Raw genomic sequence first — 57,671 nt, forward strand, 5'->3', positions numbered from 1 at the left:
AGCGTCACGGCATGATATGGGCCCAATTGAGCACCTAAAATATCCACCGGAATATGCTGTTCCTGTGCAAAATGTAATAGAAGTTGCACATGCGGATTGGCTGGATCACGGATTAATATTCTTTCTGGCACACGTCTTAAGACCGCCCGTGTGGCTTCTGCAATGCTGGGTTTAATACGATTAATATTCTGCACATCATAGGTTTGAGAAATCCATGCAATGGTCTCTAAACAAATTTTTTGTTGCGTCAGCCGAATTTCATTGTTCCACTCGACGCATTCTAAACATGGGTTTTGTGCAATCCGCGTTAAAATTTTCTCGACAAAATCGACCGAAATATCCTGTTTGGATAAATGTTGATAGATTAAGCAGCTGTGCCAGTTTTGCGATTGATAGCAATTTTGTTTGGCAGATTCAAAATCAATCTGATCTTTTAAAATCGTACGTGAAGTTAAACCTGAAATGACCGAACCCAAAATACCAAACGGAATGAGCCAATCTTCACAGCTGGCACTGAGCCATGAATAGCCACCTAAATCGGCTAAAGTCACCAACCGTGGAATGTCCCATCCTGCATCAAACAGCGCTGGATAATCGGCTAAATTTTGGGTTAGCTCACGGCAGATGGCACCTTTGCCTGTCCAACCATCGACAAACACAATATTTTCTGCAGCATGCTGATCAATAATGGCATGTAAGGCTGCAAAATCGATGCCGCGGTCACGAATAATACTGATACCGTAATGCAGGCAAGGCTGATGCTGGGCAATGGTGTGTTTTAGCAGTACACCCAAAGGCACACCGGCACGCACCAAACTGACCAAAATAATTGGCTGCTCTTTAAAGCGCGTGCGTAAAGAATTGGCAATTTTCTGTACATCGCTTGCAAGACGGTCTGCACCTTGCTCAAAAGCGTAGTGGAAGTGCCGCATTTGCTCATCCGAAGGCGGTTGTTCCACACTAATCATTTGTGAATAATGCTTTTCTCCCGACTGAATGAGATACTCTTTTTCTGCCAATGGCGTCGGCTCAAGATCATCAATTTGCAGTAAAAAGGTCACATCTTGCGGTCGATAAGAGCCATGAAAACCTAAGGTGCTTAGGTCGTGTGCAGGTTGCTGCTGTTTAGACATGACCTAAATATCCTTTTGATTGATAATCTTGCATTAAGCTTTGCGCTAAAAATTTATCCAATTGGCTGTTTTTAGGCATACCAAACCAGTCGCAACACGCCAAAAAGCCTGCATCGGACAAGCTATCGCCCCAACCTAAAATGACGCGTTCACGGTTCGGATCATATTTATTAATAAAAAATTCAACCGCTTTTTGCTTAGACACAAATTTAGGAATAATGGCCAAATTATTGCCGTTCACATGCACGTAGCAGTGTTCAAGTACTTCAGCAGGCAAGTTGTCAATAATTTTGGATAAAAATAAAGGTTCAGGATCATTCTGTTTGGCCACGGTATAAATTTTGCCGCCATTTTCTTCTACCGTCCATGTACGGATTGAACCAAAAGGTTTGGCGTAATCCAGTAGCGCATGCGGTAAATCATTCAGCAAATCTTCTAATTCTGCGGCTGACTGTTTTTGCAAACTGAGCCATTCTTGATCAACGTTTTGGTCTGCGGCTAAAATGGTTCCGCCATGTGAGCAGACCGCGCCGTGCTGAAAAGGAATATGTACACGCTGTAACGCTTCCACAGAACGCGCAGTCACCGGTACAACTTCAGCCGACTGCAACAACCAATTGACGAAGATTTGTTGTTTGGGCAACATATACGACAGCGGCTCACCGGATTTATCTGTGGTGGCAACTTTGTGCTGTGCTGTTGGCGTGCTTTTGCGATGGGTCTGAAAAAGGGTGTCATCTAGATCAACAAAAATTAACGGCTTAGTCTGCATAACTGATCACTTCCAAATTTTTTATTTGTTCAAAAAGTATCGGATCGACACTGTCTTGGGCGGTTTCAATCACCAATAGCACACGGTCAAATTGTTGATGCTTTACGTTGTAGGCATAGTTATTAATATTTAAGCCGTAATTGTCTTTAAAGCCGCAAATGCTTTCAATGGCATGGCCTTGCTTGATTGGAGAACGCGTGGTGGCACTGTAATACACCTCAGCGCCTTGCTGTTCGAGTTGCTCGGCAATCAGAAATGGAATCCAGCTAAATTCACCCGAACCCAACACCAAAATTTTCTCGTTGGCACGTGCCGGCGGAACATTTGGCCACGCGCTACAATTTAAAAAGGTCGGTTCGCGTCCCCAATCTTGCGGGGCAATAATTTTTTGGCTTTGTTGCTCGGTGGAGCTGACATCTGGCATATTAACAACAATCTTTTGGTTGTTCTCTTGCCATTGCCAATGCCCTTGTAATAAAGACACCACTTCCACCGGAATGCCTAAGTCATCGGTAACCAGATGCTGTTCGGCCCAGTTGACCAAGGTCACTAAAACAATGCGTTCTACCTGATCTAAACCGGATTTTTTTAAGCTAAGAATTAAATTTCGAAAGGTTTTTCCAGTCGAGATTTCATCATCGACCAAAATCAGGGTTTTTGAATTGACCACATGTTGATGCTTGATTGGATCATGACTGGATAAAATAAACTGATCTTGTGCATGACTATGTTCTTCTAAAAACAAACCCAGAGTGGGCAAGCTTGCAACGGGATGGCGCGTGGTGGTTAAAAAAATCGCATTTTGCCCGACGTGCTTTTTAAACTCACGATATACCCCAGCGCCTAAACCGACCGCGGTTTCTGCCATACCAATCACCGTGATGGGATAAGGCAAATCTTGCGGAATAAGGGCGCTTAAATCTTGATAGCTTTTTTGCATCACCGATGGTGCAACCGGAATATGTTTACCCAAGACTTTTGAGACAAATAAAAAGGCACGTTTCGGATTGATACGTTCTGCAAAGCTGAGTAAATCATTCAATTGCCATTCAGGATGGTGCTGATTAACCGTGACGCTAATTCGGCCACGGCTTAAATCAATATGTTTTATCAATGTGTATCATCCATTTTTATACTTTGCATGACCGGCAAAACTTGCACCACCGCAATTGGTTCGGGGCGCACTAAAGCCAGTTGTAATTTTTCAGCCAACAGTTCTGCCACTAAATTAATACCGGTATGTTGGGTATAGGCAAAACCGCCGGCGGGGCGTGGATTAATTTCTAAAATGTGCCATACGCCTTGATCATCTTGCTTAAATTGAATATTAATTAGGCCGTCACATTGGAAATGCTGTACTAAGGTTGTGCAAATAGCATGACAAGGATGCTCGACATAACATTCTTGATAAAACTTAAACTTAATCCGAGTCACCAAAGCCAAAATCTGACCGTTGCTACAGGCAATATCGACCGAACATTCTTGCCCACTTAAAAAAGGCATGATCAAATAGTCAATCGGCGACTCTAGTTGCGCATACGCTTCGATAAATTGTTGGGTATTGCATAACGTATTGGATTGAAAGTGCTGAAAATAAGACACCTCATCACTTAATCGTACAAAGCCTGCACCATAAACGCCGTAGACCGGTTTTGCACAAATACTGTGATAGCGATATTGATACGCTTGAATTGCTTCGATTAGGCTTTCACGGCTCTGTACTTGAGTGGCCGGAATATTGGGTAAGTTTAAAGCTGCACAAATTTGCCCAAAAGCAAATTTATTGTTGATATGGTCATGCTGATTTACACCGATTGCACCAGTGATGAGTTGAATCCCATTTTCACTAAACTCATGACGAAATTTTTCAATAAATTGTCCATGTTTACCGCAAAATAACAGCTGAATATTATGCAATTTACATTGGCTTAATAACCAAGCTACGCTGTCTGCCACAGCAGGCTGTTGCACAAAATGATCGGCATATAATTTTAGTTCAGGCCGCTTTAGGCTATGTGAACAAAAAATAGTGAGATGAGAAGATAAATTTGAATGTTTTAAGTGTTGAATGATGTCGTTTTGACAGGAGTAACTTTCCGCAATCCAGATGTTGTAATGCAATTTCACAGTAAATTTGATCTCAATTTTCTTTAATAACGATTATGAATTTATGTTCGCATTATACACAGCGCGGGGGAATATATAATTATTCATGTTATAGATGCAATGATTTTATCGCAGCAAAAGAGAAGTTATAAAAATGAATGGAAAAAAGCAATTTAGCTAGGGCGTATAAAAAATATATGTTACAACATTACAAACTTATTTAACTCGTTGTTGACGAGTGATTTCAATTTTTATATTAATATAATTCAGACGTTTAATGAATTAAAATTACTACCATAATCTTATAAGAGGGTTTGTATGCAACTTGTTGCTGGCGGGAATATTGCTCTAGTCTCTGAAGTCATTGAAGTTTTAATTAAAACCACCGTTCCTAACCCAGTTGAACTCGATCTGACCGCCTATCTTTTAGCAGAAACCACACAAAAAGTACGCGGTGATCAGGACATGATTTTCTATGGTCAAACCCAAACGGCCAATCAAAGTGTGGTTTTAGTACAATCGGTCTCGAACAGTCCTTTTTTAACACGCTTTAAAATTAATACCGCACTGATCGATCCGCAAATTCAAAAAGTTGTGCTATGTGCCACATTAAATGCCCCACATGATTTTAGCCGACTTCCTGCGGTGCAGATTGACGTTTTATCTGGTCCACAAATGCTGGCACAAGCACAGGTTGAGACCCAAGCAAGAACTGAAAAAGCCTTAATTTTGGCCGAAGTGTATAAGCATAACCATCAATGGAAGTTCCGATTTATTAATCAAGGCTTCAATGGTGGTTTAAAGCCTTTGGCGGAAAATTTTGGTGTGATTATTGATGAAAGTACAGCGCATACTTCACCAACACCAACACCAACACCAACACCAACACCTATAAAGTCGAATATTAATTTATCCAAGATTAAATTGGATAAAAACAATTCGAGCATTAATTTAACCAAGAAAGGCTCGGGCTTTGGCAAAATTTCAGTCAATTTAAACTGGAATAAATCGCAACCTAAATCAGAATCCTTTTTTCAAAAACTGACGCGTGCCAATGCGATTGATTTAGATTTGGGCGCCATGGTGCAACTTAAAGATGGCACGATTGATTTGGTGCAACCTTTAGGCAACCGATTCGGACATTTTGACCGCGTTCCCTATATTCAATTGGACGCAGATGACCGGACTGGCGCATCGATCAATGGTGAAAATTTACATATTAACGGCAATCAATGGGATCAGATTGAACGGGTGGTGATTTATGCCTATATTTATAAAGGTGCCGCGCAATGGGCTGCCACAGATGGTGTGGTCAGCATTCGTATTCCAGATCAGCCAGAAATTGAAGTGCGTTTAACCGAAGGCGACCAACTCACCACCTGTGCCATTGTTGAATTAAAAAATGTCAAAGGTGCAATTCAGGCCAACCGTGAAGTACGTTATTTCAAAGATCAACAACTTTTAGATCAGTTTTATCATTTTGGCTTTCGTTGGACACAAGGTTCAAAAGATTAAGTCGATTCATTTAATTTTAAGTAATCAAGCAGAGGAAAAAACATGGCTATTTCATTAAACAAAGGTGGCAATCTCTCGTTAAGTAAAACCGATCCATCGCTGAACCAAGTGTTAATTGGCTTGGGCTGGGATGCACGCGCAACCGATGGCGTCGATTTTGACTTAGATGCCTCCGCATTTTTATTGGCTGCCAATGATAAAGTTCGTGGCGAATCTGATTTTATTTTTTATAACCAAATACGCTCTCCTGAAGGTTCGGTTGAACATACTGGCGATAACCGTACCGGCGAGGGCGATGGTGATGATGAAGCCGTAAAAATCAACTTGGCAAAAGTACCGGCTGATGTACAGAAAATTGCCATTACCGTGACCATTCATGACGCACAAAATCGTGGGCAAAATTTTGGTCAAGTACAAAATGCCTTTATTCGTGTGGTCAATGATCAAACCAATGTCGAAATCGTGCGTTTTGACTTAAATGAAGATTATTCAACCGAAACCGCCATGATTTTTGGCGAATTATATCGTCATAACAATGAGTGGAAATTCAGAGCTGTAGGTCAAGGCTATAACGGTGGTCTAAGTGCCATGTGCAGTCAATACGGCATTAATATTTAAGCCCAAGCCTAGGTCAAAAAATGAAACATTTTCGTTTTTCCATCATTTTTACCATCATTTGCTTGGCTATTTCGGCCTATTGGGGTTTTACCCATGGGCCACAAGCCGGCTTAATGGCCATGTTCAAAGTCTTGGCGATTACGGCTATTTTAGCGGTGATGGAAGTGTCACTGTCGTTTGATAATGCCGTGGTCAATGCTTCAGTACTTAAACATTGGAATCAATTCTGGCGTACGTTGTTTTTAACCGTCGGTATTATTGTGGCTGTGTTTGGTATGCGCTTAATTTTTCCCTTGCTGATTGTTGGTGTTACTGCCGATATGAGCATGGTTGAAGTGGCGAAATTGGCTTTAAATGATCCGGCCACTTACTCGGCAAAATTATTGGCCCATCATGCTGAAATTGCAGCTTTTGGTGGCACATTCTTATTGTTGGTATTCTTAAATTTCTTGTTTGATGATGAGAAAGACGCGCATTGGTTTCATTGGTTGGAATCAAAACTTGCCAGTCTAGCCAATATTCAAGCGATTTCAGTGTTTATTGCCTTGATTGCACTGCTGGTGATGGCAAATTTTGTACCGGATGTATCAAAACTCGCCGTGACCATGTCTGGCATTTGGGGCATTGTAGTGTATGTCGGCGTGCAAGTCATTGGACATCTGCTTGAAGGTGGCTCTGATGAAGATGAGGCAGACGAGGCCGTGCAAGGCAATAGCGCCAGTGTCACGGGCACCATCGTGAAAGGCGGGATCGGTGGCTTTTTATATTTAGAAGTCTTAGATGCCTCTTTTAGTTTTGATGGCGTGATTGGCGCCTTTGCCATCACCAGTGACGTGGTGGTGATTATGCTCGGCTTGGCCATTGGAGCGATGTTTGTGCGTTCCATGACCATTTATCTGGTGGAAAAAGGCACACTCGATGCCTATATTTATTTAGAACATGGCGCGCACTATGCCATTGGCGCATTGGCCTTTATTATGTTGGCCAGTGGTACCGGTGTTCATGTGCCAGAAGTGGTCACTGGTTTAATTGGAATTGCCTTTATTGTGTGGGCGGTTCTATCCTCTATTGCTTATCGTAAAAAGCAAAATCAAATTTAAACTAACAACTGAATAAGGAATATAAAACATGGCGATTAATCTTTCTAAAGGTGGCAACATCAACCTATCTAAAACTGCACCGACCATGAACAAAGTCGATTTAGGTTTGGGCTGGAATCCACGCGCCACCGACGGTAAAGCCTTCGATTTAGATGCAGTGGCATTTTTAACGGGTGAAGACGGTAAAGTACGTTTAGATGGCGAATTTATTTTCTTTAACCAAAAAACTTCACCATGTGGTTCAGTCAATCACAATGGCGATAACCGTACTGGCGATGGCGATGGCGATGATGAAACCATCTCGGTTGATCTGTCTAAAGTGCCGCAAGAAGTGGCTAAAATCGTTTTTGCCGTGACCATTCATGAAGGTCAGCAAAATGGTCAAAACTTCGGTATGGTCGATAAAGCCTATATCCGTGTGATTAACCAAGATGCCAATGCAGAAGAATTGGCGCGTTTTGATTTGTCTGAAGATGGCAGCACCGAAACTGCAATGATTTTCGGTGAATTATATCGTCATAACGGTGAGTGGAAATTTAAAGCCGTGGGTCAAGGCTTTAACGGTGGTTTAGGCGCTTTAGCAGCAAGCTACGGTGTGGCTGTTTAAGCTTAGAATTGAAGTACTAAAAGAGTAATCTTTTAGTACTTGAAAGGGAGGCGTCTAAAATTTGGTTTAGATAGAATCCTTTTCAAGTACTAAAATAGAGAATACCCATGCAATTGGTGTCGGGACAAAAAATAGCACTGCATTCACTGCTTCAGAATGCCGAAAAATTTTCTTTAATCGTTCGTATTAATGCGCCCTTTGCTGTCGATGTTTCAAGTTTTGGGATCGACTCAAATGATCGGCTTTTCCATGACGATTATATGACCTTTTATAATCAACCACAGACGCCCAATGCAGAAGTGCACTATCGTCAATCCGCCGATGAGCATGTATTCAGTTTTGATTTAAGCAAAATAAATCCCGCCCAAACCGTGCGATTTGTGCTGTGTGCTAGTATTGCTGATGAGCAGGCCAGCATGCAGAATATGCAAAATGGACAGGTGCAATTGCTGAATCAGCACGGGAAAATCTTGGCGACGTATGCGCTGCAAGTTGCTGCTTTTAGCCAAGAGAAAGCGCTGATGCTGGCGGAGATTTATTTTAAAAATAATCTATGGCGCCTTGCTGCAATTGGGCAAGGTTTTAATGGTGGATTAAAAGCCTTGGTGCAATATTTTGGTGCTGAGGTTGCGCAAGATCAATCCTCAATACCATCCACACCTGTTTCAACATTGGATTTAAAGAAAAAAGTAGTTTTAGATAAAGTCGAAAAAGCAGCACCTTATTTAATGGATTTGACCAAAAAATCACTGCTGAGTTTAGAAAAGCACAATTTGCTCAATGTTAAAGCTCGTGTGGCGTTAATACTGGATTATTCTGGGTCGATGTCGCAACAATATAAACGCGGTGATGTACAAAAAGTCATCGAGCGTATTATGCCTTTGGCACTCAATTTTGATGATGATGGCTGTTTTGAATGTTGGGCATTTGCAGAAAAAGCCTTGCGTTTACCAGATGTAAATTTAGAGAATTTAGCAGATTATATCAGCTCGAAAAAAACTGGCTATAAAACGTGGAAGGCCGGTGCAGGCTATAACAATGAGCCCGCTGTTTTAGCAGCAGTCCTAGATTATTTTATCAAACAAAGCCCATCGACCTTACCAGTTTATATTATTTTTATCTCGGATGGGGGCGTGTCAGAAGCCGGAAAAATTAAAAAAATCTTGCAAGCGGCATCTTCACAACCAATATTTTGGCAATTTGTCGGCATTGGCGGTCGTAATTATGGGCTGTTAGAGAAACTCGATACGATGGAGGGGCGTGTGGTCGATAATTGTAATTTTTTTCAAATCGATCATATTGACAGTATGTCGGAAGCAACTTTATATGATTTGTTGCTGCAAGAATTTCCAATTTGGCTCAAAGAAGCCACGCATAAAAATATTTTAAGAGGATCGGTATAGTCATGGCTGAATTTAACTTGGTGGGTAGTCCAGAACCTTTTTTACATGTCAGTATGAAACAAGGTGAATCGATTTATTGCGAATCCGATGCCATGGTGATGGTAGAGCAAAACCTTGAAGTGAGCGGTAAATTGCGTGGCGGAATTTTCCAAGCCTTTATGCGTAAATTTACCTCGGGTGAATCGTTATTTCAGCAACAAATTAAAGCCAGTCGCGGTGCCGGTGAATGTTTGTTATCGCCCAATTTAGATGGCGATATGCAAATTCTGGAAGTAGGCCAGCGTCAGTATATTTTATCCGATGGCTCTTTTGTGGCCGCAACCGAGCAAACCGTGATTAAAGCCAAAGTGCAAAGTAATATTGGTGGGGCTTTATTTGGGGGTACGGGTGGTTTTGTGGTGATGGAAACCGGTGGGCAGGGTCAAGTCTGTATTTCCGGTAGCGGCACTTTGTTGGAGCTGGATATTACGCCAGAGCAAGGCGAGGTCACCATTGATAACGGCCACGTCACGGCATGGGATGCCTCTTTAAATTATAATATTGGTATTCCCAATTCAGGCACTGGCGGCTTTGTCGGGAATATCTTCAATAGTTTTACAAGTGGTGAAGGGTTGGTGATTAAGTTTCGCGGACACGGCAAAGTGATTGTTTGTTCGCGTAATCGTGCCAGTTATTTACAATGGTTAGCGACTGCTTTAGGTCGTGGTGGTTCAAATTCAAACTGAGGGAAATGAGAGATGGGCATTAGTTTAGTTAAAGGGCAGAAAATTTCGCTAGAAAAGAGTGATGGTTCATCTTTAAGCAAAATCTTCTTGGGTGCCGGCTGGGATGTTGCAAAAAAAGGCGGTTTATTTGGCATGTTTGGCGGCGGTGACGGCTCTATCGATCTAGATGCATCAGCGATTCTCTTTGATGAGAACAACAACGTGGTTGATAATGTTTGGTTTGCTCAATTGAAAAGCCGTGACGGCAGTATCCAGCACTCTGGTGATAACCGTACTGGTGATGGTGATGGTGATGATGAAGCCATTCATGTTGATTTGACGAAAGTTCCCAGCCAAGTAAAATCGATTGTATTTACCATTAGTAGCTTCCGCGGACAAACCTTTGCCAAAGTTGAAAATGCCTACTGCCGCTTGGTGGATGCAACCAGTAATACTGAAATTGCAAAATATAATTTATCCGCTAAAGGTGATTTTACTGCCTTAATTATTGCCAAAGTATACCGCCATAATGGCGCATGGAAAATGTCAGCCTTGGGTGAAGCCTGTAATGGTAAAACCATTCAGGAAATGATTCCGGCGATTTTACCGGTGTTATAAAAGTGTAAGAGTGCAATACATAAAGCCTGATGAATGCATGGTTTGTTTCATCAGGCTTTTTAATCAGCATGAGTTGCTATTAGGCTTTATTTTGATCGAGTATTTTTGTGCGTTAGGTCAATCAATAGCGCATAAATGGCTTCTATTTTGCTTGAATAACGATTTGCTACAGAGCCATAGTGGCTGCGCCCTAGACGAAGATGCGCTTTATTTGTAGAATACGCCGCAGTGTATAACTACTAAAAGAACGCATGATTAACAATATTTATTCTGCATTAGAACAACTTGGGTTGACCGCACACAAACGTGCGCTGCATATACAATTTTCAAACGCATCCTTAAATGCACAGCTGTTCCTGCAACGCGTTGAGGGTCAGCATGCGCTCAATCAAGGTTTAAGCGCCACGCTGATCTGTTTATCGACCAATCCCTTCATTGCATTAAAACAATTTATTGGCAGCCAAGTTGCGGTGGATAGTGTCACCGATCAAGGCACGCTCAGTCGCATGAGCGGCATCATCACCCAAGCCGATATCGGCGCCAGTGATGGCGCTTTGACAATTTATCGCTTGACCTTAGAAGACCCGAGCAGTTTATTTAAACAGCGCCGCAATTCCCGCGTCTTTATGAATAAATCTGTGGTCGATGTGGTCGATCTGTTATTTCGTGAATGGCAGGACAAAAGCCCCTTATTGGCTGCCAGTTTAAGTTTAGATCACAGTGGACTTACCCAAGACTACGATATTCGTCCCTTTATCATGCAGGCCGCTGAAAGTGATTTTGACTTTATCACCCGACTGCTGCGCAGTGAAGGCATCAACTGGCTGATTGATGAAGCTGAGCTGACGGTTGCGGATGCATCGGCGCAGATTCAAGCGCAGAAACTTCGCCTGATTGATGACAATAACCAATATTCAGCCTTAGCGCGTCGAAACATTCGTTTTCATCGCAGCAGCGCCAGCGAACAAAGCGACAGCATCACCAGTTTGATCGGGCAACGTGTCTTACAACCCAGTGCAGTGCATGTACAGCGTTGGCAAGCCGATGTCTTAGAGACTGAAGAAGGTTCCGGCAGTGTACACAGCACACACAGCCAAAGTGAGCACTTCGACAATGCCAGTTTGGGCTTAGAGCAAGCTTGGCATTTCTCACCGGCTTGGATGCAAGACCTCAATGGCGAGGATGGCGCCACTGCCTCGGGTAATCATCAAATTGAAACATTGAATCAACACCTCAGCCATTACTACGCCTTACAAGCCAAACAGTTTATTGCCAATTCCACGGTACGTGATACGCAAGTCGGTTATTGGTTTGAACTGAATGAACATCCGGAAATAGATCAACATACGGGTGCGGACAAAGAATTTCTGATCACCAGCAAAACCTTTTACAACCAAAACAATCTGCCCAAAGACGTAACTGAGCAAGTCAATCAACTGCTTGCGCAAAGCCATTGGCAGCATCAACGTCAGAGCAGCAGTACTTCTATCGCTAGCATCACATCACAACAGAGCGATGAACGTCAAGGCAATTGCTTAACCTTACAACGTCGCAGCATCCACACTGTGCCCGAATACCATCCACTACAGCATCGCCCTGCGGCGACGCCGCAACGTGCCAAAGTGGTCGGTCCAAGTGGTGAAGAAATTCACGTCGATGCCTGGGGCCGGATTAAAGTCCGCTTCTTGTTTACCCGTAGCGATGATCATGCACATGATGGTGGCGCCGGTGCCAACGATAATGACACCGACTCGGCTTGGGTAGATGTGCTGACTCCGTGGGCCGGTGAAGGCTATGGCGCACGCTTCTTACCACGTGTAGATGAAATTGTGGTGATTGATTTCTTTGATGGCAATATTGACCGGCCGTTTGTGCTGGGACGTATTCATGAGGCACAGCGCTCACCGACCCAGTTCGATGCCAAAGGTCAACTACCCGAGACGAAAAAACTGGCCGGCATTCGCTCTAAAGAAATCGGCGGAGCGGGCTATAACCAACTCAGATTCGATGACAGCACAGGCCAAATCAGCAGCCAATTACAAAGCAGCCATGCTGCCAGCCAATTAAACTTGGGCAATCTCAGTCATCCCAAAGAGAGCCAGACCAGTGATGGGCGCGGTGAAGGCTTTGAACTGCGCACGGATCAATGGGGAGCACTACGTGCCGGCCAAGGCTTATTACTGTCGACTTATAAACAAGCGCAAGCCCAAGGCCAGCATTTGGATGCTGAAGTGGCGAAAAAACAGCTGGAAGGCAGTGAAAGTCATGCCAAAAGCTTAAGTGATATAGCCAAGAACCAACACACCGATGAGATTGAATCGGTTGAACAACTAAAAGCATTTGCACAGCAGATTGAACAAGATATGGCAAAGTTTAAAAAAGCCATGCTACTGCTAAATTCACCGGAAGGCATTGGATTAAGTACCGCTGAAGATATTCATTTATCCGCGGATGGGCAAATTAATCACATTGCAGGCGATAGTATTAATCTGAGCACACAAAAGAATTTAATCGCACATGCACAAAGTAAGATTAGTTTATTTGCAGCCCAAGAGGGCGCGCGATTGTATGCCGGTAAGGGTAAAGTAGAGATTCAAGCGCAAAGTGATGGTGCAGATTTAATTGCACGTAAAGGCATTCAAATTATTTCAACCGAAGACCGCATTGAAATCACCAGTCCTAAAGAAATTGTACTGACTGCAGGTGGTTCTCAGTTAAAAATTAATAGCTCAGGCATATTCCCAAAGACTGGTGGGAAGTTTGAGGTCAAGGCAGGGCAGCATGTTTTTACACCAGGTGCAAGTATCAGTAAATCCATGCAATTACCTGAGGCTAAACCGCTGAAAGGTGCTTTAGAATTATTAAAAAGTTATGGCGGACAAGATTTCTTTAAACAAACGGGTTTTAAAGTTTTGGATTCGTTGGGCAAACAAGTTACTGGAAAATTAGATGGAAATGGTTTTGCGGCCATTACCGGTATTGCTCCAGGACCTGCAAAAGTTGAGTTTGAAAAAGATTTACGAAGTGCATGGGATCAAGGCAGTCATTTTGTCGCTCGTGATTACACGTGGACGGATCAAGTGGTGAATAGCGCAGCGGGATTTGCGCAAAATGCATTAACTTCATTGGGACAAAATATGATGTCTCAACTTAAAAATAATTTATTTTCCTTAAATGGCGATAGCTTAAAAAATATAGGTAAAAATGCTTTACAAGATTTAGGTCAGCAAACCTTTGGACAGCTTAAAGAGCAGGCCACCAATCGTGCATTGGGTGGTATTTCATCCCAGTTAAATCTGAATTTATCGCCGCAACAATTGATGAGTGTTGGCCAAATGGTCAGCAATCCAAATCAGTCGGTTAAAGCTATCCAAGAACAAGGAATTGATTTTTTTAAGGATCAAGCCTCGGCCATGTTGCAAAAAGGTAACAGCTCTTCATCCATGCCAGTTTCTAATACTTTTGTTGATAAAAACTCTCCAGTGGTCGTGACAGATAATTTTATTGATCAAAAATATTATCAATCGAGTAGCTTAACTTATACAGAAACTACGCGTGCTAGGTCTTCAAAAAACACGCCCGTATTTCAAACAGCAAGTAGCAGCAGTACAGACGCTAATTCTTCATTACAGAAAGCGAAAATCACTGAAAAACCAATCGGTACAGTGCCGGTCAATGAGCATTTTATTAGCCAAAGTATTTATGAAACTCGAAATTTAACTATTAAAGAAACTACACGTGAAGTATCACAGGATAATAATCCAGCTTTGAGTGCACGTAATACGCCTAAATAGATATTGGCTGAATACGTATTATGGCAATTGAATAAAACAGTAAAAAATAAATTTAAAGGTTTGAATCTTAAATGACGACAGTAAGTACACAACAACAAAGTTCAACAGAACAATTTAATCAAAACCAGCCATCTGCAGTAGAGCTGGCGGTTTTTAATTTAAGTAGTGTTACCCATTTAGCCGATCATCAAATTATTGCGCATCAAGTTCAAAAATACTTACAAGTCTGTGGGAATACCAGTCTTCAACAGCTACAAAGTGCTGCCAGTGTTGTAACGATAGCTAATATTTTTGCATTAACAGGGAGCGTTTTAGACTTACTTTTATTTGCCACTGAACAAAAAAAGGCAGATGCAGGTATTCAGCAAGCGGCTTTATTGAGTATGAATCTAATTGGACTGTGTGCAGAACCAAATCATGAAGCACATGCGCGGATCGCTTTACGTCCCATGCTGGGTTTAATGGCTCAGTGTTTATATCCAGTCGACGGTAAAATTAAAAATAGTGATATTCGGCGTTTAGAATTACATTTAAATGCCATGATTGCAGGGGATTTAGAGCAATTCTTAAAAGAGACTCAAGCTAAACTTGCGACATTACTTTCGGAGGCAAGCACTTTAGGCATCACTATTTTAAAAAGCTTTGCCGCGTCTGCACCAACTACAGTGCCAATAGTCGCTCTCTCTGCTGGAGCCACTGCGGAAAAACGTGACCCTAAAGAAAATTTTCTAAATTGGGCTACACCGCTAATTGATTTGATTGCTGCACCTGCGCAAGCAGATATGAGCTCTAAGTTAACGCCACAAGCCAATTCCAGATTACAAACAGAAGTTACTCAAGCGTTAACGGTATTGGCAACGACTATTCAACAGCAGGCCAATGCAGGACAAAAATATACACTGGCTTGGTTACTACAAGAAACATTAAAAGCACTTAAATCACAAGCGAATAAAGCCAATGCCAGTGTTCCTGCCAACCAAACGGGTGAACATGAGCAGCATCTTCAAGGGGATATTCTAGAGTTTGTCACATTACAGGCCGATGCTTTAAAGGCGCCGCCTTGTGAAGGCGCTGATTCTCAATCCGGAAGAAGTATTAGCTACTCAATTGGTGCAGAACGAGTAAATCATGCAGATTTCTACTTACCTAAAGTAGATTTTGCATTTAGTCGGCAATACAACTCACAAATGAATGAATTTGACCAGAGTATGATGGGCGCACGTTGGATGATGCCATTTTCTAATCTAATCATCCAAAATAAAAATGGTTACTTATTTATTGATGGAAAAGGGCGAAAGCATCAATTACCCGCATCTATTCTTAATGAGGCTTATCAAGTACCTTATGAAGGTTTTATGATTCAACCGCTTCAAAACAGCGACTTAATGTTAAATTTTGGAGGAGACTGGAATTTTCAATTTCATAGCTTTAATGCTGGAAAGCACTACCATTTGATTCAGCAATTTAATGGTCAAACCAATGAAAAAGTTGTTCTGAGCTATTTATTATTTGAACAATTTGCATATCTACAAGCAGTTGATTTTAAATTGAAGCGTGGCAAAAATAGTCTTAAATTTGCCTTTAATGATCAAGCCAAAATTATTGCAGCCTTTGTCGATGAACAACCACAGCCTTTGGCACGTTATGAATATGATTTACAGGGCAACTTGATTCAAGCGATTGACCAAAATGGGCATACACGTCGTTATGAATATAACAATGCACATCAATTAACCCGTTATACCGATCGTACTGGACGTGGGCAAAATGTTCGCTATGAGTCGATTGAACCGAAAGCCAAAGCCATTGCAGAGTGGGCCGATGATGGCAGTTTTAAAACCCGTTTAGAATGGCATCCGCGTCTGCGCCAAGTGGCGGTGTATGATGCTTATGATGTTCCGACCTATTATTATTTTGACCTTGATGGTTTTACTTATCGTACGCGTTTGGCCGATGGACGAGAGTCATGGTTATCGCGTGACAGTCAAAAACGCATTACTCGACAAATTGATTTTGCAGGTTTTGAAACAGAGCAAGTTTATAATGATCAAGATCAATTAATTAAAATCATCCAACCGAATGGTGGAATCATTCGTTTTGCTTATGATGATCAAGGTAACTTAACTGAAACTAAAGATCCTGAAGGCAATATCTGGAAAAAAGAATATGACACTAAGGGTAATGTTATTAAAGAAATTAATCCGTTGGGTCATATTACGCAGTATAAATATAACAATGATAATCAAATTATTGAAGTGATTGATGCTAAAGGTGGCTCTAAAAAGCTGCAATATAACGATTTGGGGCAAATGATTGCGTATACCGATTGTTCAGGCAAAAGCAGTGCTTGGCATTATGATGAAGCAGGTACATTAATAGCTAAAGGCTCTGCTGATACTCAACAGGTTCGATATATTTACAGTACTCAAGGTCAAGACCAAGGGCAACTCCAAGCCGTTATTTATCCTGATGGATTAAAAGAACAATTTGAATATGATGAAGAAGGGCGTTTGCTAAAGCATACCGATACTAAGGGATTGAATACTGAGTATCAATACAATGCAGTTGGCTTGCTTGAAAAACGAATAGATGCCAATCAGCACCAAATTGGTTATCAGTGGGATAAACAAGGTCGCATTGAAAAACTCATCAATCAAAATCATGCAGAATACCGATTCGATTATAATCGTTATGGGCAACTTATCCGAGAGCAGGCTTTTGATGGTGAAGAAAAGCATTTTAGTTACGGCGATAACGGGCAACTGTTACAAATTCGTCAACCGAATATTTTAACTAAATTTGCTTATCATACGGGTGGAAAAATTGCCTCAAAGACCTATACCCATCTACAAACACAGCATAGCCAAACCGAAGTCTTTGAATACAATTTAAATAATCAATTGAGTAAGGTGAGTAATTCAGAAAGCCAAATTGATTTTTATCGAAATCAATTGGGGCAATTAGTACGAGAACACCAACACTATAAATTAGCGCATCTCACGCCACTGACTGCAGTGCTGCGTTATGAATATGATGAGCTGGGAAATCTTACCCAAACGATTCGACCAGATGGGCAAGTACAAAGCAATCTAAGTTATGGCTCAGGGCATACCTATGCGGTAGCATTTAATCAACACGACCTTGTGGCGTTTAAGCGTGACGATTTGCACCGTGAAACTGCACGAATGCTGGCCAATGGTTTAATTCAAACCAAGAATTATAATAATGTAGGTTTACTTGTTTCTCAATTGATTCATCCAGAACAACAAACATTTGACCGAGTACAACTGCAAGCCGAACGTCACTATAAATACGACAAAAACTATTTACTGACGCAAGTTAATGACAGTCGTTTGGGTAAGTTGCATTATCAATATGATTCGATTGGACGTTTAATTAAAACTCAAATGCCACATAAAGTAGAGAGTTTTAGTTTTGACCCTGCAGGAAATTTGATTGATTCTAGTGCTACGCAAGAATCATACGTAAAAAATAATCTAATTAAGAGCTATCAAGGCAAACAGTATAAATACGATGCTCAAGGAAACATGATTGAAATCAGTCAGGCAGATAAAACCCTTAAACTAACGTGGGATAACTTAAATCGACTGATCCAAAGTAATCATAATGGTCAAATTACTGACTATGGTTATGATGTTTTTGGACGTCGCCTATTTAAGAAAAATCATCAAGAAAATAGTTTAACGCTGTTTGGTTGGGATGGTGATTTGATGATTTGGGAATCGATGAAATTAAATAAAGTACAAGAAAGTTATACTAAACATTATGTGTATGAACCGAATAGCTTTGTGCCCTTATTACAAACAGGCTATACAGATTTTATCCAACTAATTAAAACACCGAATTACGAACAATTTAAAACTGAAGCTTATTCTATAAAAAAAGATCCAGTGTGGCGAACGGATACACGGAAAAATAAAGCAGAATTAGAATACGTTACATTTTATCATTGTGATCAAGTTGGTACTCCGCAGACCCTGAGTAATGAGTTAGGCGAGTGTGTTTGGGAAATTAAACAGGATACGTGGGGCATAGCTCTAGAAATAAAAGCAAGTGATAACTTGCTTGAACAAACGAATTTGCGCTTTCAAGGTCAGTATTATGACGATGAAACGGGGTTACATTATAACCGCTATCGTTATTATGAGCCATCTAGTGCGCGGTATTTGAGTAAAGACCCGATTGGGTTATTTGGTGGGCTTAATAATTCAAGTTATGTAAGTGATCCAAATCAGTGGGTTGATTCGATGGGGTTAATGGCTGAAGATAAGAAATTTCCTGATGTTAAAAAATTAAGAGAAGATAATATAGAATTTCAACAGAAAACTTACGAAAAAATTAAATCAGAAAGTGTATATGGAGAAATTAATAGTAATGTTGAAAAAATTAAAAAAACGCATAAGAATGTTGTTGAGCGTCAAGCATCACAATTTTCTAGTCGAAGTATTCAACAGAGTAAAAAGATAGAATATTCTTGGGGAGAAGAAGATCCAAGAAGAAGAGGGTGTCAATGTAAGGTATACGACTATCTTGCTTGTAGTGGTAGCCTATTAGGACAGAACGTAACTCTAGTAAAAAATTTATGGGGAAATGAACAAGAGGGATGGTATATATCAGGCTCTAAATCTGCTCTAATAACTCAAACAAAAACCCCTCCTAAAAGTATTAAAGATATGGTTGGAGCAAGTTGTGCTGCTGGAATTATACATAATTTAGATAAAGTTGAAGTTAAAAGATATGGTATGAAGCGTATAACTCATGAGTTTTTAAATGGGGCTTCTGCCTCCGTTGGTGCTGTTTTCGGACCGGGTATTGGTATTGGTGCTAACTATGTAGTTCCCATGGTTGATAAGAAGAGTATGGTATATGGGGCTAAATCAGCTGAAGTAGTGGTCGGAACAGTAGGATATAATATTGATGTAGGTATCACTAAGAAACTTTCAAGAGAAAATTACGGGGATTAATAATGAAAAATTTTATCTTAATATCGTCACTACTGTTAATCGGTTGTTCTTCAAATAATAAGAATTATGATAAATCTGATAGTGAAAAAAATAAATATTTTACTAAGCAAGCTGAATTATTTTTTGGTAACATTTTAGAAAATAAAATGAGTTTTTCATCTTATAGCTCGGATGATGTTTCTTATACTATTAACCCTAATCATTTTGATCCTAATATTATTTTAAATGATAGCAAAAAAATGCTTGCGACTAATGGATGGTATTTTTATAAAAAATACAATCAGAGCTATATTTTTTGTAAAGGAAGTGATCAATTAGAAATAATTCCTCCTAGGAGTAAAGTTGGTAATAAGATAATTATGGAGGGATCTAGTGGTATGCAATTAGAGAGCGAGTGGAATATTCTCTTCGCACATCCTAAAAACTCAACATGGTTTGAATGTAATAAAGATAATTAATAGATCTCTCTTGCGGAAATAAAAAATTGGGTAGTGCTCAAATTCGACGTGTTATCCACTTATCTTTCATGTCTTGATTGTATTGCAGTAAAAATATATACAAGACAGCTTCATGATTTTCTTTCTTCTTCGAAAAGCTTAATGTTTTCCGTGTAAAACGTCCTAAGCGATTCCTTAATGTGGCATTGAATCGCTCAACATGGTTGGTTAAACCTGTATGTTTACCCACAGAACGATGATTATCAGGATCAAATACCTCAGCATAACTTGATCAATAATCACTACATGTTGCTAAATTAAAATAGGCTGTAGGGATACCGCAACGTAAATCTGTGCATGCTTTATCATTGCGTTGACCACATACATAAGCGACGACCTGACGTGTACGACGGCATAGTGCAATCCAAGTCCAAACCTTATGACGACGCGTTTTTACAAAGCTCCAGAGTTCATCCAATTCGAGTACATCTGTAGGATCAGCATCCAGTAATTCGTCACTGAGTTTTCTTATTTTTACTTTTTTTATCCAGCCCATGAGTGTTTCAGGCGCAACACCAAATAAGCGCTGCATGCCTCTTAAACTGCCTCGTTCAAGATAAGTATGGATGATGAGTTCTTTTTGCTCTTCTGTGTATTTGATTTTAGGTTTGAGCACACTTGATCGACCACAGTCTTTACATCTGAACTGCGCATTCCCACTTTTATTGTGCCCATTCTTATAGATATTCGCTGATTGGCAACGGGTACATACGTAGCTTATCGTTTCTATGATCATTTTTAGGGTCTAATACTCAGATATTTCCGTTTTTATTATAGATTAAAACACGTTGTTTTTGGGCATTACCAAATAATGAAATCCTGCTAAGCAACAGGAGTAATCAAAAAATTTCTGATTACTCCTGTCTAAATCAAAACTAACTTTATAAAGCCACAGCCTTAGCACGTGCCGTATGTAATTTTTTATAGCTGTCAATCAAACGTTGATGTCTATCTAAGCCTTCTAATTTCATACTGGTCGGGGTTAAACCAAAGAAGCGTACCGAACCTTCTACAGATCCCATTACTGCATCCATTCGTTCATCCCCAAACATGCGGCGGAAATTAACCAAATAATGGTCGAGTTCCAGTTCATCATCTAATAACACTTCTAACACCACATTCATGCATTGATAAAACAAACCACGCTCAACGGTGTTGGTGTTGTACTGCAAGAAAGTCTCGACCAGTTCTTTGGCTTCTTCAAATTGCTTTAAGGCAAGACAAATCAGTAGCTTTAACTCTAAAATAGTGAGCTGCCCCCACACAGTATTGTCATCAAATTCAATGCCGATTAAGGTTTTGATCTCAGTATAATCGTCTGAGTCACAGTCCTCTAAACGCTCAAGCAGTGCTTCAAGTTCTGCATCTTCTAAACGATGTAGATTCAAAATGTCTTCACGGAATAACAAAGCTTTATTGGTGTTATCCCAAATTAAATCTTCCACCAGATAAACTTCTGAATAATCTGGTACCAAAATCCGGCAGGCGGTTGCACCCAAATGTTCATAGACAGCCATGTAGGCTTCTTTGCCCATACCTTCAAGAATTGCAAACAGTGCCGCGGCTTCCTCAGAGTTGGAGTGTTCACCTTGAACAGAGAAATCCCACTCTACAAATTCATAATCAGACTCTGAGCTAAAGAAGCGCCAAGATACGACGCCACTAGAGTCAATAAAGTGTTCAACTGCATTGTTCGGTTCTGTGACGGCATTACTGCTAAAAGTAGGCTGTGGTAAATCATTCAAGCCTTCAAAACTACGACCTTGCAATAATTCAGTCAGACTACGCTCTAATGCCACTTCTAATTTTGGATGTGCACCGAAAGAGGCAAACACACCACCAGTACGCGGGTTCATTAAAGTTACACACATGACAGGATACTGACCGCCCAAGGAAGCATCTTTGACCAAGACTGGAAAGCCTTGCTCTTGTAAGGCTTGGATACCGGCCAAAATGCTTGGGTATTTTGCCAGAACTTCTTGCGGTACATCGGGCAGTGTCATTTCGCCTTCAATAATTTCACGCTTCACGGCACGCTCAAAAATTTCGGATAAACATTGCACTTGTGCTTCGGCTAAGGTGTTACCGGCACTCATACCGTTACTGAGGAAAAGATTTTCCACCAAGTTCGATGGGAAATACACCACTTCACCATCGGATTGGCGTACATACGGCAGCGAACAGATGCCGCGTGCGATATTACCGGAGTTGGTGTCGTATAAATGCGAGCCGAGCAATTCATCATCTGGGTTATAAATTTCTAAGCAATATTCATCCAAAATTTCTGTTGGTAGCGCATCGTTAGCACCCGGTTTAAACCATTTCTCATTTGGATAATGCACAAAGTCAGCCTGAGCAATCTCTTGACCCCAAAACTGATCATTATAGAAAAAGTTACAGTTTAAACGCTCAATGAATTCACCCAGCGCCGATGCCAAGGCACTTTCTTTGGTCGAGCCTTTACCGTTGGTAAAGCACATCGGTGAGTGTGCATCACGAATATGTAGTGACCAAACATTGGGTACGATATTGCGCCATGAGGCAATCTCAATTTTCATGCCCAAGTTGGCTAAAATTTCTGACATATTGGCGATGGTCTGTTCTAACGGCAGATCTTTACCCACAATATGCGTGCTGCTTTGTGCTGCTAAACTTGGCATCAGTAAGGCTTGAGCATCGGCATCGATACTTTCCACTTGCTCAATGACAAACTCCGGTCCAGTTTGTACCACTTTTTTCACGGTACAACGTTCAATCGAACGTAAAATACCTTGGCGGTCTTTGTCCGAAATATCGGCAGGGAGTTCGACCTGAATTTTAAAAATTTGGTTATAACGATTTTCAGGATCAACGATATTATTTTGTGATAGACGAATATTATCGGTTGAAATATTGCGGGTTGAGCAGTACAACTTGACAAAATAAGCGGCACACAGCGCGGATGAAGCCAGAAAATAATCGAACGGTCCCGGCGCTGAACCATCACCTTTGTAGCGAATCGGTTGATCGGCCACCACTGTGAAGTCATCAAACTTGGCTTCTAGCCGAAGATTATCGAGAAAATTGACTTTGATTTCCATGCTGGCACCTAACTATTTTAGCGATGTACGATAGTACAGAATTATTTTAAGGAATTGACGAATTTTGTCTGTCTTTCAGGCCTTTTTATTCAAGATTATTAAAACAACAACGATTTGCTGGGTGATTTTGATTGAATGCTAAGACAATCTTATTTTTGTTGATGGTGATGCAGTCGCTTGCCAATGCCAATGAGCAGGTAAAAGTGGCGGCAACATCAATCTGTGGACTAAACAGAGCATATAAAAGTCTAGCGTGGTTTTGGTCTGATCAAGATGATTTAACGTTGCCAATTGCGGGTCTAAGCCAAGGTTATGATCAGCTGATGATTCGCGGCGATCATCATGTAGGACAGCTTTTTATTTTAAAAATGACCAATTAATTGCTGCTGATTGTGTTAATCGTCCACAAGAGTTCATGCTCAGTAAAAAAGTAATTAGCGAAAAAATCGCTATTCACATCACTCAACTGATAGATGAATCAGTTTCCATAAAAGACATGTTGCAGCGTTTATCACCTCGTTAAAATACAGCACGTGTTTGACATCATTATGCGAAAGATTTTGAGTCTTTATTCAAGCGGTAAATAGATCAACCGTAATATCCGCATTGATTGAGTTTAATCTGAATTTTTACGCTAATTTTACGCGCTCAGTCATTTCATCAATAGAAAGTTTACGCGGTTCTTTTTCATACTAAGACTCGAAATATCTTCGATGTTTAGGATGGAAAAGATGGATGCTAAATCGATAGCTCATCAACAGCGACAAGGCTGTATTAAGACCTTAGAACAGAATAACTTTAAAAACATCACAAGGCTTAATGCAGTTTTATATCAAGGAGCACAGTCATGTTAGAGCTGGTGCTACTTTTACTGATCGTCACGATTTTGGCTTTCCTGTTGGGGAAATACCTTGCCGCGATTATGCAAAATAAGGTGATGAAAATTGATCCACTGTTTAATTGGATTGAAAAACCGATCTATGCTGTTTTAGGCACCCATCCTCAGCAGGGCATGCAGGTTAAGACTTATATCTTCAGTTTCGTTTTTAGCTGTTTGAGTATTGGTTTTGTGGTCTGGGCTTTATTCATGCTACAAGCATATTTGCCGCTTAATCCCAATCATGCACCCAATATGTCATGGGATTTGGCCCTGCACAGCATGATTTCATTTTTGACCAATACCAATCAACAGCATTATTCCGGTCAGGCGCAACTGTCTTATTTATCTCAAATGGTTGGGATTGTCGGCCTGCAAATCATCACCCCGATGATGGGATTGGCGATGGTGGTGGCAACTGTACGCGCTTTATTCTTTAAGCCGGCTGTTACTCCAATAGAAGCATCTGCTGTTGATGAAAGTTTTAATGAAAAAATAAAAACCATTAATGTCGGCAATTACTGGGCCGATGTGATTCGTCCAACGTTTCGTTTCTTGTTACCACTGTGTGTGGTCTGGGCGCTATTTTTAAATAGCCAAGGGGTACCTGCTACTTTTAAAGGTGGGCCTGAGGTTCAAGTACTGGATCAGACATCGACACTCAGCACGCAAAAAATTCCACTCGGTCCTGTGGCACCGATGGTGGCGATTAAGCAATTGGGCAGTAATGGCGGCGGTTGGTATGGCCCAAACAGTAGTGTGCCTTTAGAAAATCCAACGCCGTTGTCTAATTTTATGGAAATGTTGGCGATTTTACTGATTCCCATCTCCGTTATTTTTATGTTGGGCTTCTTTACCAAACGACCTAAATTTGCCGCTTTTGTGTTTGCTTCAATGTTATTGATGTCGGTGATGTCAGCATCGAGTGCCATTTGGTCGGAAAGTCTATCCGCCAGTGCCACGCAAATCTCTGTTATGGAAGGTAAAGAGATGCGCTTTGGCGAATCTTCTTCTGCGCTATGGGCGGCCATGACCACGCAGGTCAATAATGGCTCAGTCAATATGATGCATGATTCTGCCGCACCATTGACTGGACTAGTTGCGTTATCAAACATGTTGATCAATTCAATTTGGGGTGGGATTGGCTGTGGTTTACAGCAATTCATTATCTATTTGTTTTTAGCGGTATTTATTGCCGGTCTCATGACGGGGCGTACACCGGAGCTTTTTGGTCGAAAAATTGAAGCAGGCGAAATTAAATTATTGGCGGTGGTGATTTTAATTCAACCCATTGTGATTTTAAGTCTGACCGCAATCACTTTGTTTTTGCCACAATTAACCGGCAACAGTAATCCTGCCTATCATGGGATTTCTCAGGTGTTATATGAGTATGTGTCGGCCTTTGCCAACAATGGTTCTGGTTTTGAAGGACTGGCAGATAACACGCTGTGGTGGAATCTAAGTTGTAGTCTTGCCTTATTGTTGGGACGTTTCCCGACCTTAATTATTCCGCTGATTATTGCCACACGTTTGGCGGCTAAACGTCAGGCACCCGAGAGTAACGGGAGTCTAAAAGTTGAAACGCCGACCTTTGCGTTAACCCTGATTGCCATTGTGGTGATGTTGACCTTGTTGCAATTTCTGCCGGTCTTGGTCTTGGGCCCAATTGCTGATCATTTGTTATTGGCACAAGGTTAAGGAGTAAAATATATGAATCATTCTATATCTGCTACGCAAAATAGCTCGACATGGTTTCAAGCTGAAGCTTGGAAAAATGCCTGTATTAAATTGCTTCCACAACATGCCATGAAAAATCCGGTCATGGCAATTGTCTGGCTCGGGACACTGATCACTTTTATCAGTACTGTATTGGGTAAAGCCAGTTTAGTGTTTGGCTTAATGGTGACGTTCATTTTGTTGATGACGGTACTCTTTGCCAACTATGCCGAAGCCATTGCCGAAGCCAAAGGTCGCGGTCAAGCATTATCGCTGAGACAGGCGCGGCAGAACCTGACTGCACGACGGATACTCAGTTTACAAGATACTGAGGGCACAGAAATTTCAGCCTCAGCTTTACAACGTAACGATTTAATTGAAGTTCGAGCCGGCGAGTTAATTCCCTCCGATGGTGAAATTGTGTATGGCTTTGCCACCATCAATGAGGCCGCAGTCACCGGCGAATCCGCACCAGTCCTTCGTGAAGCAGGCACGGATCGCTCCGGCGTGATTGGTGGTACCAAAGTATTGACCGATCGAATTATTGTGCAAGTGACGGCCGAAGTCGGACATAGCTTTTTAGACCGCATGATTGCTTTGGTGGAAGGCTCGAGTCGCCAGAAAACGCCAAATGAAATTGCACTGGGCATTTTACTGACCGTGATGACCGTGACCTTTATTATTGTGGTCATTAGTTTGCCGATTATGGCGCATTTTTTAAATATTGCGCTCAATCCAATTCTGTTGGTGGCCTTGTTGGTGTGTCTGATTCCCACCACCATTGGTGGCTTGCTGCCCGCGATTGGCATTGCGGGAATGAACCGCGCGTTAAAAGCCAACATTATTGCCAAATCAGGTAAAGCCGTTGAAATTGCCGGTGATATTGATGTTTTGTTATTAGATAAGACCGGTACCATTACCTATGGCGACCGTCAGGCCACTGCTTTTTATGCACTGGCTGGTGTTGCTGACCCAGAACTACGTCAAGCCGCACTATTGACTTCGTTGGCAGATCCGACACCCGAAGGGAAATCCATCGTTGCGCTGGCAAAAGAACAGGGAGAGAAAATTCAAGAGCCGGAGCAGGCGGAGTTTATTGCTTTTAATGCCTCAAGTCGTATTTCGGGTGTGGACTTAGCCCATGGTCAACATATTCGTAAAGGTGCGCTAGATGCCATCTTAAAATTTACTTCACAGGATATTTCCCAACATAGCGAATTAAAAACGCGGGTGGAACAGGTGGCCTCTAAAGGTGCGACACCGTTGGTGGTGGCGCGCGGTCAAAACATCTTGGGTGTGATTGAACTGTCTGATGTGGTTAAGCCGGGGATAAAAGAAAAATTTGCACGCTTACGTGAAATGGGCATTAAAACGGTGATGGTGACCGGTGATAATCCATTGACCGCCGCGGCCATTGCTGCTGAAGCCGGAGTAGATGATTACATCGCTGAAGCGCGACCGGAAGATAAATTAAACTGTATTCGTGCGGAACAAAATAAAGGGCATTTGGTGGCGATGGTGGGTGATGGCACCAATGATGCGCCCGCACTGGCGCAAGCCGATATTGGCCTTGTCATGAACTCCGGCACCCAAGCCGCCAAAGAAGCCGGCAATATGGTGGACTTGGATTCTGATCCTACTAAATTATTGGCAGTGGTTGAAATTGGTAAACAGCAATTAATTACGCGCGGTGCGTTAACCACATTTTCCTTGGCCAATGATATTTCAAAATATTTTGCCATCTTACCGGCGCTTTTCGTCTCAGCTATTCCGCAAATGAGCGTGCTCAATGTTATGCATTTACACAGTTCTGAAAGCGCCATTCTTTCAGCCCTGATTTTTAATGCGATGATTATTCCGCTGCTGATTCCGATTGCGCTGCGCGGCGTAAAATTTAAACCCTCAACATCGACCCAATTATTGCGTCGTAACATGTTGATTTATGGTTTGGGCGGTGTGCTGTTGCCTTTTGTGGCCATTAAAGCAATTGATTTAATCATTAGCCCAATATTGATGTGGTAAGGAGCTGAACATGAATACAGTAGATACCGCTGAGTTAATCGCGCCATCTTACCCATCGCTTATGCGCGCATCACTTGGACTGACGCTCATCAGTTTAGGCTTGTGCGGCTTTTTATATAGCGCGGCGGCCACAGGATTTGGGCAGCTTTTATTTCCACAGCAGGCCAATGGCAGTCTAATTGAAAGGGATGGCCAAGTTTTGGGTTCAAGTTTAGTCGGACAGCCCTTTCATGCAGCGCAATATTTCCAAGGGCGACCTTCTGCTGCCAATTATGATCCGATGCTGATGGCCGGCAGTAATTTGGCCAGAACCAATCCCGCGTTGAGCAAAATGATTGAGCAACGAATCGTGGCGATTGAAGATCAAGATCAGGTTAAGCGTCATCAAATTCCCAGTGATTTGGTTACCGCCTCCGCCAGTGGAATTGACCCTGAAATCAGCGTGCAATCGGCCATGCTTCAGGTGAAGCGTATTGCAAAACAAAGAACTTTATCTGAGCAACAACTGATTGAGCTGATTCAGCAACACACTACAAAACCGACCTTTGGCTTATTGGGACAACCGCGTATTCATGTGCTGAAGTTAAATTTAGCTTTGGATCAAATCAGCAAATAAGATTCAGCGCATAATAAGGCTTTAATCGTATTTAAAGCCTTATTGAGATAAGTTTCTTTAGACTGATCTTAAGTCAGCTTTAAATGGCTTATGCTGGATTTAAAGCATGAGTTGATCGGGTGTACAGATAACACCTTAGATCAAGTACAGATGCAAATTAATAAAATAAATGAGTCTAGTTCGTATGAAAGATCATCTTTATGACTGAAAATCGAAACAATAAAGCCGATGTTTTACTGCAGCAAGCCAAGCGTTATCAATCGGGACGTTTAACCATCTTTTTAGGCGCAGCACCCGGGGTGGGCAAAACCTACGCCATGTTGGTACGTGCCCGAGATTTATTGCAGCAAGGGCAAAATATTGTTATTGGCTATATTGAAACCCATGGCCGTATAGAAACTGAAAGCTTGCTGGCTGGTTTGCCCATCATTGCACGTAAAAAAATAGCCTATCAGGGGCATACGCTAGAGGAAATGGATCTCGATGCGGTGTTAAAAAGTGCTGCCAAAATGGTTTTGGTGGATGAATTTGCCCATAGCAACGTGCCGGGAAGTCGGCATGAAAAACGATGGCAGGATATTAATGAGCTGCTCGATGCCGGTATCGATGTCTTAACCACAATGAATATTCAGCATTTAGAAAGTTTAAATGATGTGGTCTATCAAATTACCGGTATTCGCGTAAAGGAAACGGTGCCCGATCGGGTGTTTGAACGCATCCGTGACATTCGCCTGATTGATTTACCCGTCAATGAATTGCTGGAGCGGTTAAATCAAGGCAAAATTTATATTCCTGAGCAGGCACAACAAGCCTTACATGGTTTTTTTAATGTCTCTAATCTCAGCGCTTTACGTGAACTGGCTATGCAAACCGTGGCCAGTCATGTCGATAGTGATGTGCGTGAAAATTTTGCTTTACAAGGCCTAACACCCATTCCGTTAAAAAATCATGTCTTGATTATGATTGATGGACAAGGGCAGTCTGAAGCATTGGTGCGAGCAGGTTGTCGTTTGGCAGAAAACCGATTGGCGATGTGGACGGTGGTGGCTTTTTTAGATAAATATCAACAGGATGAAAAATATTCACAACTTATACCCGTCGATACGCAAAGCCGCGAAATAGAACGTGCTTTAAATTTATGTCGGCAACTGGGCGGTAGAACTGAAGTTTTATACGGTCAGCAACATGCCAAAACGCTATCAGAATTTGCCCTTGAACGCGGAATTTCGACCCTGGTGTTGGCACAAACAGCGCAAAAATCTTATTTTTATTCCTTTAAAGCCAGTTTAATTGAACAAATTTTGCAACATTATCCACATTTTGAACTGAGTATTCTGCCCCTTCAAGCAGCCCAACCAACCATTCGAGCAGAGCGTAAAATACATTTTTTACTCAGCGTCAAAGAAGTGATTTTGGTGCTAATGACCAGTATCGTTAGTATCAGCATTGCCAGTTTGGGTGAAAAATATCTGGGCATCGAAGAGCTTTCTGTGGTGTTTATTACCGCGGTGGTTTTCGTCGCCTCCAAAACCCGCATGACAGCCGCGGTCTGTTCTGCACTGATTTTCTTTTTGGCCTATAATTTTTTCTTTATTTCTCCAAAATATACGCTACAAATTTCTGCCCATCAGGGTGTAATTACAGTGTTGGCATTTTTAGCGGCAGCATTGATTGCCAGCCGTTTGGCCTCACGATTACGTGAACAAGTCACTGCGTTAAAAGCCGCCAATAGCTATAACAGCATCATGCAGGATTTAGGGCAGAAACTTTCTAGTGCGGTCAATATCGAGCAAGTTTATGCAATTGCACAACACAGTTTAGAAAAAAATCTTCAAGCACAGGTGCTGCTGTATTTTCCGCATCAAAGTATTATTTTGGATACTGTTCAGCCGATTGAGCTGTCCGATAAAGATAAAATATCGGCTGAATGGGCAATCTCGAATCAACAACCGTGTGGGCGTTTTACGCAAACCTTAACACAGAGTCAGTGGTGGTTTTTGCCACTGTTGGCATCTAGACAATGTCTGGGTGTGATTGGACTGAAATTTAATCATGAGATGAATAAAATACTCAGTGTCGAACAAAAACGCTTGGCTGAAACCATGATTGAATATCTGGCACAGGCCATTTCACGTACCCAACTGACCAAAGCATTAGAAATTGCCAATGTGACCTCAGAAACTGAAAAGTTACGTTCAGCGCTATTGTCCTCGGTATCACATGATTTGCGTTCACCTTTGGCATCCATCATTGGTGCGGCAGAGACCTTAAGTAACTATCGACATGCCATGGATGAAGCCGATCAGAACAGTTTATTAGCAGCCATTCATTTAGAAGGCGAGCGCCTAGACCGTTATATTCAGAATTTATTGGATATGACCCGTTTGGGGCATGAAGGTTTAAGTTTAAAAAGAGACTGGATTGGTGTGGATGAGTTGGTCGGTTCTGCGGTACGCCGTTTAAAGCGTTACTTAGCACAAGTCGATGTAGAGATCTTTATACCGGATGAACCGATCAGTTTATTTGTGCATGCCGCCTTAATTGAACAAGCTATTTTTAATGTGCTGGAAAATGCAGCTAAGTTTTCACCTCAAGATGAAGCAGTTGAAATTGAAGTGAAAAAGCTGAATGATGCGTGCGTACAAATCAGCATTTGTGATCACGGGGTCGGTATACCCGAAGAAGAACGGAATCAAATTTTTGATATGTTTTATACCATGCAACGCGGAGATCGTGGACAGTCGGGCACCGGTTTGGGATTAACCATTGTTAAAGCCATCATTGGCGCACATATGGGACAAATTTCAGCCACAGTAGGACAAGATCAGCGTGGCACCTGTATTCGTATTGTGTTACCGATCCAGCCAATCATCAGCGAATAGAGAACAAAAAAGATGGAGCATTCCACACGATCAAGTAGTGCAGTCAAAGTATTAATTATTGATGATGAAACGCAAATTCGTAAATTTTTAGATATTGCATTACGCGCACAAGGTTATAAAACCTTGTTGGCAGAAACTGGGCAGCAAGGCCTAGAAACGTTGGCATTACATGGGGCTGATTTGGTGGTTTTAGATTTAGGACTGCCGGATTTAGATGGTCTAGAGGTTTTAAAACAACTACGAGAATGGTCTCAAGTACCGGTGATTATTCTTTCAGTTCGCGCAGATGAAACTGAAAAAGTTGCACTGCTGGATGCCGGTGCCAATGATTACGTGACCAAGCCCTTTAGTGTACAAGAATTAATGGCACGGATACGAGTGATGCTGAGAAGTAGCCTTGGACAGACCATCGAATCGGTTATTTTTGATGATGGCATCTTGAAAATAGATTTTGCGCAACGACAGGTTTTTTTAGCCAACGTGCTTTTGTCTTTAACGCGTAAAGAATTTCAATTGTTAATGCTATTGGCGCAGCACCGTGGACAACTGCTGACCCAACCGCATATTTTAAAAGAATTATGGGGGCCGACTCATCAACAAGATACGCATTATTTACGCATATTGGTGGCGAAATTAAGAAATAAGTTAAATGATGATGCCATTCATCCAAAATATATTTCAACTGAGCCAGGGGTCGGCTTAAGATTTTTAGCTTAAGTGTGATTTGTGCATAGACATCAGTCTGAAAGCGTCATGCTTTACTACGCGTGTCGCTTGAGGATACGGGGGAAACAATCTATTTTATATTCGATGAATCACTTTCAATCCGACCATCCACCAGATTAATGGTTCGATCGCAGGCTGCCGATAGACGCGGATCATGTGTGACCAAGAGTACGGCACAATCTCGTTCTTGATTGACTTTACGGAACAATTTAAAAACCTCAGCAGCAGTTTGGGTGTCCAGATTTCCAGTGGGTTCATCGGCCAACAGTAATGCCGGTTTGGTGATCAGCGCCCGTGCAATGGCCACGCGCTGTTGCTGACCGCCCGAAAGTTGATTCGGTTTTCTGTCGGCAAATTTTTCCAGACCCACCGCAGCCAGTAATTCACGTGCGTGCTGTAGCATTAATTTATCCGGTTTTCCTTGTGTCAGCATCAACGGCATCAATACATTGTCCAATGCAGTAAAGGCATCAATTAAATGATGAAACTGAAACACAAAGCCAATGCTATTGCCACGTAGCGCAGTGCGTCCTGCATCTTGCATAGCACTGGTGGCCTGACCCAGTAAATACAGCTCGCCACTGGTGGGCTGATCCAGCAAGCCCAATATATTTAATAAGGTACTTTTTCCTGAGCCAGAAGGGCCAATCAGTGCGGCAAAGTCATTGCGATGAATAGACAAATCAATCCCATGCAGCACTTCAACTTCATTGGCTTGGCCAATATTGTAAGATTTACGCAGCGCATCTAGACGCAGTACTTCAGTAGATTGATCAGACATGACGAATCGCCTCGACAGGATCCAGTGCGGCTGCGCGACGTGCGGGTATTGCAGCCGCCAATACGCCTGTGAGCGTGGCCAATAATAAGGCTACGATCACCAGTTCGATTGAGATTGGAATATAAAACAAACCGGGACCAAAGGTGTTAAAGACCCATACCAGCGCAAAACTGGCCACACTGCCGACCACTGAACCAAACAAGCCAAACAGCGCACCTTGAAATAAAAATATTCTTAAAATTTGCTGCTGCGTGGCACCGGTGGCACGTAAAATACCAATTTCTCGGGTGCGCTGCACCACACTGACCGACAACACACTGGCAATGCCAAAGGCCACTGAAATCGCCACAAAGATAATAATCATGTTGGTGGACAGGCTCTGGGCTGAAATCGCATTCATCAGTTGCGCATTGGTTTTAATCCAGCTTTCGGCCTGTAAAGAAGTCAACCGTCCGACCCGCGCCGCAATGTTCTCTGCCTCAAAAATATCGGCCACGGTCAGATCGATTACGGTCACACCGCCGGGAAGGCTCAGTAAGGATTGCGCTTGTTTTAAATCTAAATACACATAACGCGCATCCAGTTCGCGTACGCCCAGTTCAAAAATACCGGCAATATTCACCACCGCACTATTTTGCTGACCAGTATCGAGTCGCAGCTTATTGCCGACTTGTACGCCTAAATCCTTGGCCAATTGGCTGCCAATCAGCACTTCATTGGCACCGACCCGCATTTGACCACTGAGCAAATAATCTTTAAGCGGAATAATTTTTTGATAACGCTCCGGATCAATTCCAACCAAGGCCACTGATGCTAAGCCATCACCGCGTCTAACAAACGCAGGTCCAGAGACAATCGGGGATACTGCGGTCAGTAAAGGCAGCTGATCTAAAGTGGCGATAATTTGCTGCCAGTTATTGATTGAGCGTAAGCGCTGTGCGCGTTTATCCTCTTGTAACAACTGTACAGTTCCGGCAGGAGGACGCTGTATTTGATTAACTTCATCCGGTGACAGCAAGCGAATATGCGCCTGAGTGCCTAGGGTGCGCTGGATAATATTAGACTGTAGACCTTGCATCAACGCCGTGACAAACACAATCACCGCCACACCTACCGCCACGCCCACGGTAATCATGATGGACTGCGCACGTCCTTCACGTAAAAAACTGATCGCAATGGTCCATTCGATCCACAGTCGCCCGAGAAATTTTTTCAATCGAATTTCACCGGTAATTCATTTTTGCTGTCGGTGTTATTACTTGGCTCAGCGGCGGATATTTTTTGGAGCGTTAAGCGTGCTCGCGTACCATCTTTTAACGGCGATACTGCATCTGCCAATACTTGTTCGCCATCTTGTAAACCAGAAACAACTTCAGACATGGCCAAACCGCGTAAACCCAAAGTGACTGTCTGACGGTGGATTTTACCATCACGTAGCAGCAATACGATTGCCTTATTGCCTTGCACATTGCCTAAAGCATCATTGGGAATGACCCGTGTATGTGCACGCTGATCTGTTTCGATATTCACTGACACGGTCATATCCTGACGTAAAAAATCAGGCACAGGGTCAACTGTTAATCTGACCTCTACCGTACCGCGCTCTGGATCAATACTCGGTGCAATAAAATTAATTTGGGCAGGAAAAGGTCGATCTGGATAAGCATCCGCAATTACACTGGCATTTTGCTGTAATGCCAAGCGAGGTAAATTTCGTTCATCTAATGGCACACGAATTTCGGTATTGCCATCTAAGGCAATGGTGAACAGGGTCATGCTGGGCTGTACCAAATCACCGGGTTCGACATTGCGTGTCAGAACGATTCCTGTCACTTCGCTACTCACTTGGGTTTTGGCCAGCTGCGCTTGTAGGGCAACCAGACGTTCACGCAGCACAATCTCTTCGGCTTTACCGGGGGCGAGTGCAAGTGCTTTTAAACGCGCTGATTCCACATTATTACGTGCCAGACTTTCCGCTTTTTCAGATTGTTCTAGCTCTTCTTTTGAAATAACTGAATCTTTGGCTAAAATCCGTCTGCGCTGTAGTTCACGGCTGGCTTGTGCCAACTGCACTTGCGTATTGGCCAAGTCGACGCTGGCTTGGGGGCGCGTGCTGCTCATCAGTTCATTTAGCGCCGCTTCTGCTTGGCGCACTTGTGCGGTCAGCTCATCCGATCTTAGCACTAACAGTAAATCGCCTCGTGTAACGCGGTCACCTTCTTGCACCAAACGTTTAAGTACTACTCCGGTAATTTCACTGCCCACTTGCGTACGCGATACCGTCACCACGCGTCCAGTTGCCACCACGGTTTGCACCAACGGCATCGAGTTAATGCTATAGCCTGATAATAATGGACCTTGCCACCAGCGAAATACAGCAAAACCGGCTGCAAGTATGAGCAGTAGCATAATTACCGCAGATTTATAGCGGACAGCGCGCAATGAGATTCTCCAATTGAGAGTAAAGCGTAGTCTATTTATTGTTAAAATAGTGTCATTTCTTAATCATTTTAAAAGTCAGAACAACATATGGTTTTGAAAGGCTTTTAGATGCTGTAAATTTTAGCGCTAATGTGTTCTGGTCTACCTTTAGCATAGGCTGATTTCAGCATAAAAGCTTTTAGACCATGGAATAGTAGAGCAAGTGGAGACATTTGAATAGCGCGTTTTAAATGGCTATTCGCAGGCTTTGCTGAAAATGTTATCAGTATGATTCACGAAAACAGGCAAGAGTGGTTTTAACTGGCTTTTTTAAGTACGAAATAGCGCTAGAGGTCTATCTTTTATATCGCTGAGCGCAAATGGTGAAGCGCTTTAAGCCAAACAAGTAGGGGGTTTCGAGGCTTAAATTAATGAGATATTTCTGGATGATAAAATGCTTATTCTTTTAATGCTAAATAAAATGAAAAACTCCGAGGATGCCGCTGCATGTCATTACCCTTGAACCCTAAAGTTCAAGGTGGACGCGGCGCATACTTGCTGGGTTTCCTACTCGAAGGCAGGCATACACTCTAAATATACAGAACGCATCCGGGGGTGTAGATATCGGCTCAGGGGAATCTGACTCGCTGGCTAACACCTCAGAGGTGCATTCAGTATAACTAAAAAACCGCAGTTGGCAAATCTTCACTGTGCAACAACTGTAATCTTAGATTGCAACTGTTGTTAGTTTAGCCAATTTTGTCTAAACAGCTAAGTTAACTCTGCCACATCTTCTAAAATGGTGCTTAATAAACGTTCACAATGCGCATATTCTTGCAGTGATTTATTCATCGCTAACACTTCTTGCATCAGCTCAAGTGCCACCATAATAATCAGTTTGCTTGGTTCAAGTCGCGGTGCTTTACGCCGAAATTCATCGTATTTTTCATTTAATAATTCAGCAGCACGCTCTAGATCACCTTTTTCAGTTTCAGTGGTGGCCAAACGGAAATTGTGTCCCAAAACCCGCAGTTCAACTGCAATTTGTTCACTCATGGCGAAATCTCCTCATTGCTTTCTGTGGGATGGGCCAATTGTTGAATTTCTTGTGCATGTTGATCTTGTGCCGTACCCAAAATAGACAAGCGCTGAATAATCGCTTCAACTTTGGCTTTGGCATGTTCATTTTTTTGTAACAATCTTTCACGTTCTTGCTGTAACGCTTGAATTTCCTGTTGCGCAAGACGCTGCTCATTTTGCATTTTCTCTTTTACCACCCGTAGTTCGTTACGTTCGGCTAAGATTTCCTGAAAACGATTTTTCAGATCGGTACAACTTTTTTCTAAACGGCCATAACGATCTGCCAAAGAGGTGGCATCGGTATTTAATTGCTTAAATTGTGACTGCGCCTCGCTAAGCTGTTCGCTTAAAGTGTCTATTTCTTCTTGTTTGTGGGTGATGATGCCATTTTTTTGTACAATTTGGGCATGGTGATGCGCAGCAGAATCTTCTTTTGCCGCGTTGAGTGCACTATTTTCACTTTCATAATGCGTAAGTCGCGTTTTTAAAACGCCAAGGTGCGCCTGTAGACGCTGTAATTCTTCTAACATATCGTAGTCGCACAGTATTGCAAACAAAGGTAATATACACGAAGTATAGAGATTGGATAAACGAATGCAAGACGATATTTCAGGTTGGTCGCAGTGGCACCACAATTTTTCAAAAATTGAAGAACTTTCAAGCCCAAGTGAGTTACATGGCTTACTTACAGGTATTGTTTGTGTTACTCAAGCACCGACCAGTGAAGAGTGGCAGCAAATCTTAACCACGTTGGAAATTCCAGCGTTGGATGAGCAGGTATTAAATGCTTTGGTGGATGAGGCCGAAGATGTTTTTCATGCTTTATCGGATGATGAACTGGATTATCTGCCGCTGTTGCCTGATGATGAACATGCCTTGGTCGATCGCGTGCAAGCATTAGCCGATTGGTGTGCCGGAGTGGTTCTCGGTTTTGGTTTGGCTTCAGGTCATATTCGCCCCGATGAAAAAGAGCTGATCGAGCATCTGCAAGATGTGGCGGCAGTTGAATTTGAAGAATCCGATGATGATGAAGAAGGCGAGCAAAGCTATCAAGAGTTATATGAATTTGTGCGCTTAATTCCAGTCAGTCTGTCTTTAGGGCGTCAAAAAGTCAGTATTACAGAAACACCGTTGCTGCAAAATATTCATCCGCAGGTAAAATCGATACTGCCAAGTACAGAAAGTAGCAGTGTGGTAGAAATGTTTACCCCAGACCGTCCGAGTTAATTTAAACGATTCTGTTTAACTCGCATGCTATTTTATAAAGCTATCCACCTTACTCATAAAGATAAAAGTAAACTCAATGATGAAACTGACTCAAGCAGATTTTCAGGAACGTCGTGACCGCCTAGCAGAAGAAATGGGTCCCCACGGTATTGCCATAATTGCCACCAGCGCGGTGGCGATGCGTAATCGTGATGCAGATTATAAATTTCGCGCGGACAGTAGTTTTTTCTACTTAACCGGATTCGCTGAACCTGAAGCCGTGGCCGTCATTGAGACTTTTGAGTCAATTGATGAAGGCTATACCTATAGCTTGTTCTGCCGTGAACGTAACCGTGACTTAGAAATTTGGAATGGTTACCGCGCCGGAGTAGATGGTGCAGTGGATGAGTATGAGGCTGATGAAGCCTATGCCATTGATTTGCTCGATCAAGAAATTATTGAAAAGCTGCTGAATAAACAGAAACTATTTTATCGTATAGGTCAGCAAGCTGAATTTGATGCGCGTGTTAGTCAATGGATTGCTGAAGCTGATGCGCAGCAACGTCGCGGTAATGGTTCACCTGCATATGTAATTCAATTGGATCGCCTGTTGGATGAAATGCGTTTGCATAAGTCAGCCAAAGAAATTGAGTTGATGCAAATAGCGGCCAATATCAGCAGCGAAGCGCATATACGTGCCATGCAAACGGTTAAACCGGACATGATGGAATATGCTTTAGAAGCCGAGCTAAATTATATCTTTGGTCAAAATGGTTGTGTACCCGCGTACAACAGTATTGTTGGTGGCGGCGCCAACGGCTGTATTTTACATTATGTTGAAAATGATCAAGTGCTCAAAGATGGCGATTTGGTGCTGATTGATGCCGCCTGTGAATATCAACTTTATGCATCTGATATTACCCGTACCTTTCCGGTTAACGGTAAATTTAGTCCTGAGCAAAAAGCCTTATATGAAGTGGTGTTAAAAGCGCAATTGGCGGCCATTGATGCCGTACAAGTGGGCAATTCCTACAAAGAGCCGCATCATGTTGCGGTGCGTATTTTGGTGCAAGGCTTACTGGATTTAGGTTTGATGCAAGGTGATTTGGATCAGATTATTAAATCAGAGCGTTTCAATCAATTCTATATGCACGGTACTGGGCACTGGCTAGGTATGGATGTGCATGATGTCGGCTCCTATAAGGCTGAAGGCGATTGGCGTGCTTATGAAGCAGGCATGGTGGTGACCATCGAGCCGGGATTATACATTGCACCCGATGATGAAACTGTCGATGCCAAATGGCGCGGCATTGGTATTCGTATTGAAGATGATGTGGTGGCAACAGCCGAAGGTCCATTGGTCTTGACCAAGAATGTGGTGAAGTCAGTTACTGATATTGAAGCATTGATGGCAACAGCATCTTAGTACAAAAATAGTAGTCGATTAAAAAAGCTGGTTTTATACCGGCTTTTTTATATCAGTCACTTTACTGGTCTACTTTAAATTCAAGCCATGATGATCGACTCATTTTACTCAAAGACAATTCAGTATCTGAATGATTTTTTATTTACATAATTATTTATAGGGGATTTCCGTACCATAACCATGCTGTTTATTTTTAATGCGACCCATCCTGCAGAGTTTGAGCAGGTGATTTTTAAAGCTTAAACCAATCTATCTTTTTGAGTTTGATCAAACTAAGCACACACAACCGCGTGCACGACAATGTAAAAACGGTTAGGCTTCAGGTAAGATAAAATCCATTACAGATGATAAGTATTGCCGCTCATTGATGAGTTTGTAATACCTGATAAAAAGGATGAAAGCATGCAGCAAGAAGTCATTATCGTGGGCGGTGGCATGGTTGGGCTAAGTTTAGCGCTCATGTTGGCCAAAGCAAAGATTGCGGTGAAATTGTTAGAAGCGATTCAGTACCCAAATTATGAGGATGCCGATCTTGCGCCTTATCACTCCAGTTTTGATGCGCGAAACAGTGCCTTATCCCGTCGTAGCGTGCAAATTTATCAAGAATTAGGTTTGTGGGATGTGCTGCAACAGCATGCCACACCCATTTTACATGTACATATTACCGAACAAGGCAGTTTTGGTAAGGCACGCTTGCTTGCAGAACAAGAAAAAGTCGAGAATTTTGGGCAGGTGATTGAAAATGCGTGGCTGGGCCGTGTATTGCTGACCCAAGTGCGTCAGCAGCCCCTCATTGAATTGATTGATGGCGTGCAAGTGACCGCATTAACCCAAGATCAAGATTATGCATATATCAAAGCGCTGCGCGGACAACAGCCTCTATCTTTACAAGCGAAACTACTGATTGCAGCCGATGGTCGCGATTCTTTTTGTCGTCAAGCTTTGGGGATTGGGGTTGATGAGCATGACTATGATCAAGTTGCCATTGTCACCACGGTACAAACCTCTAAACCGCATCAGCAGGTGGGTTTTGAGCGTTTTAGTCCTTTAGGGCCTTTGGCGTTATTGCCGCTACCGGGGGAGTATCGCCGTTCTGTGGTGTGGCCGGTGAAAAAAGGCACCGAACAGGAATGGCTGGGTGATGACAATGATCAACACTTCTTGGCTGCTTTACAACAAGCCTATGGCGATCGCGCTGGGAAATTCCAAAAAACCGGTAAACGCTTTAGTTATCCATTGTCACAAGTGTTGGCAGAAAAACAGGCCAGCGGCCGAGTGGTGTTAATGGGCAATGCTGCACATACCATTCATCCGGTTGCCGGTCAGGGTTTTAACCTATGTATGCGGGATGCCTATGTCTTGGTGCGCAGCTTAACCGAGCAATTGGCGAAATCATCCGATATTGGTGAGCCTCGCATGCTGCTGGCCTATGAAGCGGCACGTTTAACCGATCAACAACGGGTGATTAAATTTTGTGATTCAGTGGTACGCGGTTTTAGTAATCAAAATCCGATTTTAAAACTCATTCGCAATACCGGTTTACTGGCATTTGATGTGGTGCCCGGAATTAAACCTTTGATTGCCAATTACGCCATGGGGTTAAAAGCATGAGCACTGTTGTGGATGTGGTTATTATTGGCGGTGGTTTGGTGGGTGGTTTAACGGCCTTACTGCTGGCTGAAGGTGGTGTTCAAGCCACTGTTTTAGATGCAGCGCCCGTGCTTGATGCTGCCCAAACCTTAGCGGTGGCCAATCCGCGTGTTTTAGCGCTCAGCCAAGCCACCATTCATCTTTTAAAAACCGTCAAGGTTTGGGACAAACTTGCGCGTCAAATGCCGTACAGCGGTATGCAAGTCTGGAATAAAAATGGCTATGGCGACATTAATTTTGGTCAAGTCAGTGTGCATACGCCCAGTGATCAACAAGCTTTGGGTTCGATGGTTGAACCTAGTGTGTTGAACTTGGCCATTCAAGAAAAAATGCTCGAGCAGCTACACGATTATCGCACCAACGTACAAGTGACGCGTGTGGAGCAAGGCATTGATGTGTGGCATATCCATCTGGCCGATGGAACACAGCTGAGCACCAAGCTTGTGATTGGTGCAGATGGGGCCAATTCCTTTGTGCGTGAACAGGCTTTTATTGCTCTGGATGTTCTGGATTATAAACAAGCCGGTTTAACCTGTGCGATTCGAACAGCACAACCACACCAACATGTGGCGCGGCAAATTTTCTTGGAAACAGGGCCGTTGGCCTTATTACCCATGGCCAGTTTAGAGCCTGAACAAGACGGTTATTGGCAATCTATTGTGTGGACACTACCGGATGATTATGCCGAAGAATATGCCGCTTTAGATGATGCTGCATTTACCGCACTGTTAACCCGAGAAAGTCAGCATATGTTGGGTGAGGTGTTACAAGCCACGCCGCGGGCACAATTTCCACTTAAAGCACGTGCGGCACAGCAGTATGTGAAAGCAGGCTTGGCCTTGATTGGGGATGCAGCGCATGTGATTCATCCGTTGGCCGGACAAGGGGTGAATATTGGCTGTTTAGATGCTGCAATCTTATGTGATGTCTTGCTGCATGATCGAAAACGTGGCGTATGGGCGCATGAGCAAACTTTACAGCGCTATGAACACCGTCGTAAAGGACAAAATGATGCCATGATGCACAGCATGTCAGCGATTGGTTGGCTAGAAACCACTTCACTTTTTCCTGTGGTATGGGCGCGTAATTTTGGCTTAAAACAAGTGCAACAACGTCCTGCGTTAAAAGATGCATTTATGTCACAGGCCAATGGATTACATCTTTTAAAGGACACCTGTTACGCCGTTTAAGCACAAACAGCTGCTTTTTGTACAAATAGTCATATAAGTTTACTTTTTTGGTTAAAAAAGATACGATTTATCTGTGTTTTGCTCTATGCGAAATCCTGAGAGATTGCTAAATTTCTTCCTAATTCGCAATCAATTTAAATTAGATCAATAGCAGTGGTGGATGGGGAGAAACAAAGATGTCAGATATGAATGATTATGACGAAGTAGAGGAAACAGCCGTTGATGATGACGAGGCCAAAGCGGCTGAAAAAGGTGCATCTGACAGTGAAGTAACACCGACCGATGGTGATGTGGCTGAAGCAGAAACCTTAACCATTACGGCTAAACTTAAAAAGCGTCAAGCCTTAGAAGATCAACTGGCTGCTTTTTTGGCACAGGGTGGTCGTATTGTTGAAGTGCCACCTGATGAGGCAGCAAGAGATTAATTGTTTACACTGCTCAATTGAGTAATATAGATATAAAAAAGCATCACCAAAGTGATGCTTTTTTATGGGCAAAAATAAATATTTAAACTTTATCACTCAGCTCTAAAGCACGTTGATAAGCAATTTTCTTTTTCACTCCCGTTAAATCAGCCGCCAATTGCGATGCGGCTTTCACGGATAAATCTTGTAGTAAGCGCGTTAATAACTGATCAAGCTTTTCTTGCTCTAAATCTTTTTCTTGCGTCGCACCGCCCACCACCAAGACAATTTCGCCTTTTTGTTGGTTACGATCAGACTCAATAAACTCAACCAAATCGGCCAGTGTCATTTTTTTAATGGTTTCAAAGGTTTTGGTGATTTCACGGGCAAAACCCACGGGACGATCTGCACCAAAAACCTGCGCCATATCCTTGACTGATTCTAAAATACGATGCGGCGCTTCATAAAAAATTAAAGTTTGTGTTTCATCTTTGAGTTTATTGAGTTGAATTAAACGTTGCGACTGACGCGAAGCTAAAAAACCTTGGAAACTAAAGCGATCACTTGGCAGACCCACCGAACTTAAAGCGGCAATTGCAGCACAAGCCCCCGGCACAGGAATGACACGAATATTATGTTCTTGTGCAGCACGCACCAATTTAAAGCCTGGATCACTAATTAATGGCGTACCTGCATCACTAATTAAGGCCATATTTTCGCCTTTTAGTAATCTTTCAATTAAGATGTCAATTTTATTGCTTTCATTATGTTCATGACATGCGGTCAATGGCGTTGAGATATTATGATGTCTTAATAATTGCGCCGAGGTGCGTGTATCTTCTGCTGCAATAATACTGACCGACTTTAAAACCTCAATAGCACGATAAGTAATGTCATCTAAGTGCCCAATTGGGGTCGCTACAACAAATAACTGAGCACTCATAAGGTTTTTCCAATGTTAAATAATAAAAAATTTTTAATCGGCTTAATGCTATATGGCATGTTGCATTATGCACAAGCGGAAGTATTGGTTATTTTACCTGAATCGGGGCCTATGGCGCGAGCCGGATTAAGCATCAAACAAGGTTTTATGAGTGCTTATCAGGCGACGGATCAAAAAACGGTAATTAAATTTGTAAACTCGGATCAAAAAAGCATAGCGCAGCTGTTAAAGCAGAATCTTAATAAAAAAACCAAAATGATTGTGGGGCCTTTGGCGCGCAGTGAAGTTGAAGCCTTAATGCGTGCGCAACCTAAAGTGCGGGTCTTGGCTTTAAATGATGTGGTGCCACAAGCCAAAAATGTCTGGCAGTTTAGTTTGTCTAAAAAAGATGATGCCTATGCGCTGCATCAAGTTGTGCAAAAAGATCAGATTAAGCAGCTGTATATTGTGCGGCAAAAAAGTACCGAACAAGACAGTGAGTTGTTTATGATGGCGCTCATCGGACAGGCCGACTATCCCATTCGCGTATTAGATGAGGTGCCTTCAAAATTACCACGACAAAGCGGTTTGCTGTTGTTGGGCAGTTATGACTGGATTAATGGACTTAAAAAGCTGCCGAAGAAAAATTTATATGTACTGGCCAATAGCATTGAGCAAAATCAGACGCTGCCGCGCGGTGTGAAGTTCTGTGATACACCTGCACTGTACGGTGCTATATGGCCTGATGTGATTCAAGCCTATCAACAAAATCCAGTGTCGATGTCCTATCAACGATTATTGGCCTTTGGTGGTGATGTCTGGCATATTACTGAACAGTATTTACAGCAACCGAAATTAAAAACCATTGAATTTCAGGGGCGAACCGGATGGATTCAAATCAATGACAATCAAATTCAACGCATGCCGCAGTGCTATGAAAATAGCAAAAAAGGCTTAAGGATGTTGTAATGTTAAGCACAACCGGCACCGGATTAAATTTAGGCCAGTGGGCTGAACAGCAAGCATTAAGTATTTTGCAGGCACAAGGTTTTAAATTGATTGCTGCGAACTATCATTGTCGCTATGGAGAAATTGATTTGATTGTCGCCAAAGATCAGGAATTGATTTTTGTGGAAGTAAAGGCGCGTTCACTCACCCAATATGCGCAAGCTTATGAAAGTATTTCCTTAAGCAAGCAAAAGAAAATTATGAAATCTGCTTTAACTTTTTTAAATGCGAGGCCTGAGTTTGAAAATTTTTATTGTCGTTTTGATGTGATCTGTTTTGATTTTTTTCAACATGTTGCAAAAAAGATACAGCAAGATTTTTCTAAATACCCGTATGATCAGCAGTGGATTGAGAATGCTTTTACTTTCGAGTCAGAGTCGATTAATCTTTGAATAAAATCAGCATAGAAATGCTGAACAACATAGAATTGAAATTAATGTGAGGAGTCTTGCTGAGTGTTTAATCGTATTGCAATGACGTTGCTGTGTGTAGCAAGTTTATCAGGTTGTGCAAGTTTTATATCAAGTGGCACGGGGCCTGCGGCAGTGGGTACAGAAAGTGGCGCACGTTCATTGGGGCAAGTTTTTATCGATTCATCTATTGAGCGCACAGCCAAGATTAATCTATATAAATTAGATTCACGTTTTAAACAAGCACGCGTAAATATAGAAAGTTTTCATGGCAATGTGTTGCTGACCGGTCAAGTGCCTGATGCGCATTTAAAACAGTTGGCAGAAGATAATGTTCGCTCTATGAGTGATGTTAAAACCATTCATAATTATATTACGGTTGGCAATCAGATTGGTTATAGCACCATTATGCAAGACACCACAGTTACCGCCAATACGCGTGGGCTGATTATGAAAGCGACGGTTGTGTCCGACAGCAAAGTGCATGTCCATACCGAAGATGGGGTTTTATATGTGATGGGGCGCTTAAATACGGCTGAAATTAATGATTTAAATCAGGTGTTAGAGCAAGTCAGTAATGTCACTAAAATTATTACCTTAATTGATAATGTAGACCAAGCGCGTGCGGTGAATTCTAGTTTTAGCAGTCCAGTTATCAACGCACAGCCGATTGAACAAACACCAGTGGCGATTGATCCTGATGAAGCTGAGCCAATCAATGCTCAATAAGGTTATACATCAGGTTAAACGTGGGCTAGATCAAAATCTATTTTTGCTCAGAACCTTATATAGCGATTTTCGGGTTTACGATTTTGGCAGTTATGCTTTAAATCGTTTAACACCGCGCAAAGGCTATACGGTACGTGAAAATATTGCCTATGGTTTAAAGGCAAGACAGCGCTTAGATCTGTTTTATAGCCAAACACCGCGTCAGAAACGGCCATTAATCGTCTTTGTACATGGCGGTGCATGGTCACATGGTGATAAAAAAGACTATCGTTTTGTCGGTGAAGCTTTTGCTACTGAAGGCTATGATGTGGCGCTGATTAACTATCATCTGGCGCCAGAGCATATTTTCCCGCGCTCCATTGATGATTTAAGCGTGGCGTTAAACTATCTGGGTCAGCAGCAGGGCAACTTAAATATTTGCACTGATAATCTTATCTTGATGGGACATTCAGCCGGTGCTTTTAATGTGATGTCAGCCATGTATCATCCCACCGCTTATGCGCTGCAATGTCGTGCACAAATTCGGGCTATTATTGGATTATCGGGGCCTTATCATTTTGATTATAAAGACGATCCGCTGTGTGCGGATGCCTTTGATCAGAGCGTGCCTTATCAGCAGGTGATGCCGTATTATTTTGTCGAGCCGAATCAGGTCAAGCATTACTTGTTTTTGGCATCGAACGATCAAGTGGTGTCGCACAGTAATGCCATAGACTTGCAAGATAAGTTGAAACAAACCGGCAACCATAGCGAAATTATTCGTATTCCGCGCACAGGGCATATTTCAATTGTCGGTTCGCTTTCAAGTTTATTCAGTCCTTATTTTCAGACCAAGAATAAAATTCTGGTGGCTTTAGAGGATGCCTTAAAAGCCTAATCTATCGCATTGCTTTTATTTATAGCCATTCACGCGTGTCATCTGCAACCGGATGACCGTCAATTACATGTTTGATCATGGCGTAAGCAATACTGCCTTTAAATGGAATTTCTGGCAGTTGATCAAATTTAAAGAATTGAGCGTCGCTAATTTCTTCTTCTTGCAGCTGAATTTCACCATCGGCATATTCAGCACGGAAAGCAATCATTAAATTGCTGGGAAATGGCCATGGTTGGCTGGCAAGATATTGAATATTTTTTAACTTCAGTCCGACTTCCTCGAACGTCTCACGGCGTACCGCTTCTTCTAAGGTTTCGCCAACTTCGACAAAGCCAGCAATTAGGCCATACATATTGCTTTTATTTTTGGCATTTTTTGCCAATAAAATCTCATCGTCACCGCGCGTAATCAGGGTAATGACACAGGGTTGAACCCGTGGATATTGGCGATAACGGCAAGCAGGGCAGACCATCGCATGTTCATTGACATGCGCTTCGGTGGCATGACCACAGTGACTACAAAATTTATGGTTTCTACGCCATTCTAAAAGCTGAATCGCCCGACTGGCTTGTTCAAACTGTTGGATTGTCCACACCGTTAATAATTGACGGATGGCCACCAGTTGTAAGCCCGCCGGAATATCTTCATCTTCTAACAGATCGCGGGCAATCACTTGATCTCCCGCGTGAAAATATAGATCACTGGCTAAACTTTCCACTTCAGGAAGGTTAAAGTTCTGATCGACCAGAAGTTGTTGTTGATGGAAAATATAAGCAAGTGATAATTTAGACATTAGGCAACAGTTTTCAGTTTTTCGCTACTGCGTAATGCTACATCAAACATCGACTGTAATACAGGCTGTTTCTGCTTTAAATTATCAATCATCATATCGGCGCTGGCCAAGGTATCCAAGATGTGATTGACTTGCTCTGCACTCATTGCGGTTGAATGTTCAAGCTGCTGTTTAACAAAATTTTCTGCGGTTTTTAAAGCAGTTTGACCGACTTCTGCATTTAAGAATAACAATGCACCGCCGACTTCACCCAATTGCGTAGGCAGATTGGTGAGCGTCGCTAAATCATGGTCTTGTAAATATTGCACTAACATTTGGCTTGATAAATCAATCACGGCTTTGGCTTCATTTAACAGCGCAGCATGTGCTTCATCTAAACGATCGAGCGAAATATTCATGTTATTTACGCGCAACTGTAAACGACTTGAAGTGTGATGACGCTCCAATACCCCAATTGAGTTCATGGCCGATAAAATGCCATTCATCAATTCTTGAGCAAAGTTTTCATCTTTTAACACTTCAGCATCATTTAACAGACTGGCTTGTTTAGATAAATCATTAAAGGCTTCATTTAAATTCAACACTTTAAAAATATTGGCCAAGTTATACAGCTTTTGCTGTAATGCTTGGGTCTTTTCGGTGCTGAGGTTTTGATAGTGATATTCAATGTCATTGCGAATTTGTGCCATTTCCGTGGTCACAAGCTCACTAATGGTGTGCATGGTATCAAAATCAGGGCCATACAGATGACGGCTGAACACTTGTAACTGGGTGTCGGTTAAATGATCTTCACCCACATTCAACTGGTCACGAATCTGCTGTGCCGTTGCATCTTCTTGGCTAATACACAAACTTAAGATGTTGGCCAAGTCGACTAAATTGGCTTTAAAACGTTCTGGTGCATTGAAGTAATGTGCCATGTTGCGCTCAATACCAATCAGGCTGCGCAGACGTGGATCATTCAGCAATAAATCATCAATTTGGTTAAACGCCACATAGACCAAACCCCAGTATTGCTTGCTTGGTGTGGTTTCTGCTAAACCAGCTACATAAGCACCTACCAATTTAATCGCTTGTAGATCAAATTCAGTTTCTTCTTGCTTAAGCAGTTTGTTTAGACAGCTTTTATATAAGCGATGCACATACTGAGATTTTTCTAAGCTTGGTGCTTGAGGAAGTTGAAAGTCGGGGGTGATGTAATCCAGTAAAAACTCAATATGCTGGCCTTCGTGGGTCAGCGGTTTACCCAATACGATTTCTAAACGGTTCAGCGTATCGAGTAAAAATTGCGGAATTTTAACTTCACGCAAGCAAATAAATTCGATATAGCGTTTTAACATGGTGGTGCCTTCACTTAAGGCAATCACTTCTTGCGTGTTAATCTGCGTTGGATTGAGCATGATTTTACGCATTAATTCAGCAGAATATTGAGCCACTTTGGCCACAGCTTCCATATCAATTAAAGCCAGCACTTGGGCGCATTGCTCAAATTGATTCAGCGCATCATCAATACCAAAAGGTAAAGTTTGATCTTCTGCTAAGGTGCTAACCGCTGATTCGACTAATTTAATTGAGTTATCAACTTCATTTTTTATTATCAACAATGCAGTTGGGTCAAAATGAATAGAGGTTTGGTAAGACATGTATCTGCACCTTTCCTAGTGTTTATCTGTTTATGAGCAGCCCATTAAAGGCCAAACTTCTTTATGTTTAACTATAGCGTAACTGTTAAACGTTTAAATACAAAAAAACACTAGAAAAATAGATTTTATTTTGCAAAAAGACAAGCTGTTCCATGTTTTACCTCAAATTCCTTGACCCACGTCTCATGTGCGGTCAATTCTTGTGCTGAGGGTAAAATGACGGCAAGGTCAAGGTGAATGCTTTGCCGTGCGCTATGTGCATCTTGCTGTTCGCTCTCGGTTAAGCTGTCCATATCAAAGCTTACTTGACCACCAGTCATGGCCAAGTAGACATCTGCTAGAATTTCAGCATCCAGTAATGCGCCATGAAACGTACGATCACGCTGCGGAACTTCATAACGCCGCACCAAGGCATCGAGAGAGTTTTTCTGGCCCGGATGTTTGCTCTTGGCCATGACCAAGGTGTCGGTTACGCTACAGACCTCAGACAAGGCTTTAAAACCGGCGCGTTTAAACTCCATATTTAAGAAGTTCATGTCAAAATTGGCATTATGGGCGATAATTTCAGCGCCTTTTAAATACTCAAACAACACATCGGCAATGTCGGCATACACGGGTTTATCTTGTAAGAAGGCATCGGAAATGCCATGAATGTTTTCAGAATCACCGACCGGTTTTTTCGGATTGATATAAATATGAATGGAGCTGCCGGTTAATTTGCGATTCACCATTTCCAATGCGCCCACTTCAATAATGCGGTCGGTGTCTTGGAAATAAAAACCGGTGGTTTCTGTGTCTAGAATAAGTTGCCGCGGCCCATGCACATGCTGGGTACGCGGCGTAATCACAATATGCGGATGATCTGTGGTTAATAGCGCCGGCGCAATGTCCTCAAAATGCGCTACTTCCGTATCAACATCCGCCGCTACAGATTGTTGTTGAGCTGATGATGCGCGCTCTAAAGCTTCAGCTTGTTCTTCTATTTCCGGCTCGGTTTCTAATAGAGTTAAATCATCTGCTTCTTCAGGCTCCGACAGATCGGCTTCCATGAAGTCAAAACCAAACGGATCATCTAACAACCAGTCTTTTTCAGCTTTTTTTTTATCTGGATTTAAGCTTGCTTCAAATACGCTATCAATTTTTGCACTGGCCGTTTTCATGTGTTCTAGGGTTTGGTCTGCGCCTAAATTGGCCAGTTGGTCTGCCATTTCATTGCCCGGATGGCCTGCGTGGCCTTTAATCCAGTGCCATTCAATGTCACGACCTTGGCAGGTGGCATCAAGTTGTTTCCACAGATCAGGGTTTTTTACATCTTTCCAGTTTTTCTTTTTCCAGCCATGAATCCACTCTGTAATGCCTTGTTTGACATAATTTGAGTCTGTCCAAAGTACCAGTTTGGCATCCATCGGGCAAAATTTAATCCCTTCAATGGCGGCCATTAATTCCATGCGATTGTTGGTGGTTTGCGGCACACCGCCAAAGAGTTTGTGCTGCTCCGATTCAGTAATGATATATGCTCCCCAACCGCCTAAACCAGGATTGCCACGACAAGCGCCATCGACATAAAGGGTAATTGTTTGCGTCATATAAACCAAATCCGAATCAGTGAGTGAGCGTAAAATTGCCCCAAGTGAGTGCTATATTGTAAACATAATTGCCGTTTAGAACTGTAATACCGTATTCTTTTTTAATCTCTTGTAACATTTATACTGAACTCGCGTTAAATTATTGCCTTGTGTCTACGACATGCTTCACTACAATGGCATATCTAAAAAATAAATTTTATACGAGTTGTTTGGATTCTTTTATGTATAAACCAACCGCGATTTTGTGGCAGCCTGCATTACCCCATTTTTTTAAAATCACTGTACTAGGTTCAGCATTAGCTGCGCTAGGACTGACCGGCTGTTCTTCAGGCCCCAGTACCACACAAGGGTCAAAATCGAAACTGGTTGGTTCTGGATATTTAGATGCCAACAGCTTGGATTCTTTGGAAGATCTACTTTCAGCCACCGATATGCGTGCAGTGGAGGGGGATCGTCTGTTAATTTTAAAGCATGGTGATGTGTGGAAACGCATGACCGTGGGCTTTAAAATGGATCAAACCCATTATGATTCACGTATTGAAGCACAGCGCGGTTGGTTTATTTCTCGCCAGCCCTATTTAGATCGCTTAAGTGCGCGTGCTTCACGTTATTTGTATCACACGGTGAAAGAAGCAGAGCGCCGCGGTTTACCAACTGAACTGGCTTTATTACCGATTATTGAAAGCTCATATGACCCTGCGGCCACCAGTAGTGCAGCCGCTGCCGGTATGTGGCAGTTTATTCCCAGTACCGGACGTATTTATGGTTTAAAACAAACCAATTTATATGATGGTCGTCGTGATGTGGTGGAATCTACCCGTGCTGCCTATGAGTTTTTGGGCGGCCTATATAATCAATTTGGTTCATGGGAATTGGCTTTGGCGGCTTATAATGCTGGCCCCGGTCGCATTCAACAAGCCATTAACCGCAATAAAGCTGCCGGCTTACCAACCGATTATTGGTCGCTGAAACTTCCACAAGAAACCATGAATTATGTACCGCGCTTTTTGGCTGTGGCACAAATTATTAAAAATCCATCGGCTTATGGTGTGGCATTACCACCGATTGCGAACCGTCCACACTTTAGAGAAATCACTGTGGGGCCAGTGGATTTAAATGAAATTGCCTCGATTACCGGTTTAAGCCGTGCAGAGCTGTATCAGCTAAATCCGGGGCATCGTGGTGATCGTATCGATAGCGAAAGCCCAATGCGTGTGATTATTCCTGCCGATTTAAGCCCAGCAATTGATGCACGCTTAAAAAAATTACAATCGGGTTCAGGCGGTATATGGGCCAATACGGCGAAACCATTTACCCCAGAAAGAAACAATCCACCTGAATTAAACACCCAGACCATTAGCCCCGTTAAAACCGCGCCGCCCATTTTGGTCAGCAGTACTGTGGTTAAAAAGCCAACAGCTGCAGTAACACCAAGCGTTCAACCCAGCAATCCAGTTAGTAGCATGCCCTCTATTGGGCGTACGCCAACAAGTGCGGCGGCCTTGGCTTCATTTGCAGCCAATAGTGACATTCCAAGTGCGCCGCGTATTCCAGTGGCAGTGACTCAAGTGACCACTGTTAAACCGATTAATGTAGAGCCGCCATTGTCAGCGGCCGAGCGTGAGCAAATTTTGGCTGCGGTGAAAGCTGAAGGGCAAAATAAAACGGTTGAACAAGTTTTACAACCTGTGGCCAGCAAAGCAGAACAAGATCAGGTGGTGGCTGAGATTAAAGCCATTGCACCGCAAGGCACTGAAATTGTCGATCCATTTGATGGCAAAATTAAATTAACCGCTATTCAAACCAGTCAATCAGTGGCAGAGCAACAAGGCAAAGAACTCACCAAAGGCTTCTCTTACCCTAAAAGTGTGGCGCAAAATACCGCATTAAATTCTGATGAAGCCAAACGCAATCAAGGTAAAAATTACGTCAATACCGATTCAGAGCTGGTTTTGGTGCCCTCTAAAGCCAAACGCAGCACCTATACCGTATTGGCAGGCGATACCTTAGCTGTGATTGCCATGAAAAACGGTTTGAACTGGCGTGATGTGGCCAAGTGGAATCAAATTGATCCGAACTCTCCGCTGTATGTGGGAACCAGTATTTATTTGTATGATGCAAAACCACAAAGCACAGACAGTACTGTAATTAAGGCAAAAGTTGCGCCTGAAAGTTATGTCGTGCAAGCCAATGACAGTTTGACCGGTGTGGCCAGTCAGTTTGGGTTATCGGTCAAGCAATTGGCGGATTACAATGATTTATCGGTTAGTAGCGGTTTACGGGTCGGGCAAAAATTATCGTTAAAGGAAAGCGCTACAACTCGTAATCCGATAGAAAGCAAGATCAGCAATGCAGGGGCTGCGGTTAAAATAAAGACCAAGTCGTATGTGGTCAAGCGCGGTGAGTATTTAAAATTACTGGCAGATCGTTATGCCTTGTCCAATCAGGAACTGGCGGATTTAACCAGCGGTTTAACCTCAAGCAGCAACTTGTTGGTTGGACAGAAAATTAATGTCCCCCTACAAGAAGTGAGTGCTAAGCTTGAGCCGAAGTCAGAGGAAAAAGTTAGCCCTGCTAAAGTAGATGTGACTGCAATCGCGGTAAGCTATAAAACTGAAAATTATCAAGTGCAACGCGGTGATACTTTATCCAGCATTGCTGCACAGAGCAAAATCTCTTTAACGGAGTTGGCGCAATTAAATAAACTCAATAACAGCAGTGGCGTGCAAGTGGGTCAAACCCTTAAAGTACCTGCTGGGACAAGTACACCTGAAAGTTATACCGTACAGTCGGGCGATAGTTTGTCGGGTATTTCTGCTAAATATAATTTAAGCATGGATTATATTGCCAATATTAACGGCATCAATCGTAACAGTGGTGTGCGCGTGGGGCAGCGTTTAAAACTCACCGGTGAAGACATTGCACTCGCCCCTAAAATTGAGCTCAAAAATGAAACGATCAAGGTGGATAAAGCCACAGATACGCATGTGGTCAAAGCCGGTGAAACCTTAAGCAGTATTGCGAAAAAATATCATCTACAGTTAGATTACTTATCCGATTTAAACGGTTTAACCAAAAATAGCAATGTGCGTGCCGGCCAACGTTTAAAAGTAGATGGAGATCTGCCCAAGGTAGAGGCGAAAGTTGAGCTTGCGCCAAGCAAAGCCGTTAAAGCGAACAAAAGCGGTATCAGCTACACGGTCAAAGCAGGTGAATCACTCATTGGTATTGCCAATCAAATGGGCATCTCCGCTGCTGAGTTGGCGGCATTGAATGACTTAAATAGCCGTGCGGGTTTACGTATCGGTCAGCAAATCATGGTGCCTCAGACGATGGTGGACTATAAAGTTAAACGTGGTGATACGCTTATCGGTTTGGCCACGCGTTACGGGGTAGAAACCGGAAAACTGGCTGAAATGAACGATCTTCAACCAAATACGCAATTGCGTATGGGCGAAGTGATTAAAGTTCCCAACCTATAAAAAAACGCCAACAGCAGGAGTGCTTTGACATGTCATTTGCTCAAGCAAAATGTTTGAGTCTTGTCTGTGGTGTGGGGTTTTTAATGCAAGGGGCGTGGGCGGCAGTACAGACCACGCCTTATATTGCCCTGCATAGCCAACCTAAATATGCCAATTTTTCAGCCATGCCGTATGCCAATGCCCATGCGCCCAAAGGCGGCTATTTAAGTACGGCCAGCAATGGCACATTCGATAACTTAAACAGTATGAATGGCAAAGGGACATCGACAGAAGGGGTGAATTATTTATTTGATTCGCTGATGTCCAGTTCATTGGATGAGCCCGGCGTCATGTATCCTTTATTGGCGGAAAAAGTCACTTTTGATCCAGAAAAAACCCAATATGTGCTGTTTCATTTAAACCCCAAAGCACGTTTTAGTGATGGCAGTGCCGTGACTGCGCAAGATGTTAAGTTCAGTTTTGATGCCTATCAGACCAAGTCTAATCCCGGCTTACAAATGTATTTATCCGATTTAGCCAAGACAGAAGTGTTGTCTAAATACGTGGTGAAAATGAGTTTTAAATCGGATAACAATGCCGAAATGCCACTCATTCTGTCACAACTGCCGATTTACTCGAAACAGGATTGGCAAAAAAAGGATTTTAGCCGTGTAACTTTGCAGCCTATTTTAGGTTCAGGGCCGTATTTGATTGAGCGTATTGATGCAGGGCGCAGTATTAGCTATAAACGTAATCCCAATTATTGGGGCAGGGATTTAGCGGTCAATAAAGGCCGTTATAATTTTGATCGTTTAAAGTATGTTTATTATCGTAGTTTAGATATTGCCTTTGAGGGCTTTAAATCTGGTCAATATACGCTGCATGAAGAAATGACGGCGCGCAAATGGGTGACTGAATATAATTTTCCCGCGCTTAAAGCCGGTATGGTGGTGAAATACAAATTCCAACACCAAAACCCAATTGCCACGCAAAGTTTTGTTTTTAATACGCGCCGTGCGCCTTTTCAAGATATTAAATTTCGTCAAGCCATTACCTCTGCCTATGACTTTGAATGGCAAAATAAAGCGTTGTTTTATGGGCAATATCAACGCCTACAGAGCTATTTTGCCAACAGTGAGCTTGAAGCCAAAGGCGTACCCAGTACCGCAGAAATGGCGATTTTAAGACCCTATTTGGCGCGCTTAAATCCGATACAGCGCCAAGGTGTATTGCAAAACTGGAAATATCCCATCTCTGATGCCAGCGGTTTTAACCGCAATAATTTACTCTTGGCACGGCAACAATTACTGCAAGCCGGTTATGGTTTCCAAAATGGACATTTGCTAGATCCGCACGGGCAGCCGATTCAAATTGAATTCTTAATTCATCAAGAGGGTTTGCAGCGCACGCTGATGCCGTTTATTCGCAATATGAAGCGTCTGGGGATTCAAGTGTCCATTCGTCATGTCGATGTGCCGCAGTACATTGAGCGCATGCGCAGCAAGGATTTTGATATGACCACCAACGTGATGCCGCAGTCGCTCACCCCAGGGAATGAACAAGCACAGCTCTGGGGCAGTGCATCGGCAGATCAAGTGGGTAATTATAATTATGCAGGTATCAAAAATGTAGTGATTGATGAGGTGATTGAGCAGGTGACTCATGCACCGAATCGACAGCAATTGGTCGTGCGTACCAAGGTGTTAGATCGCTTATTACGCGCAGGTTATTATCAAATTCCGACCTATGGTAAAGGTGAAAATTGGTTTGCCTATTGGAATATGTATCAGCAGCCTAAAGTTAAACCCAAGCTTTCATCGGGGATTGAGTATTGGTGGAGTGATGCTGCACAAGCGCAAAAGGTCAGCCAATATTTACGTCAAAAATAACTATATTTTAAACTCACAATACACCGGCTAGGCACAAGGAACATTGTTTCGATGGGCATTTATATATTAAAAAGACTGCTGCTGATTATTCCCACGCTATTTTTCATTTTATTGATCAACTTTGTGGTCATTCAAATTGCACCCGGCGGACCAGTGGAGCAAGCCATTCAGCAAGCAGAAGCCTTTCAAGGCATTGGCACAACCGGTACTGAAACTGTGAGTAGCAAAAGTGATTATCAGGGGGCCAAAGGTTTAAGTGACGAGATGGTGCAGAAGATTAAAACTCAATATGGTTTTGATCAACCGATCCATCAACGCTTTTGGAGCATGCTTAAAAGCTATGCGCATTTTGATTTTGGGGTCAGTTTTTTTAAAGATAAGCCGGTGACACAATTGTTGTGGGAAAAAATGCCCGTGTCTTTGTCTTTGGGGCTGTGGAGTACCTTGCTGATTTATCTGATTTCTATTCCATTGGGTATTCAAAAAGCCCGTCGTCATGGCACAGCATTTGATAAAGCCAGTTCGTTGTTGCTGGCTGTTGGCTATGCAGTACCCTCCTTTATTTTTGCTGTTTTATTGATTGTGTTTTTTGCCGGTGGTTCCTATTTTCAGTGGTTTCCACTGCAAGGTTTGGTCTCTGAAAATTTTCATAGCTTAAGCCTGCTGGGTAAGATTCAAGATTATTTTTGGCATATGACGCTGCCATTACTGGCCATGGTGATTGGTGGTTTTGCAGGCCTTACATATTTAACCAAATATTCATTTATGGAAGAATTAAGCAAGCAATATGTCTTGGCGGCGCGCTCCAAAGGCTTAACAGAGCCACGTGTGTTATATGGCCATGTGTTTCGTAATGCCATGTTGATTGTGATTGCCAGTGTGCCTGAAGCGTTGATTGGGATTTTCTTTGTCGGCAACTTGTTTATTGAAATTATTTTTAATTTAGATGGTTTGGGTTTATTGGGTTTTGAAGCCATTCAACAGCGGGATTATCCCGTTATTTTCGGGACTTTATTTCTATTTACCTTAATGGGATTGGTGTTGCGTTTAATCAGTGATGTGCTTTATCAAGTGATTGATCCACGAATTAATTTTGATGCACGCGGAGTAGAGTAATGTCACCGTTAATGCGCAGCCGGCTGCAACGCTTTAAAGACAATAAACTCGGCTTTGCTTGTCTGATTTTATTTATGCTGATTTTTGTTTTATCGCTGTTTTCAGAGTTGATTGCCAACGATAAACCGCTGTTAGTGCGCTATCAGCATCAACTCTATGTACCCGTACTAAAAGCCTATCCGGAAACCACTTTTGGCGGTGTCTTTGAAACCGAGGCGGACTATAAAGATCCTGCCGTGCAGCAGCTGATCAATCGTCAAGGTTGGGCCATTTGGCCGCTGATTGCCTATTCCTATCAAACGCCGAATTTAGAATTGGCTGTTCCAGTGCCTTCACCCCCAAGTACACAAAACTGGTTTGGTACAGACGATCAAGGCCGAGATGTTTTGGCGCGTATTTTATATGGCTTAAGGGTATCGCTGCTGTTTGGCTTTGCCTTAACCTTTGCGGCGGCCATTTTAGGCGTTGTAGTCGGTGCGGTGCAGGGTTATTACGGTGGCTGGATTGATCTGTTGGGGCAGCGTTTGCTTGAGGTGTGGGGCGGTTTGCCCACCTTATTTATGGTGATGATTTTGGTCAGCATGTTTACCCCGAATGTGTATTGGTTATTTTTGATTATGCTGTTGTTTGGGTGGACCACCTTGGTGGGCTTGGTGCGCGCAGAATTCTTAAAAGCGCGACATTTAGATTATGTCCGCGCAGCACGTAGTTTGGGTGTTGCCGATCGCACGCTGATTTTTCGGCATATTCTGCCCAATGCCATGAGTTCCAGTTTATCGCAGTTGCCATTTATGCTTACCGCCAATATTACCGCCCTGACTGCGTTAGATTTCTTGGGCTATGGCTTACCGCCGGATGCTGCTTCATTGGGTGAGTTGTTGTTACAGGGTAAAGCCAACTTAAATGCACCATGGCTGGCTTTGTCGGGCTTTTTTACGCTGGCGTTGGTGTTGTCGTTATTGATTTATATTGGGGAGGCGACACGCGATGCATTCGATCCAAGACGTCCATAAAGAGCCACCTATTTTAAGCGTTGCACAATTAAGCATTCAGCATCAACAGCAAGTGTTGGTCAATCAGCTAAGCTTTCAACTGCATGCCGGTGAAACATTGGCCATTGTGGGCGAAAGTGGTTCGGGTAAATCGATCAGTAGTTTGGCTTTATTGGGCTTGCTGCCGGCAAGTTTAACGGTTACAGGTCAGGTGTATTTAGACGGTCAGTCAATACTGGGCTTTAAGCCTGAACAGTTTAGAGCCATTCGTGGACAAAAAATGGCGATGATTTTTCAAGAACCGATGACCGCATTA

At 42.6% G+C, this 57,671-nt stretch carries 43 protein-coding genes, 1 other RNA gene and 2 pseudogenes (2 of these 46 running past the window's edge); 30 read left to right on the top strand and 16 right to left on the bottom strand.

Annotated elements, in window-relative coordinates; genetic code table 11:
- The 4 genes in view from SE27_RS05670 to SE27_RS05685 are tightly spaced (each overlapping or abutting the next) and all read right to left on the bottom strand, a layout consistent with a single transcriptional unit that may run on beyond the window.
- Positions 1 to 1,133: the 5' portion of a cysteine protease StiP domain-containing protein gene (locus SE27_RS05670; RefSeq protein ID WP_039621617.1), read on the bottom strand. Its footprint begins 28 nt before the window's first position; only the first 1,133 of its 1,161 coding nucleotides appear in the window; its start codon is at positions 1,131 to 1,133; the stop codon falls past the left edge of the window.
- A complete protein-coding gene (locus tag SE27_RS05675; RefSeq protein WP_039621619.1) occupies positions 1,126 to 1,905 on the bottom strand; it encodes an HAD family hydrolase in 780 nt (259 codons plus the stop codon). The genes SE27_RS05670 and SE27_RS05675 overlap by 8 nt, the downstream gene beginning before the upstream one ends.
- Positions 1,895 to 3,016: a phosphoribosyltransferase domain-containing protein gene (locus SE27_RS05680; RefSeq protein WP_039623844.1), complete on the bottom strand. Its 1,122-nt coding sequence runs from the start codon at positions 3,014 to 3,016 to the stop codon at positions 1,895 to 1,897. The genes SE27_RS05675 and SE27_RS05680 overlap by 11 nt, the downstream gene beginning before the upstream one ends.
- On the bottom strand, positions 3,016 to 3,876 hold the full coding sequence (locus SE27_RS05685) for an ATP-grasp domain-containing protein (RefSeq protein ID WP_227504629.1): 861 nt from the start codon (positions 3,874 to 3,876) through the stop codon (positions 3,016 to 3,018). Before SE27_RS05685 ends, SE27_RS05680 begins: the two co-directional genes overlap by 1 nt.
- Before the next feature lie 453 nt (positions 3,877 to 4,329).
- On the opposite strand from SE27_RS05685, the gene SE27_RS05690 reads away from it, so the two are divergent.
- From SE27_RS05690 to SE27_RS05735, 10 genes are all read left to right on the top strand, one after another.
- Positions 4,330 to 5,526, top strand: a complete 1,197-nt coding sequence (locus SE27_RS05690) for a TerD family protein (protein WP_039621623.1) — start codon at positions 4,330 to 4,332, stop codon at positions 5,524 to 5,526.
- Positions 5,527 to 5,568: 42 nt separating this feature from the next.
- On the top strand, positions 5,569 to 6,144 hold the full coding sequence (locus tag SE27_RS05695; protein WP_039621625.1) for a TerD family protein: 576 nt from the start codon (positions 5,569 to 5,571) through the stop codon (positions 6,142 to 6,144).
- A gap of 20 nt (positions 6,145 to 6,164) precedes the next feature.
- Complete coding sequence (locus SE27_RS05700) at positions 6,165 to 7,244, top strand: DUF475 domain-containing protein (protein WP_039621627.1); 1,080 nt, start codon at positions 6,165 to 6,167, stop codon at positions 7,242 to 7,244.
- A 28-nt stretch (positions 7,245 to 7,272) separates the two neighbouring features.
- Positions 7,273 to 7,851, top strand: coding sequence for a TerD family protein (locus SE27_RS05705; protein WP_039621629.1), 579 nt, complete (start codon positions 7,273 to 7,275; stop codon positions 7,849 to 7,851).
- 107 nt (positions 7,852 to 7,958) lie between these two features.
- Positions 7,959 to 9,254: a vWA domain-containing protein gene (locus SE27_RS05710; protein WP_039621630.1), complete on the top strand. Its 1,296-nt coding sequence runs from the start codon at positions 7,959 to 7,961 to the stop codon at positions 9,252 to 9,254.
- 2 nt (positions 9,255 to 9,256) lie between these two features.
- Entirely contained in the window at positions 9,257 to 9,979 is a 723-nt protein-coding gene (locus SE27_RS05715; protein ID WP_039621632.1) for a TIGR00266 family protein, read from the top strand.
- Between the two features lie 12 nt (positions 9,980 to 9,991).
- Complete coding sequence (locus SE27_RS05720) at positions 9,992 to 10,576, top strand: TerD family protein (protein WP_039621634.1); 585 nt, start codon at positions 9,992 to 9,994, stop codon at positions 10,574 to 10,576.
- A gap of 251 nt (positions 10,577 to 10,827) precedes the next feature.
- Positions 10,828 to 14,370: a type VI secretion system Vgr family protein gene (locus SE27_RS05725; protein WP_039621636.1), complete on the top strand. Its 3,543-nt coding sequence runs from the start codon at positions 10,828 to 10,830 to the stop codon at positions 14,368 to 14,370.
- A 71-nt stretch (positions 14,371 to 14,441) separates the two neighbouring features.
- Complete coding sequence (locus tag SE27_RS05730; protein WP_039621638.1) at positions 14,442 to 19,355, top strand: RHS repeat-associated core domain-containing protein; 4,914 nt, start codon at positions 14,442 to 14,444, stop codon at positions 19,353 to 19,355.
- A 2-nt stretch (positions 19,356 to 19,357) separates the two neighbouring features.
- Positions 19,358 to 19,813, top strand: coding sequence for a hypothetical protein (locus SE27_RS05735; protein ID WP_039621640.1), 456 nt, complete (start codon positions 19,358 to 19,360; stop codon positions 19,811 to 19,813).
- Positions 19,814 to 19,850: 37 nt separating this feature from the next.
- On the opposite strand, the pseudogene SE27_RS13630 reads toward SE27_RS05735, so the two are convergent.
- Positions 19,851 to 20,588, bottom strand: a pseudogene (locus SE27_RS13630) (IS1 family transposase).
- 145 nt (positions 20,589 to 20,733) lie between these two features.
- A complete protein-coding gene (locus SE27_RS05745) occupies positions 20,734 to 22,932 on the bottom strand; it encodes an OsmC domain/YcaO domain-containing protein (protein ID WP_039621642.1) in 2,199 nt (732 codons plus the stop codon).
- Between the two features lie 167 nt (positions 22,933 to 23,099).
- Between SE27_RS05745 and SE27_RS14245 the strand changes: the two are divergent.
- From SE27_RS14245 to SE27_RS05775, 6 genes and pseudogenes are all read left to right on the top strand, one after another.
- Positions 23,100 to 23,455, top strand: a pseudogene (locus SE27_RS14245) (oxidoreductase C-terminal domain-containing protein).
- A gap of 324 nt (positions 23,456 to 23,779) precedes the next feature.
- On the top strand, positions 23,780 to 25,507 hold the full coding sequence (kdpA, locus tag SE27_RS05755) for a potassium-transporting ATPase subunit KdpA (RefSeq protein ID WP_039621646.1): 1,728 nt from the start codon (positions 23,780 to 23,782) through the stop codon (positions 25,505 to 25,507).
- A gap of 12 nt (positions 25,508 to 25,519) precedes the next feature.
- Positions 25,520 to 27,547: a potassium-transporting ATPase subunit KdpB gene (gene kdpB, locus SE27_RS05760; protein WP_039621647.1), complete on the top strand. Its 2,028-nt coding sequence runs from the start codon at positions 25,520 to 25,522 to the stop codon at positions 27,545 to 27,547.
- A gap of 10 nt (positions 27,548 to 27,557) precedes the next feature.
- Positions 27,558 to 28,163: a potassium-transporting ATPase subunit KdpC gene (kdpC, locus tag SE27_RS05765; RefSeq protein WP_039621648.1), complete on the top strand. Its 606-nt coding sequence runs from the start codon at positions 27,558 to 27,560 to the stop codon at positions 28,161 to 28,163.
- A 200-nt stretch (positions 28,164 to 28,363) separates the two neighbouring features.
- Positions 28,364 to 31,045 carry a sensor histidine kinase gene (locus SE27_RS05770; RefSeq protein WP_039621649.1) on the top strand — a complete coding sequence of 894 codons (2,682 nt, stop codon included), beginning with the start codon at positions 28,364 to 28,366 and terminating at the stop codon, positions 31,043 to 31,045.
- Between the two features lie 12 nt (positions 31,046 to 31,057).
- Entirely contained in the window at positions 31,058 to 31,762 is a 705-nt protein-coding gene (locus tag SE27_RS05775; protein WP_039621650.1) for a response regulator, read from the top strand.
- A gap of 79 nt (positions 31,763 to 31,841) precedes the next feature.
- Here SE27_RS05775 and SE27_RS05780 read toward each other — a convergent pair whose 3' ends face one another.
- The 6 genes from SE27_RS05780 to SE27_RS05800 all read right to left on the bottom strand — a co-directional run bounded on the left by SE27_RS05780 (position 31,842) and on the right by SE27_RS05800 (position 36,583).
- Entirely contained in the window at positions 31,842 to 32,552 is a 711-nt protein-coding gene (locus tag SE27_RS05780) for an ABC transporter ATP-binding protein (RefSeq protein WP_039621651.1), read from the bottom strand.
- Positions 32,545 to 33,768 (bottom strand): ABC transporter permease, encoded by a 1,224-nt coding sequence (locus SE27_RS05785; RefSeq protein ID WP_039621652.1) that lies wholly within the window; start codon positions 33,766 to 33,768, stop codon positions 32,545 to 32,547. Before SE27_RS05785 ends, SE27_RS05780 begins: the two co-directional genes overlap by 8 nt.
- A complete protein-coding gene (locus SE27_RS05790) occupies positions 33,765 to 34,994 on the bottom strand; it encodes an efflux RND transporter periplasmic adaptor subunit (RefSeq protein WP_039621654.1) in 1,230 nt (409 codons plus the stop codon). Before SE27_RS05790 ends, SE27_RS05785 begins: the two co-directional genes overlap by 4 nt.
- A gap of 463 nt (positions 34,995 to 35,457) precedes the next feature.
- A non-coding RNA gene (gene ssrS / locus SE27_RS13640) (6S RNA) lies at positions 35,458 to 35,642 on the bottom strand.
- 102 nt (positions 35,643 to 35,744) lie between these two features.
- The gene (locus tag SE27_RS05795) at positions 35,745 to 36,029 is read right to left on the bottom strand and encodes a cell division protein ZapA (RefSeq protein ID WP_039621656.1); all 285 of its coding nucleotides are present in this window, start codon (positions 36,027 to 36,029) and stop codon (positions 35,745 to 35,747) included.
- Positions 36,026 to 36,583: a hypothetical protein gene (locus SE27_RS05800; RefSeq protein ID WP_039621658.1), complete on the bottom strand. Its 558-nt coding sequence runs from the start codon at positions 36,581 to 36,583 to the stop codon at positions 36,026 to 36,028. The genes SE27_RS05795 and SE27_RS05800 overlap by 4 nt, the downstream gene beginning before the upstream one ends.
- Positions 36,584 to 36,647: 64 nt before the next feature.
- On the opposite strand from SE27_RS05800, the gene SE27_RS05805 reads away from it, so the two are divergent.
- From SE27_RS05805 to SE27_RS05825, 5 genes are all read left to right on the top strand, one after another.
- On the top strand, positions 36,648 to 37,280 hold the full coding sequence (locus SE27_RS05805) for a UPF0149 family protein (protein WP_039621660.1): 633 nt from the start codon (positions 36,648 to 36,650) through the stop codon (positions 37,278 to 37,280).
- Positions 37,281 to 37,359: 79 nt separating this feature from the next.
- Positions 37,360 to 38,685, top strand: a complete 1,326-nt coding sequence (locus SE27_RS05810; RefSeq protein ID WP_081406907.1) for an aminopeptidase P N-terminal domain-containing protein — start codon at positions 37,360 to 37,362, stop codon at positions 38,683 to 38,685.
- A gap of 402 nt (positions 38,686 to 39,087) precedes the next feature.
- Positions 39,088 to 40,296: a 2-octaprenyl-6-methoxyphenyl hydroxylase gene (gene ubiH / locus SE27_RS05815; protein WP_039621663.1), complete on the top strand. Its 1,209-nt coding sequence runs from the start codon at positions 39,088 to 39,090 to the stop codon at positions 40,294 to 40,296.
- Positions 40,293 to 41,525 carry an FAD-dependent monooxygenase gene (locus tag SE27_RS05820; RefSeq protein WP_039621664.1) on the top strand — a complete coding sequence of 411 codons (1,233 nt, stop codon included), beginning with the start codon at positions 40,293 to 40,295 and terminating at the stop codon, positions 41,523 to 41,525. Before ubiH ends, SE27_RS05820 begins: the two co-directional genes overlap by 4 nt.
- A gap of 176 nt (positions 41,526 to 41,701) precedes the next feature.
- Positions 41,702 to 41,950 (top strand): hypothetical protein, encoded by a 249-nt coding sequence (locus tag SE27_RS05825; RefSeq protein ID WP_039621665.1) that lies wholly within the window; start codon positions 41,702 to 41,704, stop codon positions 41,948 to 41,950.
- Positions 41,951 to 42,032: 82 nt separating this feature from the next.
- Here the strand turns inward: SE27_RS05825 and rsmI are convergent, their stop codons facing one another.
- Positions 42,033 to 42,872, bottom strand: a complete 840-nt coding sequence (gene rsmI, locus SE27_RS05830; RefSeq protein WP_039621666.1) for a 16S rRNA (cytidine(1402)-2'-O)-methyltransferase — start codon at positions 42,870 to 42,872, stop codon at positions 42,033 to 42,035.
- A gap of 12 nt (positions 42,873 to 42,884) precedes the next feature.
- Here rsmI and SE27_RS05835 point away from each other — a divergent pair, with 12 nt between their 5' ends.
- The 4 genes from SE27_RS05835 (at position 42,885) to SE27_RS05850 (ending at position 45,875) form a co-directional block, all read left to right on the top strand.
- Positions 42,885 to 43,820: a penicillin-binding protein activator gene (locus SE27_RS05835; RefSeq protein ID WP_039621667.1), complete on the top strand. Its 936-nt coding sequence runs from the start codon at positions 42,885 to 42,887 to the stop codon at positions 43,818 to 43,820.
- On the top strand, positions 43,820 to 44,251 hold the full coding sequence (locus tag SE27_RS05840) for a YraN family protein (protein ID WP_039621668.1): 432 nt from the start codon (positions 43,820 to 43,822) through the stop codon (positions 44,249 to 44,251). Before SE27_RS05835 ends, SE27_RS05840 begins: the two co-directional genes overlap by 1 nt.
- A 63-nt stretch (positions 44,252 to 44,314) precedes the next feature.
- Entirely contained in the window at positions 44,315 to 44,998 is a 684-nt protein-coding gene (locus tag SE27_RS05845) for a BON domain-containing protein (protein WP_039621669.1), read from the top strand.
- Positions 44,988 to 45,875, top strand: coding sequence for an alpha/beta hydrolase (locus SE27_RS05850; protein WP_039621670.1), 888 nt, complete (start codon positions 44,988 to 44,990; stop codon positions 45,873 to 45,875). Before SE27_RS05845 ends, SE27_RS05850 begins: the two co-directional genes overlap by 11 nt.
- Before the next feature lie 19 nt (positions 45,876 to 45,894).
- Here the strand turns inward: SE27_RS05850 and nudC are convergent, their stop codons facing one another.
- The 3 genes from nudC to dnaQ form a co-directional block, all read right to left on the bottom strand.
- On the bottom strand, positions 45,895 to 46,668 hold the full coding sequence (nudC, locus tag SE27_RS05855) for an NAD(+) diphosphatase (protein WP_039621672.1): 774 nt from the start codon (positions 46,666 to 46,668) through the stop codon (positions 45,895 to 45,897).
- Positions 46,668 to 48,311: a hypothetical protein gene (locus tag SE27_RS05860; protein ID WP_039621674.1), complete on the bottom strand. Its 1,644-nt coding sequence runs from the start codon at positions 48,309 to 48,311 to the stop codon at positions 46,668 to 46,670. The genes nudC and SE27_RS05860 overlap by 1 nt, the downstream gene beginning before the upstream one ends.
- 125 nt (positions 48,312 to 48,436) lie before the next feature.
- Complete coding sequence (gene dnaQ, locus SE27_RS05865; RefSeq protein WP_039621676.1) at positions 48,437 to 49,897, bottom strand: DNA polymerase III subunit epsilon; 1,461 nt, start codon at positions 49,895 to 49,897, stop codon at positions 48,437 to 48,439.
- Between the two features lie 221 nt (positions 49,898 to 50,118).
- Here dnaQ and SE27_RS05870 point away from each other — a divergent pair, with 221 nt between their 5' ends.
- The 5 genes in view from SE27_RS05870 to SE27_RS05890 are tightly spaced (at most 51 nt apart) and all read left to right on the top strand, a layout consistent with a single transcriptional unit that may run on beyond the window.
- The gene (locus SE27_RS05870; RefSeq protein ID WP_039621678.1) at positions 50,119 to 53,379 is read left to right on the top strand and encodes a LysM peptidoglycan-binding domain-containing protein; all 3,261 of its coding nucleotides are present in this window, start codon (positions 50,119 to 50,121) and stop codon (positions 53,377 to 53,379) included.
- Between the two features lie 29 nt (positions 53,380 to 53,408).
- Entirely contained in the window at positions 53,409 to 55,247 is a 1,839-nt protein-coding gene (locus SE27_RS05875) for an extracellular solute-binding protein (RefSeq protein ID WP_039621679.1), read from the top strand.
- Positions 55,248 to 55,298: 51 nt separating this feature from the next.
- Positions 55,299 to 56,363, top strand: a complete 1,065-nt coding sequence (locus SE27_RS05880) for a microcin C ABC transporter permease YejB (RefSeq protein WP_039621681.1) — start codon at positions 55,299 to 55,301, stop codon at positions 56,361 to 56,363.
- Positions 56,363 to 57,376, top strand: coding sequence for an ABC transporter permease (locus SE27_RS05885; RefSeq protein ID WP_039621683.1), 1,014 nt, complete (start codon positions 56,363 to 56,365; stop codon positions 57,374 to 57,376). The genes SE27_RS05880 and SE27_RS05885 overlap by 1 nt, the downstream gene beginning before the upstream one ends.
- Positions 57,351 to 57,671 carry the 5' portion of an ABC transporter ATP-binding protein gene (locus tag SE27_RS05890; RefSeq protein ID WP_039621685.1) on the top strand. The gene runs 1,269 nt beyond the window's last position, so the window shows 321 of its 1,590 coding nt (coding positions 1-321); the start codon lies at positions 57,351 to 57,353; the stop codon falls past the right edge of the window. Before SE27_RS05885 ends, SE27_RS05890 begins: the two co-directional genes overlap by 26 nt.

The sequence above is a fragment of the Acinetobacter harbinensis genome (assembly GCF_000816495.1).
Classification (GTDB): domain Bacteria; phylum Pseudomonadota; class Gammaproteobacteria; order Pseudomonadales; family Moraxellaceae; genus Acinetobacter; species Acinetobacter harbinensis.

What these genes read in the sequence shown, in the direction of transcription:
- SE27_RS05675 (WP_039621619.1), bottom strand. Translation starts at nt 1,905, where the DNA reads ATGCAGACTAAGCCGTTAATTTTTGTTGATCTAGATGACACCCTTTTT.
- SE27_RS05690 (WP_039621623.1), top strand. Translation starts at nt 4,330, where the DNA reads ATGCAACTTGTTGCTGGCGGGAATATTGCTCTAGTCTCTGAAGTCATT.
- SE27_RS05695 (WP_039621625.1), top strand. Translation starts at nt 5,569, where the DNA reads ATGGCTATTTCATTAAACAAAGGTGGCAATCTCTCGTTAAGTAAAACC.
- SE27_RS05700 (WP_039621627.1), top strand. Translation starts at nt 6,165, where the DNA reads ATGAAACATTTTCGTTTTTCCATCATTTTTACCATCATTTGCTTGGCT.
- SE27_RS05705 (WP_039621629.1), top strand. Translation starts at nt 7,273, where the DNA reads ATGGCGATTAATCTTTCTAAAGGTGGCAACATCAACCTATCTAAAACT.
- SE27_RS05710 (WP_039621630.1), top strand. Translation starts at nt 7,959, where the DNA reads ATGCAATTGGTGTCGGGACAAAAAATAGCACTGCATTCACTGCTTCAG.
- SE27_RS05715 (WP_039621632.1), top strand. Translation starts at nt 9,257, where the DNA reads ATGGCTGAATTTAACTTGGTGGGTAGTCCAGAACCTTTTTTACATGTC.
- SE27_RS05720 (WP_039621634.1), top strand. Translation starts at nt 9,992, where the DNA reads ATGGGCATTAGTTTAGTTAAAGGGCAGAAAATTTCGCTAGAAAAGAGT.
- SE27_RS05725 (WP_039621636.1), top strand. Translation starts at nt 10,828, where the DNA reads ATGATTAACAATATTTATTCTGCATTAGAACAACTTGGGTTGACCGCA.
- SE27_RS05730 (WP_039621638.1), top strand. Translation starts at nt 14,442, where the DNA reads ATGACGACAGTAAGTACACAACAACAAAGTTCAACAGAACAATTTAAT.
- SE27_RS05735 (WP_039621640.1), top strand. Translation starts at nt 19,358, where the DNA reads ATGAAAAATTTTATCTTAATATCGTCACTACTGTTAATCGGTTGTTCT.
- SE27_RS05745 (WP_039621642.1), bottom strand. Translation starts at nt 22,932, where the DNA reads ATGGAAATCAAAGTCAATTTTCTCGATAATCTTCGGCTAGAAGCCAAG.
- kdpA (WP_039621646.1), top strand. Translation starts at nt 23,780, where the DNA reads ATGTTAGAGCTGGTGCTACTTTTACTGATCGTCACGATTTTGGCTTTC.
- kdpB (WP_039621647.1), top strand. Translation starts at nt 25,520, where the DNA reads ATGAATCATTCTATATCTGCTACGCAAAATAGCTCGACATGGTTTCAA.
- kdpC (WP_039621648.1), top strand. Translation starts at nt 27,558, where the DNA reads ATGAATACAGTAGATACCGCTGAGTTAATCGCGCCATCTTACCCATCG.
- SE27_RS05770 (WP_039621649.1), top strand. Translation starts at nt 28,364, where the DNA reads ATGACTGAAAATCGAAACAATAAAGCCGATGTTTTACTGCAGCAAGCC.
- SE27_RS05775 (WP_039621650.1), top strand. Translation starts at nt 31,058, where the DNA reads ATGGAGCATTCCACACGATCAAGTAGTGCAGTCAAAGTATTAATTATT.
- SE27_RS05780 (WP_039621651.1), bottom strand. Translation starts at nt 32,552, where the DNA reads ATGTCTGATCAATCTACTGAAGTACTGCGTCTAGATGCGCTGCGTAAA.
- SE27_RS05795 (WP_039621656.1), bottom strand. Translation starts at nt 36,029, where the DNA reads ATGAGTGAACAAATTGCAGTTGAACTGCGGGTTTTGGGACACAATTTC.
- SE27_RS05800 (WP_039621658.1), bottom strand. Translation starts at nt 36,583, where the DNA reads ATGTTAGAAGAATTACAGCGTCTACAGGCGCACCTTGGCGTTTTAAAA.
- SE27_RS05805 (WP_039621660.1), top strand. Translation starts at nt 36,648, where the DNA reads ATGCAAGACGATATTTCAGGTTGGTCGCAGTGGCACCACAATTTTTCA.
- SE27_RS05810 (WP_081406907.1), top strand. Translation starts at nt 37,360, where the DNA reads ATGAAACTGACTCAAGCAGATTTTCAGGAACGTCGTGACCGCCTAGCA.
- ubiH (WP_039621663.1), top strand. Translation starts at nt 39,088, where the DNA reads ATGCAGCAAGAAGTCATTATCGTGGGCGGTGGCATGGTTGGGCTAAGT.
- SE27_RS05820 (WP_039621664.1), top strand. Translation starts at nt 40,293, where the DNA reads ATGAGCACTGTTGTGGATGTGGTTATTATTGGCGGTGGTTTGGTGGGT.
- SE27_RS05825 (WP_039621665.1), top strand. Translation starts at nt 41,702, where the DNA reads ATGTCAGATATGAATGATTATGACGAAGTAGAGGAAACAGCCGTTGAT.
- rsmI (WP_039621666.1), bottom strand. Translation starts at nt 42,872, where the DNA reads ATGAGTGCTCAGTTATTTGTTGTAGCGACCCCAATTGGGCACTTAGAT.
- SE27_RS05835 (WP_039621667.1), top strand. Translation starts at nt 42,885, where the DNA reads ATGTTAAATAATAAAAAATTTTTAATCGGCTTAATGCTATATGGCATG.
- SE27_RS05840 (WP_039621668.1), top strand. Translation starts at nt 43,820, where the DNA reads ATGTTAAGCACAACCGGCACCGGATTAAATTTAGGCCAGTGGGCTGAA.
- SE27_RS05850 (WP_039621670.1), top strand. Translation starts at nt 44,988, where the DNA reads ATGCTCAATAAGGTTATACATCAGGTTAAACGTGGGCTAGATCAAAAT.
- nudC (WP_039621672.1), bottom strand. Translation starts at nt 46,668, where the DNA reads ATGTCTAAATTATCACTTGCTTATATTTTCCATCAACAACAACTTCTG.
- SE27_RS05860 (WP_039621674.1), bottom strand. Translation starts at nt 48,311, where the DNA reads ATGTCTTACCAAACCTCTATTCATTTTGACCCAACTGCATTGTTGATA.
- dnaQ (WP_039621676.1), bottom strand. Translation starts at nt 49,897, where the DNA reads ATGACGCAAACAATTACCCTTTATGTCGATGGCGCTTGTCGTGGCAAT.
- SE27_RS05870 (WP_039621678.1), top strand. Translation starts at nt 50,119, where the DNA reads ATGTATAAACCAACCGCGATTTTGTGGCAGCCTGCATTACCCCATTTT.
- SE27_RS05875 (WP_039621679.1), top strand. Translation starts at nt 53,409, where the DNA reads ATGTCATTTGCTCAAGCAAAATGTTTGAGTCTTGTCTGTGGTGTGGGG.
- SE27_RS05880 (WP_039621681.1), top strand. Translation starts at nt 55,299, where the DNA reads ATGGGCATTTATATATTAAAAAGACTGCTGCTGATTATTCCCACGCTA.
- SE27_RS05885 (WP_039621683.1), top strand. Translation starts at nt 56,363, where the DNA reads ATGTCACCGTTAATGCGCAGCCGGCTGCAACGCTTTAAAGACAATAAA.